The sequence below is a fragment of the Paenibacillus ihumii genome, from assembly GCF_001403875.1.
Lineage (GTDB): Bacteria > Bacillota > Bacilli > Paenibacillales > Paenibacillaceae > Fontibacillus > Fontibacillus ihumii.
Genome location: NZ_LN884292.1, coordinates 1 through 57,671 on the forward strand (window position 1 = coordinate 1; position 57,671 = coordinate 57,671).

The window sequence follows — 57,671 nt, forward strand, 5'->3', positions numbered from 1 at the left end:
AAGTGCAGCAATGTATGGAGCTGACAGGTACTAATCGGTCGAGGGCTTATCCAAAAATACCCCAATAGTGGGGGCTAACACGCAAATGAAGTTTCGTATCCAGTTTTCAGGTGATCAAACATCTGAAGCGCTGCAATATTCATACACGTCTTAGCGTTGTACTGAATATTTCGCGGCAGCATTTGTTCCACAAATGCACGTTTGGTGGCAATGGCGGAGGGGTTCCACACGTACCCATCTCGAACACGACCGTTAAGCCCTCCAGCGCCGATGGTACTTGGACCGCAGGGTCCTGGGAGAGTAGGACGTCGCCAAGCGAATGTTCCCTGATAGCTCAGTCGGTAGAGCACTCGACTGTTAATCGAGTTGTCACAGGTTCGAGTCCTGTTCGGGGAGCCATGTGGCCCGTTGGTCAAGGGGTTAAGACACCTCCCTTTCACGGAGGTAACAGGGGTTCGAATCCCCTACGGGTCACCACTTTCTTTAATGTGCTTCATAGGGGGAGAACTCCCATAAGGGGTTCGTGGGAGCATCAGCTTCGGTAGGAATACATCGCAGTCTCGAACGGAGAGAGAGTATCCCCTACGGGTCACCACTTTCATGATTATGCTTCAGACTGATTTACATATGGAGGCTTAGCTCAGCTGGGAGAGCATCTGCCTTACAAGCAGAGGGTCAGCGGTTCGATCCCGTTAGCCTCCACCATATTATTAATGACGCGGGGTGGAGCAGCTCGGTAGCTCGTCGGGCTCATAACCCGAAGGTCGCAGGTTCAAATCCTGTCCCCGCAATTGTATTACTTAGTGTGGAGCCGTGGTGTAGAGGCCTAACATGCCTGCCTGTCACGCAGGAGACCGCGGGTTCGAATCCCGTCGGCTCCGCCATTACATCTCTGAACAAGGGATAAGAATCCGTTAGGGTTCATCGAAGCATCAGTACTATTTTGAGCCATTAGCTCAGTTGGTAGAGCACCTGACTTTTAATCAGGGTGTCGAAGGTTCGAGTCCTTCATGGCTCACTTTTAAAAGTTGCGCGTGTGGCGGAATTGGCAGACGCACTAGACTTAGGATCTAGCGTCTTCGGATGTGGGGGTTCAAGTCCCTCCACGCGCACCATGAAATGCGGACGTGGCTCAGCGGTAGAGCATCGCCTTGCCAAGGCGAGGGTCGCGGGTTCGATTCCCGTCGTCCGCTCCATAAATATGCGCCCTTAGCTCAGCTGGATAGAGCGTTTGACTACGAATCAAAAGGTCGGGAGTTCGAATCTCTCAGGGCGTGCCATTTTTTATTTGCATATGATATGCCGGTGTGGCGGAATGGCAGACGCGTTCGACTCAAAATCGAATGGGGAGACCCGTGGAGGTTCGAGTCCTCTCACCGGTATTAGTTAAAAGAGTTCATTAGAGATATTCTCTAGTGAGCTTTTTTTATTTGAGGTTTCGTCCCCCACTTATTACTAGAGTTGAAGATTCGTTTCTACAGATACGATGCAGATGACTATTGATACAGATGCGTGGAAGAAATTGATTCAGACCGCTATCGAGGCAGACCAATCGGGAGTTATCTTTAATTCTATAGATGAATTATTCACAAGTGGGACGAATGAGGAGTTTTATGATAGCCAACGATTTCTCACGGGGCGTTCTGCTATGCACATTGGATCAGTACTGTCGCTAGCACTTATGGATCATTACAAGAATGAATTGAAAGATTATGTACCCTTTGAACTCGGTATTGCCACTGGACCCGTCGATCCCCTTGATCCTACATCCACTTATGCTATAACTCCAGGTGATATATTCGCCATTAACATAGCATCTGTCAATCAAGATGAAGCATGGGAATTAATTAAGTATGTCTGCGGTGAAGATTATGCTCGTATTACCTCCAAATCAAATGAATTGTTGATAGGTCAGCAGATATAAAGTACCTTAATAGTCGAAAAACCCCTCATGTAAAATAATACTTTTACGTGAGGGGGTTGAAGCCGGTTTAAACTTTAGCGGCCCATATTTCAATTTCTATTTTAATTTCCGGTAGTCCTAATTCAGAAATATAGCCAACCGTCATTGCCGGATAATCACTGCCGAATAATTGGCTCCATTTTTCATATAGATAATCCCAATCTATTTTTTGGGTAGCCCAGATATTTACTTTAATAATATGCTCTGATGTTAACTCCTCGGATTGTAATACGGTTTGGATATTGTCAAAAGTATTCTTGATTTGTTCGTTCATACTATCGGGAATGTTACCATTCTGATCCACCCCAATTTGGCCAGAAGTAACATATAGCTCAGAGTTTCTAGGGATTTTGGTAATATGAGTGTAGTTACCTACTGGGCCATACATACCCTCAGGATTTTTTCGAGTAATTTTGGAATTTTCCATTTCAAAGTACCTCCGCAATATTAGAATGATCTGCCGTTTTGACAACTCATATTTGGACACACTTCACCCGTAATAATGAATTCTAGAAAAAAACAGCAGTAGAGTATCCATATCCAAAGGATATAAATGTTAAAGATCTTTTCTTCATGGATTGGACACTCCTTTCTTAAATGAATGCGAAGAGAAAAATTTAAAAGATTATAAATATACATATAGAGGAAATAAGATTTAATGTCAATATCAATATAAATCGGATGCTCCTCTGATAGATATCCTCAGTCTCGCGGATCGGGAAAAGGGTGCTGATGAAGCTGTGTATCATGAGTTTTACAAGGCGGCAGAATTGCAATGGTTCGCTGATGCTTACAACTTAGTTTTTGCGGCAGCCTTACTCCCGGCAGGGATGCTTGGCGACAGATTAGGCAGGAAAAAAATGCTTATTGCAGGTTTGCTTATTTTCGGCGTGTCATCCCTGGCATGTGCATATGCTGGTTCTCCCTGGGAATTAATAACCGGTCGTGCATTTCAGGGTCTTGGTGCTGCATTTTTGGTTCCATTGTCGATGTCGATTATCCCGATATTGTTTTCGGAAAAAGAAAGAACAAAGGCAATTTCGGTTTGGATGTTAGCGAATGCCTTCGGAATTCCGCTAGGGCCGGTTCTTGGCGGTTGGCTGCTTGAAAATTATTGGTGGGGTTCCGTGTTCCTAATCAACATTCCTCTAATTATCATTGCCTTGGTTGCTGTTTTCATTTTCTTGCCAGAATCGAATAATGGCGATAAACAGCGAGCTGATATTTTTGGAATTCTTCTCTCAAGTCTAGGGCTTGTTACAGTAACGTACGGAGTAATCGAAGTTGGTGAAAGAGGCTGGGGAGACGCGGTAACCTTAACGACGATCATTGGCGGGTTAATTATGATAGCTGGGTTTATTCTATGGGAGAGACGAGTAAAAAACCCGTTAATCGATCTGGCCTTGTTCCGCTCTGGAAGATTCACATGGGGTACAATCTTAGCTACCATCATTTCCTTTGCTATGTTTGGCGTATTGTTTGTCTTGCCGCAATATTTTCAAGCCATCGAAGGTGTTAAGGCACTAAGCGCCGGCTTACGATTATTGCCTCTAGTGGGGGGGCTATTAGTCGGATCTCAACTTTCTGATGTCCTGCAGTTACGCTTTGGCAATAGAGTTTCCTTATCTTTTGGTTTCCTAATACTCGCAGTTGGCCTGGCGATCGGCGCTAATACCAGCATGAATAGTGGGTATGGCTTCGCATCCATTTGGATAACGGCTGCAGGCCTGGGAATAGGATTTGCCCTTCCTGCTGCAATGGACGAAGGGATGTCAGCACTAACATCAGAAGGAAGTGGGGTAGGGTCAGCGCTTCTTATTTCCCTTAGACAAGTTGGGGGCACGATGGGAGTAGCTCTCCTAGGCACTGTATTAAATGCAGGGTACCGCAATCATCTTAATCTGGACGGATTGCCGGGTGAAGCCGCAGACACTATATCCCGTAACGTATCTGCCGGTTTGGCGGTAGCTAAGCAATTACATTCTAAGGTTATCCTTGAATCCGTGAAATCTTCCTTTATTTATGGAATGTCGTCTACATTATGGACATGCGGAGCAATTGCTGTTGCAGGTATCATTTTATCGGTCTGCTTTGTTAAGCGTGTAAAGGGGAGCAACCAGGAGCTTCAGCAGACTGCAGTCGTTAATCATCTCAATAAATAGCCAGCAATACAATTGAAACGAACTTATAGTATAATTTGTGCTTTTGTATGAAATAGAATGACAGGAGCGTGGAATAATTCTAATACGACTACGGCAGGTGTTAGGCGAGAAGTTGGAAAGAGATTACCCAGTATTACGAAGCAGAATCGGTTATCTTCCATCAGAAATTAATCTTTATCCTGATATGACTGGGGAGAAAATATTAGAAATCACAGCTGGGGTTCGAGGGGTTGACTTGGGAAAGTCGCTTATTTCTGAATATATAACCAGGCTGCAGCTAGATACCCATTCAAGATTTAAATTATATTCCCTAGGAAATAAAAAGAAACTGGGTATTTTGTTAAACTTGCTTCATGAACCGGAATTGCTCATTCTCGATGAGCCTACTTCTGGATTGGGTCCGCTTGCTCAACTGCAGTTTTTTGAAATTCTCAAGGAATTGAACAAGAGAAGAGGAACGACCGTTTTCTACTCGACTCACATTCTTACAGAGGTTGAGAAATTATGTGATCGGGTGGCCATAATACGAGATGGGGAATTAATTCGGGTGTCGCCGGTTTCAGATTTAACAACGGATGGTGATCATTTTTTTGAGTTTACTTGTATAACTCCAGGGGATTTGCGTCAAGAGTATGGGTTGTTTAGTATAGACCCCAATACGGAGTATACTGACGGAATCTATCGCCTTCAGGCTAGTGAGGATAAGTTTCGCGCTTTATTAAAAATTCTGGGAAATAAACCCATTAAGGATCTGAATGTACGCAGGTTAACACTTGAAGAAAGATTCATGGACGAGTATAGGATGGGAATGCCATGGAAAAGTGAGGCGCGATGAGTTGGGCGATTAATTCGATTGTGAAGGAAAAAGATCGTAAGACGATGGAATTTTTATTTGCAATGCCTCATAGCCGTACTTCAATTTATTTAGCTAAATGGATAACCACTGTCATTCAAGTTTTGGTTATTTCGGTGTTGTTTAGCGGAATTGTTTTATGGATTGGAAAAGGAATGAATATCATGAACGATCCTTGGGCTGTGAGCGGTGTTATGCTAGCAGGACTGCTAACAACGCTAAGTTTTATGGGCATTGGAATTGGACTAACCCCATGGCTGAAAACTGAAAGAGGAGCATTGTCCACTGGCATAGGTATCGTCTTTGCGATGTTTTTGTTCAGCATGTTATCCGGTCTCCATGAGAGAATGAATTGGTTATCGGGAGTAAGCCTTTTTAATATGTTTGATGCCTATTCGATTAGCCAAGGAAATGGTTTGTCGCTGAACGCGGTGATCGTAGCTATTGCTGTCATCTTAGTAGGAAGCGCTGCAGGCTGGTTCAAACTTATCCGACAAGATTTATAGAGATTAATATTTATGATATCATGCCTTTCGTCAAACAGGGTATTTCACCATTAATAAACTTTCCTAGTTTGGGAAGCGTACTAAACATGCCGCTGTCTTGTTGCTTCAAACAACAAAACAGGGGCGTTTTTATTATACATGGTTGCTGATTGTCGTGTTGATGTGCTGATTCAAAATTGACATCAACATTTAAATGAAATAAGGTATCATTATAATGTGTGTCTCAAACAATATAATCTTTAGCTTTATAACAAGTCTTTCGGAATGAAATTAATTTTGTTTAGCGTTAAGGAGTGAAGAATGAAGTGTCTACAGAGAATAAACGAAAAACTGGACTGCGTGAACGCAAAAAAGCAAAAACGATGGCAAATGTTCAAATGCATGCAATGCGACTTTTTCGTGAGCTAGGGTATAATGCTACAACTGTGGAGCAAATTGCGGAAGCGGCGGAAATTTCTCCAAGTACGTTTTTTCGTTACTTTTCTACAAAAGAAGATGTTGTGATAACGGATAATTATGACCCGTTACTAATCGCTGCATTTGAAGATCAACCATCTGATTTAAGCCCGCTTCAAGCCGTGCGAAATGCAATGATATCCGGATTGACCGATATGTCGCCAGATGAGTTGGAGACAATGCGTGAACGAAATCAACTTATCATGACAGTGCCTTAATTAAGGGGAGCGTCATTGAACAATTTGATTCAGACAATGCAGCTCCTTACAGAAATTGTGGCCAAACGAGTTGGACGCAAGCCGGATGATCTTGCTGTACGAACTTTTGCAGGAGTAGTTGTAGGCGTGAACATATCAGTCATGCAGTACTATGCGGAGAATCCGGATAAGGATTTTTCAAAGTTGATTGAGGAAGCTTTCTCCAAAGTCGAGGACGGGTTGCCGCTATAGGCTACCTAGGTCGCAAACTGGCGCCGGTAATATACCGGCGTCAGTTTATTTAATTTCCGTTGCGGCCGTTTACAGACCATTGTGCCGGCCCTGCCCTCCTCATTGCCCGTGTTTAGCTTCGGCATGATCGGCCCGAAGCCGAAGGTGGCATAGTTCGGGACGCCGTTTTTACCATGAGCGGCCCCTCTTTGATATGGAGCCAGTCGGCATAGCGGGGGGCGGGGCCGTTCTGCAGCACATCAACAAAGGGCGGAAACGTGTGCCCGCAATGATGGAATGCGCCGTCCAGCAGTACCGAATTCCCCGGCTTGACAGGCGTCGACCAGTTCCTTCAGCTTTTCGTTCGTGCCGAAATGCGGGTCGACAAGCATATAATCGCGTGTGTCGCTTGTCGCCACATGTCAGCTGCGTTTGCGACACATTGCCGAGCTTCGTTCGCAGACGGATGTGCACTATTGATACGTTATAGGCATAGGACCAGTTCAGCCCGATGCGATGATATACTGCTTTCAGGTTGGCAACAGCATGGGCTGAGCAGGAACAACGGGCAGATATTTGTAGTAACAAATATCGTATAAATAAGAAAACAAGAGAAAAAGATAGGTAATAGAATATAATAGAGGAAATTATAGTTAATTTGGACTAAATTCGTGTTTTTAATGCTGATTTTCACGATATTTCTTATTGCAAACGTTTTCTCACTTGGTTTATGATGGGAGTGTCTTATTGGTTCTGGTGGGAATTGCAACCGCTTGAGACAATTTAAAGGCACTGCTACCCCTAGGGTACAACCTCGACAATCATGCGATTGGTAGAGCGTTGTACTCTTTTTTTTCGTAGTTACAAAAAGTTAGGGGGGAGTATTATTTTTTACAAACTGGGTATAACGTTTGCACAAAGAAATGGGAAATTAAATCAAGAAAGGGTGGACAAAGTGAAGTTGAAACAAAAAGCAAAGTTGAGACAGTGGGTTATCAGTTTGATTAGTGTAGTGTTGGTTCTCAGTTTAGCGGCATGCGGGGGCAACGGAGGCAATTCAAGCCCGAACAGTTCCCAGCCATCTAATTCATCAGAAGCGCCTCTTGTTTCTTCTGAGAACGGAGAGGCTGGCGAAGAGGAGTATTTACCGGAACCTGGGGCTAAGTTGACAGTGTGGGAAGCACAGGAGCAAATTGAGTATATGGAAAAAATTGCGGCTGAATTCGAGAAGCAGTATGGAGTGCCTGTCAAGCTGGAAGTCGTAGCCGGCGGGGATCAGGGCGCCCGTCTAGCGACTGACGGACCGTCGAAGCTTGCAGCTGATGTCCTTACATTGCCTCATGATCAGATCGCTCAAGCGGTTAAAGCAGGACTTCTGCTGCCTAATGATCTGTTCGAGGATGAGACACGCGCCATCATGGAGGAGTCTGCAATCAGAGCGGTGACTTATGATGGAGTTTTATACGGCTATCCGAAATCGGTGGAGACGTATGCTATGTATTATAACAAGGACATCTTCCCTGAAGCTCCGAAAACCTGGGATGAGATCATAAGCTTCGCGGAGACTTACACGGACACCAAGCAAAATAAATACGCCATTATGTGGGAATTCGTGGGGTACTATACCTATCCATTCGTCAGTACGCTCGGAGGTTACATCTTCGGTAATAATAACACCGATACGACCGATATTGGCTTGAATAACGAAGGAGCGGTTCAGGGCTTCGAGTTGCTGAAGAGCCTTAAAAAAATTCTTCCTATGAATGCGGGAGATGTGTCCTACGACGTGAAAACACAGCTGTTCCAGGAAGGCAAGCTGGCTTTGAATATCGACGGGCCTTGGTCCGTAGCGGCATTCAAGGACAAAGTCAACTTTGGAGTCGCTCCATTGCCAGCGATGGCGAACGGAGAAGTATCGCACTCATTCTCTGGTGTTAAAGCTTATTTCGTCAACTCTTATACTGACTATCCGATTGCTGCGCGTCTTTTCTCCAACTTCGCCGCTAGCAAGGATAACCAGCTGCTGAACTACCAGATGACGGGAGCCATTCCTGCCAACAAGGAAGCGGGAGAGGATCCGGAGATCAAGAATGATCCGATTATCAGCGGGTTCTTTGAGCAGTTCTCTCACTCCACGCCGATGCCGACCATCGGGGAGATTAATGCGGTATGGGATCCGCTTCAAGCGGCGTTCATAACAATCTGGGACGATCCGAAGGCGGATGTCAAGACTACACTGGATACGATGGTCGATACAATCAAGACAAATATTTCATCCAAGTAGCAGGTTAGCCGATCTTTCAAAGCCTTCACCCGGCCGCCCCGCGATCGGGTGAAGGCTGTCAAACCGCAAGAAAAGAGGTTGTTTAACACATGCAAAGAAAGACAATAAGCACGGCCCTGTCAGTTCTTTTTATGGGCCTCGGACAATTGTATAACCGGCAATGGATGAAAGGGATTTTGTTCCTGGCGGCAGGCCTGACTGCGATATATGTTTTCTCGGTGATTGGGCTTCCATCTTACCTGAAGGGGCTTATTACATTGGGAGAACAGCCCAGTGGAATGGTGAAGGTAGGCAAAATTATGAAGATGGTCGAAGGCGACCACTCAATATTTCTAATGATCAAAGGATTGATGGCGGCTTTATCTTTATTGCTCGTTACCGCGATATACGCTCTGAATATCAGGGATGCCTACAAAGTTGGAAAGGAAAGAGACGCGGGTATAGCCCCGAATAACTTCCGACAATCGCTCCGGCTTGTGAATCAGAAAAACTTCGCCTATCTCGTACTTGTGCTGCCTGTCGTCACGGTTTTGTTTTTAACAATCCTTCCATTAATCTTCTCCATTTTGCTGGCCTTTACAAATTATGCTGATCCGATTCTTCCCCCTGCCAATCTGATTGACTGGGTTGGCTTCAGCAATTTTATCAAGCTGGTCAGCCTGAAGGTGTGGAGCAACACGTTCTTCGGCGTCCTGCTCTGGACTATTATATGGGCAATCCTCGCTACGGTGACGACCTATATCGGCGGCATCCTGATAGCGGTACTAATTCAGCAGCCCCGCATTCGCTTCAAGGTGTTCTGGCGTACGGCTATGATCATTCCATTTGCCATTCCGAGCATGATCTCTCTGCTCGTGATGCGGAATATGTTTAACAACAAGTTTGGTCCGGTTAACGATATATTGCGCTGGATTGGCTTTGACGGAATACCGTGGCTTACAGATCCGATCTGGGCTAGGGTTACACTTGTTCTTGTCAATATGTGGATTGGTATCCCGGTAACGATGATACTGGCTATCGGGGTGCTGACAACGATTCCGAGGGAGTTGTACGAAGCGGCTGAGGTTGATGGAGCAAATTCGTTCCAGAAATTCAGTTCCATTACGATGCCGATGGTGCTGTTCTCGACGGCGCCTATTCTGATTATGCAATTTGCCGGCAATATAAATAATTTCAATGTCGTCTATCTGATGACGGACGGCAACCCGGTCAATTCGAATTACCAGTACGCCGGACATACGGATTTGCTGGTAACCTGGCTTTACAAGCTGGCCTTAAATCAATCGCAATACAGCTTTGCGTCAGTCATCGGCATCATAATCTTTCTAATCATTGCTTCCTTGTCGATTATGAGCTACCGCCGAACCAGATCCTATAAAGAGGAGGATATGATAGGATGAACAGCCGATCGGCCCGGGTCAAGCTTGGCGTAAGCTATACGCTGCTTGTTATTTTGACCTGCATAAGCTTGTTTCCTGCATTATGGATAATCATGTCTTCCTTAAAGGAAGGCAACAGTCTTTATAGCGATACGTTAATTCCCCGAACCTTTACGATGGAACATTATCGGGATCTGTTCGAGAAGACCAAATACCCGCTGTGGTTCATGAATACGCTGAAGGTTGCAGTGCTGTCGACTCTTTTCGGAACGTTCTTGCTTCTGCTTACCTCATACGCCATCTCAAGATTCCGCTTCGTCGGCCGTAAATTTGCCCTTAACTCTTTGCTGGTGCTTCAGATGTTCCCAGGATTCATGGCCATGATCGCTATTTATGTTCTGCTGAATACGATGGGACTGCTCAATTCACACTGGGCGCTAATTCTCGTCTACAGCTCAGGTGCGATTATATCGAATGTATTCGTAGCCAAAGGCTTTTTTGATACGATCCCCAAGAGCCTGGAAGATGCGGCACGAATCGATGGGGCTAGCCATCTGAAGGTATTCTTCTCGATCATTATCCCGCTCGCTAAGCCGATGCTGACCTATGCGAGCCTGATGATCTTTAACGGTGCCTTCCTTGACTTCATCTTCGCTGATCTGGTGTTGAGGACGGAAGATCAACGGACGTTGGCTGTCGGGCTGTACAGAATGGTGAGTCAGCGGAATTCGACCGAATTTACGATGTTTGCTGCTGGAGCAGTGCTTGTCGCACTGCCTATCACAATGCTGTTCCTGCTGCTTCAGCGCAATCTGGTCGACGGGCTGACTGCAGGTGCTTCCAAAGGTTAGAGGCATTTGGAGAACATTAGGCAGCGCTCTTAAGTCTTGCAGAAGAAAGCCCAGTATGCTTTCGTTATGAGGTAAAGAAATGGATGGAGAGGTAAGAATTTTAATTTTTCCCGAAAATCACGAGGAGGAACAGCCATGACTAGCGCTGTCCATCTGACGGATAATATTGCGCGGAAATCGGGATTGGGGCTTGGAGGAGTAGTTGTCGCAGCTTTTGGGGGCTTTACGGCTATGGCTTTCACGGCAGTTACATTTTTCTTGTCTGCCATATGTGTGGTGGCCGCAGGAGTGTTCCCCCGTTCGGCCAGAGGCCAACAGCAAGATAGGAAAGCTTCGTTCTTCAACGATTGGAAGGTGGGGCTAGCACTTATCGTCAAGGAGCCCCTGACTCGGGCGATCATCGTCCTGAACCCGCTTCTTATTTTGTTTTTTATGTCGTCTCTGATGCTCGTTCAGGTTGTAGCAGTCAGAGATTGGCGGGCCAGTCCAACGGCTTTTGGGCTGATAGAGATGTGCGTTCCGCTCGGCTATATGATCGGGGCGGGGATTATTATGGCGTTTGGCGCAAGCATCGGGAGGAAAGGGTTATGGGTATTCGCCGGATTTATTTCGTTAGGTCCGGCTTTCTATCTCATTTCCATTATGGATACGGCAGCCCCGGCCCTTCCGGTCATTCTATCAGCCGGAATTTTGTTCGCTTTCTGTTCGATGATACTTCAGATTATTCTCCGCTCAGAAGCGGGTCAGGAGATGCAGGGAAGAGTATACGGCACAATGCTGGCATTGACAAATGTCGCTCCGCCGGTTGGGCTTGTGATCACCTCAGTGCTGGCCGACGAATGGGGAGCAAAGGCTGTGCTGGGTGCTACCGGCTGGTGTCTGTTTGGGGCCAGTCTGTTAGCGGCTATGCTATTCAAGCCGATACGTTCTTATTGGTAGGGATTAGGAGGATTGGAGAAAAGGAAAAGTAGTTTCAACAGGAAGCTAGCATTTTCTCGCCGTCCATTTCATCACGTAAATTGATTTTGGCAACAGGTAGTTTGATACTGCTTGTAATTAAGCCGAGGTCACCCTGAGGATGTGTTAGATATGGATTGCTGCAATTCTCTGACTATGGACATTTATGTTCACTCCAATGGCTGATAGACTTACATAATAATACATCAGTACAGTAGGAGTGAAAAGAATGGATGGAGTACGTTACAAGGTAAGAGAAGTGTTGGACAAGGATAAGATCGAGACATTTTTGCAGCAAGCTCGGATTGGACATCTTGGAATGGTCGATGGTCATCTGCCGTATGTTGTTCCGCTCAATTTTGTCTGGACAAATGGGAAACTTTATTTCCATGGAGCCACCGGGGGAAGACGAAATCAGGTTATGAGTGCAAATCCGGAGGTCTGCTTTACGGTTAGTGAAGAATATGGAACGATTACTGATCCGGTGCCAGCCAAGACGGACACTGCGTATATGAGTGTAATGATTTTTGGCAAGGCACAGCCCATCGTCGATCTGAATGAAGCTACACACATGCTGCAGGAAATGATTTATAAGTATGTGCCTGGTTACTATAACCGGCCGCTAACTCAGCAGCATGTAGACAAATACCGGTCAGCAGTATTCGGCGGTCCGGTTCAGGTGTATAGAATTGATCCTCATCATATCACCGCGAAAGAGAATCCGATTGAAGAAGACAAAATGTTCAAGCCTGGAAAAACCGTGTAAATCCAAGCAATGAGAATACAGCAGACATCCTGATGACCCCCTGGTTTAGGGACAAAATGATCGGTAGATCCGAGCACTTCCAGATTGGAGATATCAATGAATATTTCAAGCATGCAAAAATATGCCAAGCAATTCAGTGAAGAAAAAGGATTCGGTGTCAATACGATCCAAACTCGAACCCTGTATTTAATGACGGAAGTTGGAGAATTGTCAAAAGAAATTTTAAGTATTTCATTCCACCCAACAGAGGAAAAAGTGCGGATGGCCAAGGAAAATATAGGCTTGGAGATGTACGATGTTATTTTCAATATTTTAGATCTCGCCAACCAGCTTGAAATCGAATTGGAAGAAGCATTTCAGAAAAAGATGGAGCTCAACAAGCACAGAACCTGGGCTGAAAAATAAATCAATTCGAGCAATATGACAGAGCCACGAGTCTGATCAGCAAAGACAGTGGCTCTATTCCTCATGCATTCTATAAGACCGTTTCAGCAAGTCGGTACATACCTTCCCCAATCGGTCCCTTTTTCACCTTAGCAAAGCCCCAAACCCCACTCTTAACGGTTACCCTCCAAATAAACAGGAATAAGTTAATGTATGCTGGAAAGAGATTAGCTCATCTTTTGGATTGCTCAAAAACGCCGTTTATGGATATATATAACCAATCCAACTGTTGATATACTAGCATATAATTGTTCACCTATTTCATGTGACATTGGCTGAACAATTCCTGCAAGCCTGCCGTTTAACTGACGAACAGTCTGTTTGGACATAGAGAAGGAGGAAGATCGATGTTTAAAGTTCTGGTATCGGATCCGATTAGTGATTTTGGATTACAGCAACTGACATGTGCTGCAGATGTGGAGGTTACCAAAATAACGGGGCTCAGCGAGGCGGAGCTCATTTCCATTATACGTCCCTATGATGCGCTGCTTGTCCGCTCTCAAACGAAGGTCACCCGGCGGATCATGGAGGCTGGCGTTCAACTGAAGGTCATCGGCCGGGCAGGAGTCGGTGTGGACAACATTGATTTGGATGCGGCAACGAGCCGGGGAATTGTTGTGGTCAATGCACCTGATGGCAATACGGTCACGACGTGCGAGCATACCTTTGCGATGATGATGGCGCTCGCTCGGCATATTCCGCAAGCTTATGCCAAAACCGTTGCCGGGCTGTGGGACCGGAAATCATTCCTTGGTGTTGAATTGCAAAACAAGATAATCGGCGTACTTGGGCTTGGCCGTATTGGGAGCGAAGTGGCCAAACGCGCAGCGGCGTTTGGAATGACCGTTATTGGCTACGATCCTTTTCTATCGGAGGAAAGAGCAAACAAACTGGGCATCAAGTCAACAACAGTAGATGAAATCATCCGGACAGCTGATTTCATGACGGTTCATACGCCATTAACGAATGAGACACATCATATGATTACGTGGCCGCAATTCAACGTGATGAAACGGGGAATGCGGATCATCAACTGCGCTCGCGGGGGAATTATTGACGAGGCGGCTCTTGTTGAAGCGCTCGATGAAGGGATTGTAGCCGGCGCTGCCTTTGATGTATTTGAACACGAGCCTCCGGCGCCAGATCACCCATTCCTAAGACACCCAAAAATCATTGTTACCCCGCATCTGGGTGCGTCTACTTTGGAAGCACAAGAGAATGTAGCTCTGGATGTTTGCGAGCAGGTCATCCGTATTCTTCGGCAGGAACCGTTCAAAAACGCAGTCAATATGCCGGCAGTACCGACCGACCTGCTGAACAAATTACAGCCTTACTTCGCATTGTGCGAACAACTTGGAAAAGCACTTGCCCAGATGACCGATGGCGCCGTACGCGAAGTTACAGTGGAGTGTTCAGGCGAACTTGCCAATCTGGATACATCGCCGCTGATCCCCTATGTGCTTAAGGGGATACTATCCCAGCATCTTGGTGTAGAACAAGTCAATGTTGTGAACAGTGTCCACTTGGCGAAATTTCGTGACATTCATCTTGTGGAGCGAAAATCTCTGTTAACCCAGGGCTCGTCCAGCGAAATCACGATTCGGTTAAAGACGGCAATCGAGGAGAGATGGGTGACAGGTTCCGCTCTGCCCGGCGTCGGGGAACGTCTTGCCCGAATCGGTCCCTATCCCGTTGATATTTCACTTGAGGGTTATGTTCTGTTGATTTCACAGAAAGATAGACCCGGCATCATTGGGCGTGTTGGAACATTGCTCGGGGATAGCGGCATTAATATTGCCACAATGCAAGTGGGCCGCAACGAAGTTGGCGGGTCTGCGGTTATGATATTAAAAATCGATAAAAAAGCATCCAAAAGCGTGATGGAATCGTTATACGCCATCCCGGAAATTAAGCGCGTAAGGGAAATAATATTTGACTAAGTGCACCATGTCTGGTGATTTCAAGGTGGCAACGAAGAAGGAGCTACCATCATTCGCGGAGGAACAGCCGTATTCGGTCAACGTTATTGCCCGGAAAGTTATTACTGGAACGAAAACGCAAGTCAGGATGATTAGGAGAGAGGCAGGAGAACGTCTATGAACACAACATCACCTTCGCTGCGCGGCCGCGATTTGATATCGCCGGCCATAGCCGCTTTAATATCTGTCATTGTTAACTATGGAGGCACTTTTATTCTCGTATTTCAGGCCGCAAAAGTCGCGGGATTAAGTCCTGAAATGACCGCTTCATGGATTTGGTCGATCTCCATCGGTGTGGGTATAACCGGGATATGGTTAAGTTATCGGTACCGGGAACCGATTATTACAGCTTGGTCAACGCCAGGCGTGGCTTTTCTCGTTTCCGCATTAGCGGTAACCCCTTATCCGGAAGCCATTGGCGCTTATATTATCTCCGCTTTAGGATTTATTGTTCTAGGGTTATCGGGTATGTTTGAACGTTTCGTTCGGCTTATACCTTCAGGCATCGCTTCCGGTTTGTTAGCAGGCATTTTACTGCAGTTTGGCATTTCGGCTTTCGGAGGAGCGCAGATTGATCCATTGCTTGTTGTTATATTATTTGCCGCTTATGTCGTGCTGAGACGGTTTACATCCAGATATGCGATTGTAGGCATATTAGCCATTGGATTAGTGTATTTGATTAGCACGGGAAAAGCGGATTTCAGCACGATCCGATTGGCGATTGCTTCACCAGTCTTTGTCGTTCCGGAGTTTTCGTTACATGCTGCACTGGGGGTTGCATTGCCGTTGTTTATTATTACCTTGACGGGACAATACATGCCTGGAATGCTTGTATTGCGGAACGATGGGTTCAAGACGAGCGCGAATCCGATTTTGACTGTAACGGGCTTGGGTTCGCTCCTTGCAGCGCCATTCGGCGCTCATGCATTTAATGTAGCAGCCATTACAGCGGCAATTTGCACAGGGAAAGACGCGCATGAGGATTCGAAAAAACGTTATATTGCAGGCATTGCCTGCGGGATTTTCTACATTATTGTCGGCATTTTTGGCGTGACGCTGGCAGCTCTGTTTTTGATTCTTCCTGCGACCTTTATCGCAACGTTAGCGGGATTAGCATTGCTTGGCACAATTGGCGGCAGTCTCGCGGGCGCATTAACGGATCCCAAGGGACGTGAGACTGCATTGATTACATTTTTAGCAACAGCCGCAAATGTGACCTTGCTTGGCGTCGGCGGCGCATTCTGGGGACTTGTCGCGGGTCTCGCAGCACATCTAGTGATGCATGGGAAATTTCATAGAAAGCAATACAGACCGGGCCGAGTACAACAAGCCGAACAAAAACAATAGCAGCATTAAAGTGAATAAAGGCATAGAGCAGGTTAATAGGGGGGATTGCTTGTATTACAAAAGCATCCCCGCCAGACGAAAAATGCCTTCATCAATGGCCGCTTCATCTACTTTGGCAAAACCGAGAATCCATCCTTTTCGATCGCTTTCCAGACAATACTTGCTAAGCGGATATACCCGGATTCCTTTTTCGAGCGCTAAGCTCGTCATGGCTTCCTCGTCAAAGGAGGGTTCTGCCTCAAGAAGCATATGGAGCCCCGTTTCTACGCCGCTCAATGTGAAGCGTTCGCTCAGACCTGACGTAATGATGGCCTTTGTCATAGCCTCATGTCTGCGCCGGTATATATTTCGCACTCGTCTCATATGGCGCATGAAATGACCATGTTCGATAAAATGAGTAAGCGTTAATTGCTCCATAATCGGAAGATGACGATAGGTTAATTCATGGACTTGGGCCAGCTGTCGAATGGCCTCTTTGGGGCCAATGATCGCCGATATCCTTATACCCGGAGCGATCATTTTGGAAAAACTCATCATATATAGCGTGTTCTGAGGCTGCTGGCTGAATAAGGTTGGAAGCGGATCGCCGCGATATCGGAATTCGCTGTCGTAATCATCCTCCACAACCCAAAACCGGCGACCGGCAGCCATGTGCAATAAGTGTTGTCTGCGAGGCTCCGACATAATGACGCCAACCGCGCACTGGTGCGAAGGCGTAACAAACACAAGCTTGGACTCAGGGTGGATACGGTCCACGCAAAGTCCGTACTCATCCACCGGAACAGGGGCAACTTGCATACGCCGATACTTCATGGCCATCCAGGCAGCAGGGAAGCCGGGATCTTCAACGGAAACCGTCTCTCCTTCATGTAAAAGGGCTTGGGCAATCAAATCGATGCTATGCTGTGCTCCTGAGGTTAGCAGGATTTGATCGACATTTACATGAACGCCCCGTTCAAGTGACAGATAGCGTTGAATTTGTTCCCGCAGCGGCAGAAATCCATAGGCGTTACCGTAAGCCCAGCTGTCCAGGCCTGTTTTCGTGGAGGCCTGCAAAAATGATTGCCGCCAATTTCTTTGAAAATAGTCATCCAAATATGGCTCGTGGGGGCTAAAATCGATCTCTACCTTTTGATTTTTTTTATCTCCGAACCAACTGTGCAAATGGCCGACTGCATCATGTAATAAAGGTAATTCGGGGGGGATGATTCCTTGGACCTCCGTATCTTCCGAGGGGCGGGCAGCAGAGATCCACTCGCTAACTCTAGTTCCGCCCCGGCGAGAGGTTACGGTATACCCGCGGCTGAATAACTCCTCGTAAACCGTCTGTATGGTTGAACGGGAAACTCCAATCAACTGTGCGAGTTCCCGGGAAGGAAGCAGCAGTTCTCCAGGAGGCCATTTTCCGGTTGTAATATTATGGATCGCTTGATCCAGCAATTGCTGCCAGATGGGACGTTTATCCCCGCGGTTAACGGTTAGCATTCGATCTACCCCCAGTATTTCTGTCGAACTATGGATTGTTCAAAACAAAAAAATATAATAATTTATAGCAATCCATTAATTGATATACTATCATGGGAATCTTTGCATTTGCAATGCTATTCCTCTTGAAATGGCAAGTGCCTTTATACCGAAGTGGCATTCGCTGCGGAACCCTGTTATGACTCTCAATAATTATTTATCCAAAAATCCCCACCTAGTGTGTATACTAAATTTGTTATCAAATGGGAGGGTGGACGATGAAATGGGAGAAGGCAATCCAAACCGCAAAAAGTTATTGACTTAATCGGCTCCAGATGATACTATCTTAGAAGTGACCCAAAAACAGAGTTGCTAGAAATCATATCATTTCATGCTTGCCGTCGGGACGTAGCTCAGCTTGGTAGAGCACCTGGTTTGGGACCAGGGGGTCGCATGTTCGAATCGTGTCGTCCCGATATGAACAAAGAAGCAGTCATTCTTCAGAATGGCTGCTTCTTTGTTTCTGTATATTTCAATTCTCCTTCGGTCACAATAACAGTAAATATCGACCGATAGAAGGGGATACCTGTGAATTTCTTCCGTATCAAAAAGCAATTGAAGCGCCGCTGGAGAAGATGGAGACGCGCCATTTGGACGATCGGCGGCTGCGGGCTGATTGCCTTGATGGCTTGGCTTGGACTCCTGCTGTCTGACCAAATGGAACGATTAATGGCCAAGGAGCCTATCGCCCTTGAGACGCTGGGCATGATCCGGGAAGCTGCCGTAGGCACAGCCAAGGAGAACGGGACGGAGCCCGCATGGATCGGGCAATTGCAGCAGAGTGATCAGCGGCGAACCGTTCGCTTAATCAAGAAGTATGCTTGCGGAGAAGAGAGCTCTGTCCTCGGAACGATGCGTCCAGAGGAAGTAATGGGCTTATACCGGGATCACCCGGAGTGGCAGGGAAGCATGGATACCCAAGGGGATGTATGGTTTGAGCAGCGCATTGACGAGCTGTCGGAGATCTGTAGAAGGAACGGTTATTTCGGGATCGACCAGCAAGGCAACCTGAGCTTGTTTGACGGCCCGCCGGACAAAGAAAAGGTGCTTAAAACCTTTTTTCAATTAGATGTAGAAACGATGGAAAGCTCTCTCCCTCCCGACGTGCTGCTGCATCTGAATCAGGGCATCCGCATTCAGGATTTAGACGAGTATAATAGCGTTCTGTCGACATTTAGCGAATTTGCAGCCGTACCGGCCAGAAAGGCTATGCAACCAAAAGACGAATAAAGCGTATATACTGTCATACTCAAGAGAGGCGTTCATGGGGACGCCTCTTTTTTTGTTGCCGCAGACAAAGTTCTACAAAGATTTTCCTCAACAGGTTCGATTATTTTGTTATAATAAGTGAATACATATGTTCGGTTATCCGGGCATAGGCTTCGGTTCCGCAAAGGAGCTTTCCGAGAAGCAGAAACTATAGAAGCCGTAAACAAACATGGGGAGAGATTGAGCTTGCGAATTTTAGGGATTGACCCGGGCATCGCCATCGTCGGTTTCGGCTTTATTGATAAACAAGGCAGCAAATGCGTACCTGTGCAATATGGCTGCATTCAGACGGAGGCGCACACGCCGGAGGAAGAAAGGCTGCTGCATGTCTATGAAGGCATGGTTCAGCTTATCGATAAATACAAGCCCGATGCTGTAGCGTTGGAGAAGCTGTTCTTTAACCGGAACGTGACTACGGCCATGGCGGTCAGCCAGGCTAGGGGAGTGCTTGTACTGGCGGCGGCGCAGCGTAATCTGCCGATTTCGGAATACACGCCGATGCAAATCAAACAAGCGATGGTAGGGTACGGCAAAGCGGAGAAGAGACAGGTGCAGGAAATGACGAGAATGTTTTTGAAGCTGCAGGCGATCCCGAAGCCGGACGATGTAGCAGATGCGTTGGCGGTGGCGATTTGCCACGCCCATTCCTATACATTAAATTCGAAATTAAACGAGGTACTGAGGTCATGATCGATTTTGTAAGGGGCCAGGTGGCTCATTTGGAAAGCGACTATGTCGTGCTGGACGTTCAGGGAATAGGATACCGCATCTATTGCCCGAACCCGTATGTCTTTGCAGCCAGGAACGACCAGGCGACAACGGTGTACACTCATCATCACGTCCGTGAGGATGCCATATTGCTGTACGGCTTCCCGACTCGGGAGGAGCAGCGGCTGTTCCGCAAGCTGATCGAGGTGTCGGGCATCGGTCCTCGCGTAGCGCTGGGGATCTTGAGCGGAGGCCAGCCGGATCATGTCGTGGCAGCGATTCAGCAGGAGAATATCTCCTTTCTGACCAAGCTGCCGGGTATTGGCAAGAAGACGGCTCAGCGCATGATCCTTGATTTGAAGGACAAGCTGGACGGCCTGGGCGGCCCTTCCCTGTTCGACGAGCCGGTGAATATGAAGGAGACGGACGGCGGCATGAACCCGGGCTGGCCGGAGGCCAGAGAAGGGCTGAAGGCGCTCGGGTATACCGATGCCGAGCTCGACCGGGTATGGCAGCAGCTTAAGGATTCGGTCACGCCGGCTGAAGAGGTGGATTCGGTCATGAAAAAAGCGCTCAAGCTGCTGTATGCAGGCTGATCTTGGGTGAAGTGGAAGGAGCGAAGTAGCGATGATGGATGACCGGATCATATCCGCGAATTTGATGATGGAAGAGCAGGCGGTGGAGCTTAGTCTCCGTCCCCGTTATTTAGCGGAATACATCGGACAGAGCCGGATCAAGGAGAACTTGAAGATTTATATCGAGGCTGCCAAAATGCGCAACGAGGCGCTGGATCATGTGCTGCTGTACGGCCCGCCGGGGCTTGGCAAGACGACGCTGGCCAATATTATTGCCAATGAGCTCGGCGTCAACCTGCGGACGACGTCGGGACCGGCGATCGAGAGGCCTGGGGATCTGGCGGCGCTATTGACGAATTTGCAGGAAGGGGACGTCCTCTTCATTGATGAAATACATCGGCTGCATCGAACGGTGGAAGAGGTGCTGTATCCGGCGATGGAGGATTTCGCCTTGGATATTATGATCGGCAAAGGGCCGAGCGCAAGATCCGTACGGCTTGATCTGCCGCCCTTCACATTGATCGGAGCGACGACTAGAGCGGGCCTGTTGTCGGCGCCGCTCCGCGACCGTTTTGGCGTGGTGAGCCGCCTGGAATTCTATACCGTAGAGGAGCTCAGCTATATCGTCAGCCGCGGGGCTGATATATTCGGCATTGATATTATCGGGGACGCGGCCGAAGAGATCGCGCTTCGTTCCAGAGGAACCCCGCGGATTGCCAACCGGCTTCTTAAGCGGGTGCGGGATTTTGCCCAGGTTCGGGGCGACGGCCATATTACAACCGACATTGCCAAGGAAGCCCTGCAAATGCTTCAGGTTGACCCGATGGGGTTGGACCTGATTGACCATAAAATGCTCCGGGCGATGATCACGAACTTTCGGGGCGGCCCTGTCGGACTGGATACAATCGCGGCTACGATTGGAGAAGAAAGCCAGACGATCGAGGATGTATATGAGCCTTATCTGCTCCAGATCGGCTACCTGCAGCGCACACCGCGCGGCAGGATGGTGACTCCGGCAGCTTACCAGCATTTGGGCTTGCCGATGACTTCTGATTCATAAGAACTGAGAATTAATGGACATTACGTTAACGAGGAGGATAAGAGAGCGTGATTAGACATAGCGCGAGACGAGGACAAACAAGCAGGACCCGCAAATGGGCAGCGGCCTTACTGGCCGCAACTTTGCTGGGCGGCATCTTTCAAGTGCCAACCAGCGCCGATTCGATGCCGGACACGCGAGTACGTGTCGCCATGTTCCTGGATTCGGGGAGCACTTATAGAGCGGTTGTGCCGGCCGTGACCCTGACGGCGGAATCAGCGTGGCAGGCAGGGCCGCAAACTAACGGCAGCTTTGAGAGCTGGCTCGATTTCTCTCCGGGCCAGACGGTCCGTTTTAGCGTGGACGGAATTAAAGTCAAAGCGCTGGAGAGCGCAGACTGGCAAACGGTTTCCGCTGCCATCAAGAAGCTGGAGGGAGGAACGGACAAGCCGATCGCCGTAGCTGCCGAGCAAGCGGGAGGCACGGTATATCAAGTATATACCGGACCTTATGCCAGCGAGGAAGCCGCTTCTGCGGCGGCAACGCGCGTAGGCCAGGCGCTTGCCGGACAGCTTGGCGGCGCGAAGCCGTCCGTCCATGGCGGCTACTATTATTCCGCAGGCGTCTTCGGCAGCAAAGCGGAAGCGGAGGCTATCCGACAGTCGATCCATCTGCCGGGCATGGAAGTGAAGGTGGCGGTCGTTGGAGCGAATCAATATGCGGTGTGGGTAGGCGGAGCCGTCAGTGAATCCGCACTGGCCGCGCTGAAGGCCCAGATCGTCCAGCTGCAGCCTCAATTGAGCTTGACGGCTGTCGATGCCCAAGCTCCCGCGCTTATCGCTTATCGCGACGTTACGGGCGGGGAAACCGCTGCGCCGCAGGCAGTAGACCACTATGCGATCAGCGGCCTAAATACGAAGCTGATCGTACGGGACAGCGAGGACTCCGTCATTCAGGTAGCCGAGAGATCGGCCCGGAAATATCGCGGCGATTTCGAGATCAGCCGTGTAAATGGCCAGCTCGCTCTTGTGAATGACGTTCCGCTCGAGCAATATCTGTACTCGGTCGTCGCAGCGGAGGTGCCGAGCAGTTGGCCGCAGGAGTCCTTGAAGGCTCAGGCCGTCGCAGCCCGGAGCTATGCGCTCTATCATGCGGAAGGCAATAAGTTTAATGTCGCAGGCCTTGTCGATACTACCTTGAGCCAGGTCTACAATGGGGTGGATAACGAGGTCGACAGTATTAGACAAGCCGTAGACAGCACGGCCGGCGAGGTTATCAAATCGAATGGGCGGATTGTGGAAGCGATTTTCTCCTCGAATAGCGGAGGGATGACGGCGGACTCCACCGAAGTGTGGGGCAATCCGAATTCGACGTTCGGCAGTGTACCGAGCGATGGGGACAAGGCGGCGGAGGCCGGGCTGAAATCCTGGTACCATGTGCTGCTGCCAACGGGGAAGACCGGATACGTCAGGGAAGATCATGTGAAGCTTACCGGTGGAAAGACCGCTGCAGGCTTGGATAAAATGACGGTTACAGCTAATGGAACAAATGTGCGGCCAATACCGTTAATTCAAGCCGACGTGAGCCCAGTGGGGCAAATGAATCCCGGCGACCAGGCTGTTGTTCTGGAGGTGGTCGGGGAATCCAGCTCATATTCATGGATCCGCGGTCCTTTCAGCTCGGACGAGCTGTTAAAATCGCTGAAAGGCAGGATAGCTGGCGAAATCCCTTCACCGATCCTCAACCTGGAGATTGCGCAGCGCGGGCCGTCCGGGCGGGCTACGCAGATCAAAGTCAATGGGCAGATCCTTGATGTGCGTTACCCGGATTTATTCCGTTCCGCTTTTGGCGGCCTGCCCAGCACGAGGTTTGATATTGCAGCTACCGGCAGGTATACTGTACAGGGCGCAGGCGGGGCAACGTCTAACGGGACGGCAGCCCCCGGAACATCCATATTGTCTTCAGCAGGCGCAACGGCCTGGAACGGGGGCAGCATGATCGTGATGGGAGCGGATGGATCAGCCCGGGCGATTGATCAGACCAACCGTTTCCTGTTCGTGGGGCGCGGCAACGGCCATGGATTGGGATTATCCCAATGGGGGGCCAAAGGAATGGCCGATGCAGGGTATGATTATACAGCCATATTGCAACACTATTATCAGAACGTAACTATCGTTAAGGAATGACTTTATAATGAATGTTGATTTATACGATTTTGAGCTTCCAGAAGAACTGATTGCACAGACACCGCTTGCGGACCGCACGGCTTCCCGACTGCTGACTTTGAATAAAGCCACAGGAGAGGTTCAGCACCATTTGTTTCCGGCGATATTGGATTATTTGCGGCCTGGGGACACGCTCGTATTGAATGATACGCGCGTCATCCCGGCCAGGCTCTTTGGCGTCAAGCAGGATACGGGGGCCAAGGCCGAGGTTCTCTTGCTTAAGAATCTGGGCGGGGACCGGTGGGAAGCGCTGGTCAAGCCCGGCAAGAAGCTGAAGGCGGGAGCCGTGATCACCTTCGGCGATGAACTCCAGGCAATGATTGAGAGCGAAGGGGATATGGGGGAGCGGGTACTCACCTTCTCCTACAAGGGGATTTTTAACGAAATTCTCGACCGGCTTGGACAAATGCCGCTTCCTCCGTATATCAAGGAGAAGCTGGACGACCGCGAGCGTTATCAGACCGTATATTCGAAGCATGAAGGCTCTGCGGCTGCGCCGACAGCTGGACTGCATTTTACGAATGAGCTGCTGGAGCAGGTCCGGGCCAAAGGCGTAGACATTGCCTTTATTACGCTGCATGTGGGTCTTGGAACCTTTCGCCCGATGTCGGCAGAGCGGGTAGAGGATCACGTGATGCATGAGGAATATTACGTTGTATCGGAAGAGACGGCAGAGCTGCTCAATGCGACCAAGCAGCGCGGCGGCCGGATCATTGCCGTAGGCACGACCTCCGCTCGTACGCTGGAGACTGTGGCCGGCCAATGTGAGGGTGGTCCAGTGGCCCCTATGAGCGGCTGGACTGGCATTTTTATTTATCCGGGCTATGAATTTAAACTGGTGGATGCGCTGCTTACGAATTTTCACCTGCCCAAATCCACTTTGGTTATGCTGGTCAGCGCCTTGGCTGGACGAGAGCGGATATTGGCAGCCTACCGCCAGGCCGTTGAGCAGAAATACCGCTTTTTCAGCTTCGGGGATGCCATGTTTATTTATTAAGGTATAAAAAGAGGATGGATGATCAAATGGCAGCAGCTATAACCTATGAACATATTAAGACGTGCAAGCAGTCCGGCGCCAGGCTCGGGCGAGTGCATACGCCGCACGGCGTGATTGAGACGCCGATTTTTATGCCGGTCGGCACCTTGGCCACGGTCAAGACAATGAGCCCCGAAGAGCTGAAGGAAATGAATGCGCAAATTATTTTAAGCAATACGTATCATTTATTTCTCAGACCGGGACACGACATCATCCGCGAAGCAGGCGGATTGCATAAATTCATGAATTGGGACCGGCCGATCCTGACCGACAGCGGCGGATTCCAGGTATTCTCGTTAAGCGAAATGAGAAAAATTACGGAGGAGGGCGTGCATTTTCGCTCGCATTTGAACGGAGACAAGCTGTTCCTGTCCCCGGAGGTGGCTATGGAAATCCAGAATGCCTTGGGCTCGGATATTATGATGGCCTTTGACGAGTGTGCGCCTTACCCTGCGGAATATGATTACGTTAAAAAATCCCTCGAACGCACGACGCGCTGGGCTGAACGCTGTCTGAAAAGCCATGCCCGTCCGGAGGACCAGGGCTTGTTCGGAATCGTTCAGGGCGGCATGTTTGAGGATTTGCGCAAGCAGAGCGCGAAGGATTTGACTTCCCTGGATTTTCCGGGGTATGCTATTGGTGGACTGAGTGTGGGGGAGCCTAAGCATCTGATGTACGAGGTGCTGGACTATACCGTGCCTTTGCTGCCTGCGGACAAGCCCCGGTATTTGATGGGCGTCGGCTCGCCCGATGCGTTGATTGAAGGCTCCATCCGAGGAGTCGATATGTTCGATTGCGTGCTTCCTACAAGAATCGCCCGCAATGGCACAACGATGACGAGCCAGGGCAGGCTGGTAGTGCGCAACGCTCAATATGCCAGAGATTTCGGGCCGCTTGATCCGGAGTGTAATTGCTATACTTGCCGTAATTATTCCCGGGCCTACTTGCGGCACCTGATCAAAAGTGATGAGACATTCGGTCTTCGGCTGACTACATATCACAACCTGCATTTCTTAATTGAACTGATGCGGCAAGTTCGTCAGGCGATTATGGATGACAGGCTGCTCGACTTCCGGGATGAGTTCTTCGAGCGGTATGGTTTGTTTGGCAACGACAAAGGATTCTAAGACGAGCAATAAATATCGAAAGGGGGATATATATGTTCCAATTTGCAGCAGCGGCTGCTCCAAATGCAGCTAATCCGATCATTACTTTGGTTGTTCCGTTCGCGATCATGTTTATCGTGTTCTATTTTCTGTTGATTCGCCCGCAGAAGAAGAAGCAGCAATCACGCAATGAAATGCTGAAGGCGCTCAAGAAAGGGGACAAAATCGTTACGATCGGCGGTCTGCACGGTACGATTGTATCGCTGACGGATGACACTGTCGTCCTTCTCGTAAATGATGCAACCAAGCTGACTTTCGAGCGCAATGCGATTAGCCATAGCGTAAATACGGATAAGGCTTCCGACTCCAAATAGTGGGGCGAGAGCAGTATCTCCATGCAAGAAGAGCCTGTGCAGGCTCTTTTTTCTTTGCCAATTTCTATTTTTTCTTGTGCAGATTAACTCCGAACATGCCGCCTACCGCACCGATCAGCAGGGCTGGAAGCAGTAAAATGAAATCGCCGAGTCCAGGAGAATTGTCCAGAGCGAGAAAGCTGATGCATAGAATTAGAATGCCGTACAGCAGACCGGTTAGTGAGCCTTGATACCAGCCCTTTTGTCCAGCGCGCTTTCCCGAGGTGAGCCCGCCGAATAACAGGGCTGCCGCATGCACGATGTAAATGGGCCATGTGAGATTATGTTCTTCCAGCGAGCCTGACTGGAGCAGCAGGGACAGGATAAGAGCACCGACCATCATCCATAGGAAGGCATACCATAAGCCGGATAAGGTGGGATGAGCGAGCCGAATTGACGCCAAACGTCGGAAGAAATCCATAAATCGTTCCTCCTGTTCATTTATTATCACCATTGTATGGTCAAGCCTGTAGAATTAGTACAGGTTCCTAAGATATGGCTTAATGGTTGCAGCATGCAGGGGATAAATGTAAGACTAACCGCTTTTTAAATCAATTGATATTCGTATGGTTATCTCTCCATAGGGTCAGAATATCTGTACGATTGTTTGGTTCGTACTAAAATGAATGCCACGGAGGGAAACGATATGACCGCTCATTTCATCTCGCTTGTACTTCGGACGGTGCTGATGTATTTTACGGCATTTGTCGTCATGCGTATTATGGGGAAAAGGGAGATTGGGGAGCTATCGATTTTCGATTTGGTCATTTCAATCATGATTGCCGAAATCGCTGTATTCGCGATCGAGGATATGAAGCGGCCCCTATACGATGGTTTCGTGCCCATGCTTACCTTGCTGCTGATTCAAATCGCAATTGCCCTGCTGTCCTTACGCAGCCGGAGAATAAGGTTCCTCTTTGACGGCAAGCCCAGCATCATCATCCAGGACGGTCAGATCAACCGGAGAGAAATGAAAAGGCAGCGATACAATCTTGACGATCTGCTCATGCAATTGCGGGCGAATAACATCGATAATGTGGCCGATGTCGAGTTTGCCGTTCTGGAAACCACCGGGCAATTAAGCGTGAAGACCAGAAGCCAGGGCAGCCGGGGCAGCGACAGCGGAAACAACAGCAATCAAGGCGGCGATCCAAAGAGACAGGATTACGGCGAATCGAGCGCATCGGATGGATCAAATACTTCGGTCGTTCCTAAAATCAGATATGAGGAAATTCCGGTATCTCTCATCATGGACGGCAAGGTTCAGGACCGCAACCTGGAGCAGATCGGCAAAACGAGATTTTGGCTGAAGAATCAGATTGAAGCCAGGGGTGTCAAAGACTTCAAGGAAATTTTCTTCTGCTCCATCGATCATCAAGGCAAGCTATATATTAATTTAATGCAGGACGAATAAATCATATTAGCGGAACCATCGCCGAATCAGCGGCAGTCTGCGCAGATCATGCAGATCAATCAGCCCCATAGCCCCGGATAGTACGATATACAGGATTCCTGAAATTGCCGCAGCCGCAATCAGTTGAAGCTCGGGAAGCGGGCTGATTGACAGCTCATGGTAGATGTAGGCGGCAGCAGCCGCCATGATGATCATTCCGCAGACGACCTTCAGAATATCCAGGAAAGGAATACGGTAGCGGAGCGCCCGTGCTACGCTGTAGCCATGCAGCAGGGTTACGACGGCAAAATTGGCAATGATGGCGATGATCGCTCCGTAAATGCCCAGGCTGGGATTAGAAGCCAGGTAGAAGATCAGCGATATTTTGATGATCGCTCCGATCAAGGTATTAAGCAGCGCCCGTCCCGGCTTATCAAGGGCTTGAAGGGCAGCCTGCAGAGGCGACTGTGCGTAGAGCAGCAGCGCGAATGGGGCCATGATTTTGAGCATGCCGGCGATATCTTGATTGTTATAGATAAGCAGGCATAACGGTTCGGCCAGAACGTACATAATTGCTGCAAAGGGCGCGCCCGTAACAAGAGCCAGCCGCAGCGACTGATGCAGGCGCAGATGAATCGTGCGCATATCCCCCCGGGCCTGGGCCTCGGCTAGCGAAGGAACGAGGGACACAGCTAGGGAGGAAGTTAGTGCGCCGGGCAGCAGGAGCAGGGGGATTACCATCCCCTGCAGAGCTCCGTATTGGGCTGTGGCAATGGCGGTGGCAATGCCTGCTATAGCAAGGCTCTGCGCGGTCGTGATCGATTCCAGCAAATAGGACAGCGAGCCTACAAGCCGTCCTCCCGTAACCGGGACCGCAATCCGTAATATTCGCTTCAAGGTAGGGGCGAACCATTTCCGCCCGCTTTGGCCAATGTCTGCTGGATAGCCAGAGACAGCGCCCGGCCCAAGATCTTCCTCCTTAGCCTCTTTGCGCCGGGAGCGCCAGTAATGCCACAGAATTACCGCCATGCCGACCACTTCTCCAGCCGCGACGCCAAGCATCGCTCCGGCCGCTCCATAAGCTATGCCCATCGGGAGCATTAAATAAGAGAACCACAGGACGCACACGATTCGTCCCAGCGTTTCGAGGATCGATGAGCTGGCGGAAGGGATCATATTCTGTTTGCCTTGAAAATATCCGCGGAAGACGGAGGAAATCGCTACGATCACGATCATCGGACTCATGGCGAGAAAGGTATGGTATACCCGGGAATCCGGCAGGACATAGCGGCTGATCCACGGAGCACCGAGCAGGCTAGCCACGGTGAAGATGAGTCCCGCACCAGCCGTAAATATCAGGCTCGTCCGAAGGATCGCCGCCGATCGGCCGGGCTGGCCTGAGGATTCCGCTTCTGCGATGAGCTTGGCGACGGCAAGAGGTATGCCGCCAGTAATGATCGTCACCAAGACAAGGAAGAACGGATACCCCAGCTGATAGAGGCCCACGCCTTCGGCGCCGATGATTCGAGGGAGCAGGATGCGGGGAATGAAGCCGAGAATGCGATTGATAATGCCGGCGGCAAGCAGGATCATCGTTCCTTGGATAAAGGTCTGTTTATTCAAAATGATTCCCTCTTTCCCGGAATGAGCATTTTACAAGGATGACTTGTCTGATATATTTATGAATATGCTGTACCTGTCCGGATTCATGCCTGCTCTTTTTAAGAGACCGATGAAACATCCAGAACTAGGAAGCAGGAATCACAGGATAAGGGTAGAATTATTTCATAGAGACAGCTAACCTCGCAGGAAAGGGGCATCACGAAATGGATCAACAGGAATTCGCCGAGAAGCAGCTGAACGAAACGATCGAATCTTTATGCCGCAGCAAAGTGGAGGAATTTCGGCTCATCGGCTACGAACATGTGACCGTGTCGGACATTTGGGAATGTGTCAGCCATAAATACGAGAAGGAGGGCTACCCCGAGCTTCATCAACTAGTCAACGATATCCTCTCGCTGAAATCTACCCAGTTCATGAATTATATGACGTTGTCCGCATTTCGTGGATCCCGTTTCTAGGAAACCGGGATTCTTTTTTTGTCTCGGATGGGGGCTTTAAAAAGAAACCGACAATATTTGATAAATTGACGCTCTTTTCCTGCATAGCTATAATAGGAATATTGAGAATTCGAAAGGGGAACGAAGTACGGGATGAAAAGACTCATCGCATTCATAACCGTCGTGGTCGTCTCAACAGCAATTATGGCTTGGACAAGCCCTGGTTTGCTTCGAGACGTGCATCTAGGCCTCGATTTAAAGGGTGGATTTGAAATTTTGTACGAAGCCGAGCCTTTTGAAGCCGGGGCTAAGGTGACGAAGGAGTCGCTGATCAAAACGGCCCAAAGCTTAGAGAAGCGTGCTAATCAGCTTGGTACAAGCGAGCCCGAAGTTACAACGGAAGGAGCGAACCGGATTCGCCTGAAGCTTGCCGGCGTGACTGACGAGAATGAAGTCCGGAAGCTGATGAAGAAGCCATCGACGCTCACGTTCCGAAGCAAGGACGGAACGGAGAAGAGTCCGGAGGAGTATAACAAAATCGAATTGGTCGGCACTGACTTCGTTGAAGGCGGGGCATCCGTTCAGTTCAATCAGCTGAATCAGCCGGAAATTGCAATCAAGCTGAAGGACAAGGACAAATTCGCGAAAATTACCGAGCGCCTGCTGGGCAAGGAGCTGGCGATTTTCCTTGACGATGAATTGCTGTCCGCTCCAGTGGTGCAGGCTGTATTAAGGGACGGAAATGCTTCCATTAGCGGAAGCTATACGCGAGATGAAGCGAATGATTTGCGGGATGAAATTAACCGCGGGGCACTGCCGCTCAAATTAACGGAGAAATACTCACAGAGCGTCGGGGCGACGCTAGGGAAGCAGTCCCTCTATCAGACGATTCAAGCGGGCTTGATTGCCTCCTTTTTTATCCTTGTATTTATGATATGGCTGTACCGTGTGCCAGGCTTGCTGGCCAGCTTTGGCCTGATCGTGCATACCTGGCTGCTCATTCTGGTCTTTAACTTTGCAGAATTTACGCTAACCTTGCCGGGGATTGCGGCCATCGTGCTTGGGGTCGGCATGGCTGTCGATGCCAACATCATTACCAATGAGCGGATCAAGGAAGAAATGCGCCACGGAAAGAGTATATTGTCTGCCGTCAAGGCGGGAAGCAAGCATTCCTTCCGTACAATTATGGATTCGAATATCACGACGATTATCGTTGCGATCGTGATGTATATTTTCGGAACCGGGGCGGTAAGAGGCTTTGCCCTCGTCCTGATCGTCGAGATCGTGCTAAGTATCATCACCAATATTTATTTCATTCGTTTCTTGCTTAACCTGCTGCTCAAAGCGGGCAAGCTGCGGAAGCCGAAATATTTCGGTGTAAAGGAGAGTGAAATTGGTGAGCTCTAAGAATAAATTATTGAATTTGGATTTTGTGCGTATCAGCAAGCGCTGCTATACCTTCTCCATTATACTCACGATTATTGGCCTGATTTCACTGGCCGTGTTCGGTCTCAACTACAGCGTTGACTTCAGAGCCGGCTCCAACGTGGATATTTCCTTTACCAAGGACGTAACGGTTGAACAAGTCGAGCCGATCCTGGAGGGGATCGGGATTTCCGAAGGAACGCAAATTACCCCGGGTGTCGAGCGAATGTCGATTCGCTTTAACGAGGTATTGACCGAGGATGAGGATCATCAGCTGAAGAATGAGATTCTCAAGCTTGATAGCGGAGCCTCGATGGAGGTTAACACGGTAGACCCGGAAATGGCTAAGGAGCTGGCCGCGAATGCGATTTATGCCGTACTGCTCTCGAGCCTGGGGATCATCGTATATGTCGGCATCCGGTTCGAATGGCGCTTTGCGGTCGCTGCAATTATAGCTTTGCTGCATGATGCCTTCATGGTGGTAACCATCTTCTCCATCTTCCGTCTGAAAGTAGATTTGACCTTTATCATAGCGGTTCTAACCATCATTGGTTACTCGATTAATGATACGATCGTTATTTTTGACCGAATCCGGGAAAACCTGCGGTTTGCCAAACAGAAGACACGTCAGGATCTGGTGGATATCGTCAACAAGAGCGTGTCTCAAACTATCATGCGGTCTCTGTATACCGCTTTAACTGTATTTATTGCCGCTCTGTTCCTGCTTCTGCTGGGAGGAGCATCGATCAGGATGTTCTCGCTGGCCATGGTTATCGGGCTGCTGTTCGGGGCATACTCCTCGATCTTCATTGCCAGCCCGCTGTGGTTTGTGCTTAAGAGCAAGCAAAAAACCAAACCGGCCAAAGCGTCCTAAACGACGGTTTGCCATTTGCTTGGCATGAGCGAAGCCGCGTCTCGATGAAGGACGCGGCTTCGCCGTCTTCATGGTAATAACGTGTTTCAGGAGGGTTATTATGATTCGCGAACAAGCTGTACCATCTGACTCCGCCGCCTGGCTTGGCATTGCGAGCAATGTCATTCTAGCCGTGTTCAAAGGGGTGGTAGGTTTGCTCTTTGACAGCCGTGTATTGCTTGCGGACGCATTATATTCAGCGTCGGATGCCGCAGCCGGTATCGCGGGGAAATTTGAGCTGCTGCCGGACAAGCTTAGACGGCAGTGGCTGGCGCGGCCTGGAGCAATCAGAGGCAGTACGGCAGAACCGCTAATGGCGAGTTTTTTCGCAGTTTTTCTGTTCATGGGCGCTTTGCATATGGGAATATCTTCGATTTCCTCAATCTTAACCGGGGATGTCGCCGCTCCAGGTTACATGGCCGGGGTAGCTATCGTCATTTCGATCGCCTTAAGGGAAATGGTATTTCGGCTTCAGCATCGCCAGAGCCGCAAACGGCCGGAGGCTTCCTCGCAAGCCTACATCCATATGCACAAGAATTCCTTGTATTGCTCCATTGTCGTTCTGCTTGGCGTCTTCGGGGCGATGTGCGGAGAGGCGTGGGATTTGCCGGTGCTGCTGTACATGGACCCGGCTGCGGCTTTGATTGTAGCCTGCATCGTGGTCTGGAAGGGGTTCCGGCTGATTTTCGGAGCCGTGTATGGTGGCAAGCGGGAGTCCAGGGCGCGAGGCGAAGATAAAATGCCGTTCATTGAAACGGTGCAGAGAGTTCATGGGGTCATTACCGTGGATGAGCTGAAATTAAAGGATGACGGCTATTATATATCCATCGCAGCGATCATTAGCGTAAATCCGCGGATATCCGTTTTGGAGGCAAATCATATTGCCAATCGCGCCAAGATATTGCTGCTTAGTCGCTTTTCCCAGGTTAGCGATGTAAGCATCCAGGTTATGCCTTATGATCCGGGCTATCCTTACAAGAGCAACTACGAAGGATCGAATAATGACCTGCCTACGCTGCTTCAATAATGAGGAGCGCGTGAAGGCGGAGGTGGAAGAAGGAAGGTGCTGTCAGGTTGCTTCATCCGAGGTACCGTTGGGTTGGTCTACATAGCGACACTGCTGCTGCTTCGGTATTGGCCAGGGAGCTTGGAATCCCCGAGATGTTGGCTTCCCTGCTCGTAAGCCGCGGAATGGATAATGTTACGGAAGCGCGGCATTTTTTGCAGGGGACGATGAAGGATCTTCACGATCCTTATTTGCTTAGCGGCATGCCGGAGGCCGTCGCAAGAATCAGGCAGGCGGTCGAACAGGACGAACGAATATTGATTTATGGTGATTATGATGCGGACGGGGTATCATCTACGGCCCTCATGGTTTGCCTGATGCGCCGCTTGAATGCGAAATTCGAGTACTATATCCCCCATCGCTCCAAGGAAGGGTACGGGCTTCATATAGCGGCTTTGGAGCAGTTCATTGAGCGTGGCTTCACGTTGACAGTTACGGTGGATACGGGAATCAGCGCCGTGGAGCAGATCGCTTATGCAAATGCGGCGGGCATGGACGTCATTGTTACCGATCATCATGAGCCCCCCGAAATTCTGCCGGAGGCTTATGCGCTCGTCAATCCGAAATTGCCTTATTGCAAATATCCGTTCAAGGGTCTTGCCGGCGTCGGGGTAGCCTATAAGCTGGTAGCGGCTTTGCTAGGGGAGGAGACTCCTGCCGAATGGACGGAGCTGGTCACGCTAGGAACGATAGCGGATTTGATGCCGCTTACAGATGAGAACCGCATACTTGTCAAGAGCGGGCTTCAGGCCATGGCTTATTCCAGCTTTCCAGGGATAACCGCTCTAATGGGAGCGGCCGGTTATGCCAAAGGAGAAGCGAAGGAAACCGTCTCCTCTACGAACGTAGCCTTTGGGCTTGCGCCTCGCATCAATGCAAGCGGCCGAATGAGCCATGCTGACCAAGCCGTTGCTTTGCTGACTACGCAAAATATAGAAGAGGCTGAGAAGATTGCGGAGGATTTGGACATCCTGAATAAGGAACGCCAGCTGCTGGTAGACAGCATCGTTCAAGAGGCGGTTGCACAGCTGGCTGCCAAAGAGGCCGCAGGCTCTGTTCCGCATGTGATCGTGCTGGCCGGAGAGGGCTGGAATCCCGGAGTCATCGGGATCGTCGCTTCCAAAATACTTGACCGATACTATCGTCCGACCATTGTTCTTGGCATAGACCCTGAAACGGGGACATGCAAGGGCTCCGCGCGCTCTATTCCGGGATTTGATATATATGAGGCTCTGACTCACTGCAAAGATTTGCTGGAGCATTACGGCGGTCACCCCTCTGCGGCAGGGATGACTCTGCAGCGCAGCCGCCTTGGAGATCTGGAAGATCAGCTTAACAAGTTTGCGGCCGAAATACTCCGCGAAGAACATTTCATTCCCGTAATGCACGCCGATCTGGAATGCAGCCTTGCGGATATTTCTCTCCCGGTTATTGAGCAGTTGGAGGGTCTAGCCCCGTTCGGCATGGGTAATGCTTGCCCCCGGCTTCTTATTCGCGGCGCCAAGCTCTTGGAATGCCGCCCACTGGGCAAGGAAGGCAAGCATATGAAGCTGGTATTAAGCCAAAATGGAACCACGATAGAGGCCGTCGCTTTCGGGAAGGGCGAGCTGATCTCCCAGCTGGCGGAGGAGGCCAGAGTCGATATTGTTGCCGAAGCCAGCATTAATGAGTGGAACGGCTCACGCAAGCCGCAATTAATGATTCAGGATCTTGCAGTGCCTCATATCCAGGTGTTCGATCATCGGGGGTCAAGGCATCCTATCATGAAGATGAACGAAATTCGCGAGCGGCTGATCGAGCAGCAATCGATGGAGCAGCAAAGGATCGCCGTCGTCGCCATGAATGATTCGAATTTGGTGAAAAATTATGAATTGAATGATACCCCTTGTTGGATATATGATAAGGACGTCGGCATCGTTCCAGGCAATACGGCCGCTGAATTGAACGGCCCAAGCAGGACTCATATCAAAATATTATTTGTTCTGGAGCTGCCAGGCTCATTTGAAATTTGGCATAAAATGATGGGCTCCTTCTCCTCGCTTGAGCGAGTGTATCTTTTCCATTCGGCAAGGGATCAACGGGAGGCCATTCTGCCGCCTTCCCGGGAGCAATTCAAACAGATCTATGCCCTGCTCAGGCATCAGGTCACGGCTGCTGTCCCAGAGGAAGAGCTCGTTGAGAGTTTGATGCAGCGCACCCGCTTATCGCGGCGGATGCTGGTGATGACGCTGGAGATTTTCGAAGAGCTGGGCTTTATTTATCGCGATAAAGGGACGGTAACGATGAATCAGTCTCCCGCCAAGCGGCCGCTGGACTCGTCGAGACGTTACATGGAGCTTGGAAGGCTGGCCGAAATGGAACAGATTCTGCACCATGCCGGAATACCGCAAATTACGCAGTGGCTTATCACGAAACAGCATAACGTATCTTAGCATTTTTATGATTCATTCATAGATAATGCCGTTGTTATTCGCTAACTACTAGGAGGAGATTGCAGTGGATTTCAAAGAGTACATTCGCGTCATACCCGATTTTCCCCAACCGGGAATCAGCTTCAAGGATATCACCACCTTGCTTAACAATGGAGAGAAATATCGCGAAGCAATCAATGAGCTTAAGAGAATGGTGGCCGATCTGAATATTGATCTGATCGCCGGCCCGGAAGCTCGAGGCTTCGTGGTAGGCGCTCCTTTGGCTTACGCGTTGGGCGTGGGCTTCATCCCGATCCGCAAGAGCGGAAAGCTGCCGTACAAAACGATTGAGGTCGGCTACGACCTGGAATACGGCTCGGACCGTCTTGCTATGCATAGCGATGCAATCAAGCCGGGACAGAATGTCCTAATAGCCGATGATTTGCTCGCTACAGGCGGTACGATCTCTACATCGGTCAAGCTTGTGAGGGAGCTGGGCGGCAATGTGGTGGGAACCGCGTTCCTGATTGAGCTTACCGACTTGAATGGCCGGGAGAAGCTGCCAGGCATCGATGTGTACTCACTGTTAAAGTATTAAAGGGAAGCTATATATAAGTCGCACAGCAAACCAATCATAAAATGAACAAGGCATCCTTCGCGGGATGTCTTGTTTGTGTTTGAGGAATAGAAAAGCTGCGGACACGAATCCCCTAAACTCGCAAGAAAAAGCGTCTTTAAAGAGTGCCTATATACGTAAAAAGATAGATATTACTGGTGTAAACATATGGATCTTTTACGAAAATAATGCAGGTGTTTCGTACTGGATTCCCCTCTAAATTTTAGTGTTTTCGCCTTATTTAGTTAAAAAATAACAATATCTTCTTGACCTTGCCGCTTCCAGAGACTAACAATAGGGGTGTATCGATTAAGCGATGCATGCAGGCGACTTACAACTATTATAACTGAGGAGGATTCCATTGAAGAAGCTAATTTCGTGTGTGCTTGTATTGGCCGTTGGAATATCGCTATGGGCGACAAATTTGAATGCGTTTTCAGGGGAGATTACGATTGGTAAAGGCTCTTATTCGCACGTACTGCCTCCGGGAGCGACAGATGCGCCATCCAGCATATATAAGACTTCTAACATCACTGGGAAGATGCCTACGAATGATTGGTGGAGCAGCTTGGCCTGGAGCGTTTATTCCGATGCCCAGTATCCTCATCCCTTGGCGATGAAGCATCAGGAGGACGGTATCCGCATTTACTATCCGGGAGCTAGAGTCCATGCTTTGTCGGGGTTCGTCGCAGGCTGGATGAATGATATTCATGATTTCACGGTGAGCCATTCCGCTGTCTCGGCCTTTCCCGATGCCAGGGTAGACGGGTTCAGCGATTGGTTTGTAAAGGCCTTGTATCAGCAGGGAAGCAGCTCGATGAATGTGTCCTACGGGCACGGCTCGCCGTATGTTTATTTTACCTTTGCAGGAGGGGATCCGCAGCTGAAATTTTATACGCCGCCAACCGTATGGTCGGGGAATGGCGACAGCTCTGTTCTCGGAATTACGATCGAAGGGGCACATTACGGTTTATTCGGGGCAGCGGGCAGCACGTGGAGCGGACTCGGCAGCAGTACATTGACCAACCACCTGAATGGCAAAAATTATTTCTCGATTGCCGTTCTTCCGGATAACTCCGCAGATACTTTAAATAAATTCAAGCAGTATGCTTATTCTCATATTACCGATACCAAGGTGGAATATGTCTATAATGAAGCTACCAGCGACGTAGTCACGACCTTCACAGCCAGCACGACAGCGAAGGAAGGTCATTCAACGGGAACCATCTTTGCCTTGTATCCGCACCAGTGGAAGAACTCTACGGCCGCTACGCTAGCCTACACGTATCCATCCGTCAGAGGGCAAATGAAGACGGTTGAAGGAACGAGCTTTCAGACGAAGATGAAGTTTAACGGCGTTCTGCCTTCGCTTCCGGATCTGGGATCTTATGACAAGAATCTCCTGAACCAGTATGTGAATGAGGCTGCTGCCGAGCAGTATGCCGGAGCTACAGATACGTACTGGATCGGCAAGCGCCTGGGCAAGCTGGCGATGCTCGCACCGATTGCCGACCAGGTCGGCAACACGGCTGCCGCAAATCAATTTCGCTCGGAAATTAAGAGCCGCCTGGAAGACTGGCTTCAAGCAAGCGATGCTTCCGGCAATCTGAAAGCCTCCAATGTATTCTATTATAACAATAATTGGGGAACCGTTATCGGCTATCCGGACAGCTATGGGACCGCCAATGAGCTGAATGACCATCATTTCCATTATGGATATTTTATCAAGGCGGCAGCCGAAATCGCCAGAACGGATAAGGAGTGGGCTAGCGACTCCAATTGGGGCGGAATGATCAAGCTTCTCATTCGCGACATTGCTAATGTTGACCGTGCGGATTCCATGTTCCCGTATTTGCGCAATTTTGACCCATATGCCGGACATTCATGGGCTTCCGGTCATGCCAATTTCGGGGACGGCAATAACAACGAGTCATCGTCCGAGGCCATGAATGCTTGGGCAGGGCTTATCCTGTGGGGCGAGGCTACAGGCAACAAGACGATCCGCGATGCGGGGATTTATCAATACGTAACGGAAATGAATGCCATCAATGAATACTGGTTCGACGTGCATGATACGAATTTTCCATCCGGCTTTACCAAAGAGACGGCGAGCATGATTTGGGGTGGCAAGACAGTAGGGGATGCTACTTGGTGGACGAACAATCCGACCGAGGTTCATGGCATCAACTGGCTTCCAATTACCTCCGCTTCGCTCTATCTAACGCAGTATCCATCATATACGGCGAGAAACTACGATGCCCTGCTGGCGGAGAGCGGCGGCAATTTCAGTCCTTGGGAAGACCTCGTATATATGTACCGGGCCATTTCCGATCCTGCCGATGCCAAGGCGAAATTTAACGCGCGGGCGGCTCAGTTGATTCCCGAGGCGGGCAACTCCAAGGCAAATGCATATCACTGGATTCATAATTTGGATGCATTGGGCCATGCCGATCCGGCAGTTACTGCGGACTATCCGATTTATGCCGTATTCAATAAGAACGGAGTCAAGACGTATGTTGTCTACAATATGACAAGCAGCGTAAGGACGGTTCATTTCTCGGACGGGCATCAGGTAACGGTGCAGCCGAACAGCTTCAATGTCGGCGGCAATAACGGTGGTAACCATGGAGGCGGTAATGGAGGCGGCAATAGCGGGGATATCGTTACGGATGATTACACGGTGAAAGTAAACCGAGTCTCGGGGTCGGAGGTGAAAATTATCTTTACTCCGAAGACGCCTGCACTCTACGTAGATATTCATTATACGGTGTCCGGCGGCCAGCAGCTGAATTACCGGATGACTAACAATAACGGCAGCTGGGAGCAGGTTATCGGAGGACTGCAGGCCGGGGACGTGATCGATTACTGGTTTACGTACGAGAAGTCTGGACCGCAATATGATTCGCCCCACTATGCGTTCACGAACTAAGCTATCGCAAGTGATTCACTTATAAAAGAAAAGGTCGGGCAGGGGCATTCCCCGGCTCGACCTTTCTATAATTCACGATGTAGGCTTAGATCACTTGGCCGCTTCTTCCTTATCATTGGAGAGGCCAAGCACCTCAATCAGCTTGAAGAACAGGCTCAGCACAATGCCGACGATGGTAGCCAGAGCCATCCCTTTTAGCTCGACGTCGCCCATTTTCAACGTTGCTCCGCTTAAGCCGATTACGAGAACGAGGGTGGCTAGAAGCATGTTCGTCGGGCGGGAGAAATCAACCTTCTGCTCTACGAAAATACGCAGGCCGGAGGCCGCGATTACTCCGAACAAGAGAAGCGATACGCCGCCCATGACCGGTGTAGGAATAAAGGCGATGATGGCGGAGAATTTACCGGAGAACGAGAGCAGGATGGCAAAGATCGCCGCTCCGCCGATGACGAAGACCGAGTAAACTCTCGTCAAGGCCATAACCCCGATATTCTCCCCGTACGTAGTGTTCGGCGTTGAACCTACGAAGCCTGAGATGACGGTCGAGATCCCGTTGCCGAGCAGGGAGCGATGCAGGCCCGGATCTTTGGACAAGTCTTTGCCGACGATATTGCTCGTCACTAGCAAGTGCCCAATATGCTCAACGATAACGACCAGCGCCACCGGAATGATCGTGATGATGGCGGAAAGATTCCACTGCGGCGTTGTAACCGTTGGCATGGAGAACCAGGGTGCAATTCCGATGGCCTCCTTGTCAACCTGGCCCAGGAAGTAGGCTAGTCCGTATCCGACGACGATCCCGATCAGGATATGGATGATTTTCGGGAAGCCGCGGAACAGAACTGCACCGAGGACGGTGACCCCTAGCGTAACGAGGGAAAGCATAATTTCCGTCGGATTTGGCGTCCAGGCCTTGGTCGGATCCGGATTGATCAGCCCTGCCATGCCGGCGGCCACCGGAATGAGCTCAAGACCAATCAGTGCAACGATCGCCCCCATGGCCGCCGGAGGGAACACGATATCGATCCAATTTGTGCCGGCATATTGAATGATAAGCGCGATCACGATGAAAATTAAGCCTGTCACGATAAATGCGCCCAGAGCATAAGAATAGCCCATATCCGGATGAGCATTCAGAACTACAACGACCGGGGAGATGAAGGCAAAGCTCGATCCGAGGTATGCAGGAATTTTTGCTTTACAAATCAAAATGTACAGCAGCGTACCGATCCCGTTCATGAGCAGGATCATTGCCGGATCTACACCGAAAATGTTCGGTACTAGCACCGTGCTGCCGAACATGGCAAAAAGGTGCTGCATACTCAGCAGAACACCGGGCCCAAAGGGAACTTTCTCATTAACTTGAATTTCGCGTTGCAAGCAGGGTCACTCCTCTAAACGTTCATATTTAGTTATCCTTACTAGGATAATGACTATGCTTGCAATTTTCAACAAAAAATATTATACAGATCTAAAATTTTTGTAAAAAAGACCCGAAAGTTCGCCTAGATTGCGAGCTTCGGGTCTTTTCCAAAACCATAATCGCGTAACGTTATCAATTACACCATATCATCCAATTACAGCCTGTTAAAAATTCTTGGCTTGCTGCTCGGCGAAGTCGCCGATATAAGGCAGCTTAAACCATTTTCCCTGCAGCGCCATGAGCATTAGTACGATCCACAGCACAAAAGTCAGCAGGCCAACGATCAGGGAGACGAGCGGGCCGATGAACGGGATCCAGGAGAACAAGATGTTGGCGACGGTCAGCAAGCCGAATACGACGATCGATTGCATGGCGTGAAATTTGACGAAACGGCTTTTCTTCTCAAGTACGAGAAAGATGATTCCCGTAACGAAGGTCAGCGCATAGCATAATAAACCAGCAACCTTCGGATCAAGATTTGTTGACGATGCATCTAAGCCGGGGTCATTCATAAGTATTATTACCTCCTTGGTAGTATATGTATAGGACTAAAAGAAGATATTCGATAGGCAGGAAACTAATTCCTGTTTATTTTACAAACTTTTTAATTTCAAGATTTTAAATATAGAAGGTTATGCTTGCCGAACCAAGCCTTGATAGTTGACGTAAGAGGATGCAGGAGTCATAATTATAGGAAATCAAAATTGGGCGAAAAGTGCCCTTTTATGCGTTGTAATACAGTCTTATTTCATATAGAAAGGAAACGAATCGGATTCAATGGGCATAGAGCGATTACTCGAAAAGGCGTCTCCCTACATTAAAGAACCGGATCTCAAGCGCATTCGGGAAGCATATGACTTCGCGGAACAGGCCCATCATGGACAGCTGAGGAAATCCGGCGAACCTTATATTCTGCATCCGCTAGCGGTTGCGGAAATTGTCGTGGGCATGCAAATGGATGCTCTTTCTATTATTGCTGCCCTGCTTCATGATGTCGTTGAAGACACGACCGTTTCCTTGCAGGAAATTCATGATCACTTCGGCAGCGATTGTGCCATGCTGGTGGATGGACTAACGAAGCTGGAGCGGATCAAGTTTCAATCCAAGGAAGAGCAGCAGAATGAAAATTACCGCAAAATGTTTATTGCCATGGCACAGGACATCCGGGTCATCGTCATCAAGCTAGCGGATCGGCTCCATAATATGCGGACCTTGAAGTTCCAGTCCGAGGAGAGCCAACGCCGCATTGCTTACGAGACACTGGAGATTTTCTGTCCCATCGCCCATCGGCTGGGGATCTCGGCAATCAAGTGGGAAATGGAGGACATTTCCCTGCGTTATTTGAATCCTCAGCAGTATTACCGGATCGCCAATCTAATGCACAAGAAGCGGGCTGAGCGCGAGGAGTTCATTCAGAATGTCATCGCCCGCATTCAGGAGAAGCTGGATGAAATGGGCGTCGAGGCGGAGCTGTCCGGCCGGCCGAAGCATATATACAGCGTGTATAAGAAGATGACGACGAAGAACAAGCAGTTCAATGAAATTTATGATCTGCTGGCTATTCGGATCATCGTGAACAACATTAAGGACTGCTATGCGACTTTGGGCATCATCCATACTCTATGGAAGCCGATGCCGGGGCGCTTCAAGGATTATATCGCCATGCCGAAGGCGAATATGTACCAGTCCCTGCATACGACCGTAGTGGGTCCGACCGGGGAGCCTACGGAGGTGCAGATCCGCACCAAAGAAATGCACCGGACCGCGGAATACGGGATCGCCGCCCACTGGGCTTATAAAGAGGGAACGGACGCGGGCACACCGGAGAACAAAATGACCTTCTTCCGCGAAATACTGGAGCTGCAGCATGAGGCCAAGGATGCTTCGGAATTCGTGGAGTCGCTCAAGATGGATTTCTTCTCCGACCTTGTGTTCGTCTTCACCCCATCGGGCGAGGTCATCGAGCTGCCGTCCGGCTCCGTGCCCCTAGATTTTGCTTACCGTATCCATACGGAGGTAGGCAATCGCACGATTGGCGCCAAGGTCAATGGACGCATCGTTCCGCTGGATCACAAGCTTAAGACAGGAGATATCATTGAGATTCTGACCTCGAAGCATTCCTATGGCCCGAGCCAGGACTGGCTGAAGATTGCCCAATCCTCCCACGCCCGCAGTAAAATCAAGCAGTGGTTCAAAAAGGAGAAGCGGGAAGAGAACGTAGAGAAGGGCCGCGATGCGATCGAGCGAGAGCTGAAACGCGCTGGCTTAGAACCGGCACAGTGGATGACGGAGGATAAGCTGCTGGAAGCGGCGAAGAAGTATGCCTTTAACGATGTGGAGGATATGCTGTCCGCTATCGGATTCGGAGGCATTACCGCATCCCAGGTCGTCACGAAGCTGACCGAGAAGCTCCGCAAGGAGCAGGAAGAAGCGGAGCAGATCGAGCTGACCTCCGAGGTCAAGGAAGTCAAGGCTCATGAGGAACGAAGACCCCGTCCGACCAACGGTGTCGTTGTCAAAGGCATCGACAATTTGCTCGTACGCTTTGCAAGATGCTGCAACCCGGTTCCGGGGGATGATATTATCGGCTATATTACCCGCGGACGCGGCGTCTCGGTGCATCGCAGCGATTGCCCGAATATACCAACGGCCAGCGACGGGGAAGAGGCGGCGCGCGTGATTGAAGTGGAATGGGAGCATGCGGTGGAAGCGAACTACAGCGTCGATATAGAAATTACCGGCCATGATCGCCGCAACTTCTTGAATGAGGTGCTGCAAGCCGTCTCAGAGAGCAAGACCAATATATCGGCGGTCTCCGGAAGGTCGGACAAGAACAAGATGGCGCTCATTCATATGACGATCCTGATTCGGAATACCGACCATCTTCATGCTGTGGTGGAGAAGATCAAACGGGTTCAGGATGTGTACACCGTGCACCGCATCATGCAGTAAGCTTGGTGCAGGCTTGATATAAAGGAGATATAGACCGATGAGAGTTGTAGTGCAGCGCTGTAAGGAAGCGAAGGTTACGGTAGATGGGGCTGTGATCGGCTCGATTGAACAAGGCCTTACGCTGCTGGTCGGCATTACACACGAGGATACGGAGAAAGAAGCGGCATATTTAGCGGATAAAATCGCCGGGCTGCGGATTTTCGAAGATGAGGAAGGTAAGATGAACCGCAGCGTAACCGATATAGGCGGGGCCATCCTGTCCGTGTCCCAGTTTACGCTCTATGGAGATTGCCGCAAAGGCAAGCGCCCGAGCTTCATTGCCGCGGCCAGGCCTGAACAGGCGGAGCCGCTATATGAACGCTTCAATGCCCTGCTTCGCGACAAAGGCCTTGTAGTCGAAACAGGCAAATTCGGTGCGGACATGGATGTCCAGCTGACAAACTGGGGCCCCGTGACGCTAATAGTCGAAAGCCATCAGCCGGCAAAGGCGGAAACGCCGTAGCGCGAGAGCGCAGAATACGATTTCTCTATTCAGGGCAATCTGGAGAAGAGAGGTCGTATTTTTTTGTTGTCTAATAATAAATAAAGGACCTCTTAAAAGGAGTCCAATTATGCGACAGTCACTTAAAGCAACGCAGTGGCGCCAATATCCGCTGCTTCCTGCGGGCGACCGAATCGAAGCCAGTATGCTGGCTCGGGCAGCCAGAACCGAGGAGCTTGAATGGCTTCATTTGGAGTTCAAGCCAGGTAAGGAGCTGCTGCCCCGTTCGGGCGGCTGAGCCGCCGCTCAGCTTGTTTGCTTAGTTATAACAATTCCAACTTCGGGTAATAACATCCCGAGAGAGCATAAACCCAATGGGAGGAGATAACAGACATGAGCAAAGTTGCGTTTCTGCTGGCCAACGGCTTTGAAGATTCGGAAATGCAGGTTCCATACGATGAAGTGAAGAAGGCAGGCCATGAAGCCGACATTATCGGCCTCAAGGCGGGAGAGACGCTGAAGGGAAAGCAGGGCAAGGCCGAGTATAAGGCAGAGAAAGCCATTAGCGATGTTAGAGCGGCGGATTATGATGCCGTGATCATCCCTGGCGGCTCGTCTCCGGAGAATCTGCGCCTGCATGAGGGGATTCTGCAATTTGTAAAGGAGGCCAACGAGGCTAAAAAACCGATTGCTGCGATTTGCCACGGCCCGCAAATCCTGATTAGTGCAGATCTGCTGAAGGGGCGCACGATAACGTGCTATCCGCCGCTTAAGGATGATATGATCAACGCGGGAGCCGACTATAAGGATCAGGAGGTAGTCGTCGACGGCAACTTCATTACTTCGCGTACGCCTGAGGACGAACCGGCCTTTGTACGCGAAATTCTGCAGGTGCTGCGGTAGGCGGGCAAGCTGGACCTTGTCCGATCAATGCTCAAAAGGAGAGATCGATATGGCCAAGCATATTCAAGCGTATTTCAAAAGCGAAGATCAGGCGGAAGGAGCCAGGATGAGCCTGCTGCCGTTCGAGACGGAGCAGGTTGAAGTCGGGCGCCTTGATCAGTCAATTGGAAGGGATCTGAGTCTTCAGATTCCGTTTGTCCCGGTCAATAACATCGCTACGGGAGGCACATATGGCGCAGTTGGCTATCCGGGAACCTCTGGAGGACAAGGAGCCGTGCCGGTCGTAACGCCAAGCAGCTCCCTTGCCGATGGAGGGCGGGACGATGAGGAAGGCTCAGAGGAAACAAAGCGGCAGGAAGCCGACTTCGCGGGCGGATTGAATGATTTAGGCGATGAAGATTACGATAGCCTGAAATATGTGCTGAGCTTGAAGGTCCGGGAACAGGATTACGAAGCCGTCGTTCATAAATTGCGCTCTCAAGGCGCTTTCGTAGCGAAGCTGGATGAATAATGAAGTGTAATAAATAAATCGCTTTCGTTTATGTAATATAACTGTAATATTACTTTCATGATCCTTTAACATAGCCTGTTTATAATAACAGCATGACCCCCTTTTAAATATATACCTTTTGGACCTGCACCCCGTTGGTAGCAGGTCTTTTTCTTGATTAGAGCTTGACTTTGCCCTGCCGGTTCCTTACAATCTAAAAATATACGCAATTTCTTTAATACTTCTATTCGATGACGGGAGAAAGTAATTCAACCCCACATCCACAGAGAGGAATCCCGGAGATGAGGGAATACATGGCTGTACAGGCTGCACACAGCTGGTTCTTGGAACCATGTATCCGCTCATGACTGGCTGGAAGGATTCTGGTGATGATTGAACGAAAGACTTCCCTGAGAACCGGCGGTGAAATGATGAAGAGTAGCCGATCGGCGCAGACGGGCGTTAACCGTATAGAGCGATTGCCGCAAGCTAGGCATACGGAACGGGATGGAGCTGTTCTGTTGCCAGGCTATAGCTAGGCAGTCGGAATGTGGGTGGCACCACGGGTGATTCGGTAAACGATCTCTCGTCCCTGTTTGGATTTATGAACAGGACGGGAGTTTTTTTATTTTCACAATTTAGCATGATTATTGGATGGAGGGATGGACATGGCTTTTCAAAAGCCGACAGGCACACAGGACATACTGCCCGGCGCTGTCGAGAAATGGCAATTTATTGAAGAGAAAGCCAGAGATTTGTGCCGTCGTTTCAACTACAAGGAAATTCGGACGCCGATCTTTGAACAAACGTCATTGTTTGAACGCGGCGTCGGAGAAACGACGGATATTGTCGAGAAAGAAATGTACACGTTCACCGATAAGGGCGACCGCAGCATGACGCTTCGGCCTGAAGGAACGGCGGGAGTCGTCCGCTCTTATGTAGAGAACAAGCTGTACGGGGAGCCGGACGTGACGAAGCTGTATTATATCGGCCCGATGTTCCGCTATGAGCGTCCGCAGGCGGGACGCCAACGGCAATTCCATCAGTTCGGCGTTGAGGTATTCGGAGCTGTCGATCCGGCGATTGACGCCGAGGTTGTAGCTCTTGGATATGAGTACTGCCGGGAGCTCGGCTTGCAGGAGGTCAAGGTAGAACTGAATTCCGTCGGCAACCCGGCGAGCCGGGCGGTGTATCGTGACAAGCTGCTCGGTTTCCTCATGCCGATGAAGGACAACCTGTGCAAGGATTGTCAGTCCCGGATCGAACGTAATCCGATGCGAGTGCTCGATTGCAAGGTGGATCAGGAGAAATTTGCCGCTGCCCCTTCGATTCTGGACAGCCTGGATGAAGAATGCACGACGCATTTCGCCAAAGTGCAGGAGCTGCTGACGGCGATGGGCATCGAATTTACGATTAACCATCGCCTCGTTCGCGGACTGGACTATTACACGCACACCGCGTTTGAATATAAAGCCCAAGGCATTGGAGCGATCGATACCATTGGGGGAGGAGGGCGCTATAACGGTCTTGTCTCTGATATCGGCGGTCCTGATCAGCCGGGTATTGGCTTCGGGATCGGTCTGGAGCGGATTGCGCTTATCCTCGAGAAGCAAGGCATCGGCATCTCCGCCGAGAAGAGGCTGGACGTCTACCTCGTCGCTTTAGGCGAAGCCGCCGACAAGGAAATTTCGACACAGCTCTTCAAACTGCGCCAAGCCGGCTTCTCGGCCGAGCGCGATTACCTGGGCCGCAAAATGAAGGCACAGATGAAATCCGCCGACCGGATGAAAGCCCGCTATACCGCCATCCTCGGTGACGATGAACTGGAGCGCGGCGAAATTGCTCTTAAGTCGATGGAAACCGGCGAGCAGCGCACCGTCAAGCTCGCTGAGCTTGCGAACGAGCTGAAGTAAGCAGCAGTCGCCATGCACCATAGCAAGCGTATCCCCGATTCCTTGTGGAAAGTAGAAGTAAGAGTCGCAAGCCATGCTGCTAGCAGTAGTTGCCCTGCATCGTAGCAAGCGTATCTCAGCAGGAGAGAGCGCAACCCGCAAAAGCCTTTGCCCTGCACCACAGTGAGCGTATCCCCATAGGGGACAGCGCTCACCAAGCACGCAGCACCGCCAATACGCACCCCCGTGGCAGTTATCGCCCAATCGCAGGAGCACCGGCGTAGAGCGGGCCCGTCAGGGCGGCAAGCGGCTAACAGCACCACACCAACCCGGGTGAGCCGAAAGCAGAAGCACTCTGCGGCGTGTTTGCCAGGTAACCCAGGAGCGCCAAAAGTAAGACGTACCCGAAGGGGGAAAAGCGTTCCACGCACCAACCAAAGCGCATTCCCAAAGGGAACAGCGCTGCAGGAGCACCTCTTCACCTCCTACGTTACTCCAGTTTGCGGGAGTCCCGAGGGCAGCAAGCCCTCGGGGGCCCTCCCTTACGACAAGGGAGGGTTTGGGAGGGTTGGGAATATCTAAATTAAAGGAGCCACATATCCATGAATCGTACTCATCATTGCGGATCGCTTAGCGCCGCTCATATTGGAGAAACAGTAATTCTGAACGGCTGGGTGCAGACCCGCCGCGACCTCGGGGGCGTTCTGTTTATCGACCTCCGCGACCGGAGCGGCATCGTGCAAATCGTATTCAATCCGGCTTATTCCGGCGAAGCGCTGGAAATCGCCGATAAAGTACGCAGCGAATACGTCCTTGCCGTGAAAGGGAAGGTAGTAAAACGGGATCCGGAGACCTTCAACCCGAACCTCCCGACAGGTGAAATCGAAGTTCAAATTTCGGAGATCGAAGTGTTGAATGCAGCCAAGACACCTCCGTTCTTTATCGAAGATGGCATCGAAGTGGACGAGTCGATCCGCCTGAAATACCGCTACCTGGATCTGCGCCGTCCGGAAATGCAGCAGACATTAATGCTTCGTTCCAAAGCAGCGAAGGTATTCCGCGACTTCCTGGACGGGGAGGGCTTTATCGAGGTAGAGACGCCAATCCTGACGAAGAGCTCTCCGGAAGGCGCTCGCGATTATCTCGTACCGAGCCGTGTACATGCCGGCGAATTTTTTGCCCTGCCGCAATCGCCACAGCTGTACAAGCAGCTGTTGATGGTCAGCGGAGTGGAGCGCTACTATCAAATCGCCCGCTGCTTCCGCGACGAGGACCTGCGCGCCGACCGGCAGCCGGAATTCACCCAGGTGGACATCGAGACCTCCTTCCTGTCCCGCGACGAACTGCTCGACATGATGGAGAGACTCGTTGTACGTCTGTTTAAAGAAACCAAAGGAATCGACATTCCTACGCCGTTCCAGCGCTTGAGCTATGCTGACGCGATGGGCAAGTATGGCTCTGACAAGCCTGACCTGCGCTTTGGCCTGGAATTGATCGAAGTGAACGATATCGTGTCGACCTGCGGGGTCAAAGTGTTCTCCTCCGTCATCGAGAAGGGCGGCGAGGTTAAAGTACTTAACGCCAAAGGCTGCGGTACATGGAGCCGCAAGGAAATTGACGATCTTGGAACATATGCGGCCCGCTACGGCGCGAAAGGCCTTGCCTGGATTCAAGTGAAGGAAGGCGAGTTCCGCGGACCTATCGTTAAATTTTTCTCCGAGGAGGAAATCGAGGCGCTGAAAGAGCGTACAGGTGCAGAGGAAGGCGATCTACTGCTCTTCTCCGCCGACACCAAGAAGGTAGTTGCCGACGTACTTGGCAATCTGCGCCTTAAAATTGGCCGCCAGCTTGGCCTGATCGACGACAACGTGTACAAATTCGCTTGGGTTGTCGACTTCCCGCTGCTTGGCTGGGATGAAGAGCAGAAGCGTTATGTCGCCGAGCACCATCCGTTCACGCGCCCTCGTGACGAGGATATCGCCCTGTTCGATACCGATCCGGGCAAAATTCTGGCCCAAGCCTATGACCTCGTACTGAACGGCTACGAAGTCGGCGGCGGTTCGATGCGGATCTACAAGCGGGAGGTTCAGGAGAAAATGTTCAAGGCCATCGGCTTGTCCCCTGAAGAAGCCCAGGAGAAATTCGGCTTCCTGCTCGATGCCTTTGACTATGGTACTCCACCGCATGGCGGCGTAGCCTTCGGTTTTGACCGTCTTGTCATGCTGCTGGCCGGCCGCAATAACCTGCGTGAAACGATCGCGTTTCCGAAGACGGCGAGCGCGACAGATCTGCTCATGAATGCCCCGTCTGAAGTGGACGCACCGCAATTAGAGCAGCTTCATATTAAATTGGCCGTGAAGCCGGCTGAAGATAAAAAACAATAATTCATTCGCTAGAAACGGGTACTGCCTCCTGACAGGAAGCCGCAGCCCGTTTCTGCTTCATAAAGGAGGATTGCGGGAAGTATGCTGCATCAGTTTTCACGGACAGAGCTGGCGATCGGAGCCGAAGGCCTTGAAGCCTTGAAGAACAGTACGGTAGCGGTCCTTGGCATCGGCGGAGTCGGCTCAATTGCCGTAGAGGCGCTAGCCCGTACGGGAGTCGGACGCATCATTCTGATCGATAAAGATGTTGTCGATATAACGAATATCAACCGCCAAATCCATGCCCTGACTACGACGATCGGGCAGAAAAAAGCGGATTTGATGTGTGAGCGGGTTAAGCTCATTAACCCGGAATGCGAGACGATTGCGCTAAATATGTTTTATACGGAAGAAACCTACGAGCAGTTGTTCCAATATGACATCGATTACGTATTGGATGCCTCGGATACGATCATGTACAAAATCCATCTCATCAAGGAATGCCTGAAGCGAAAAATTCCGATGCTGTCCAGCATGGGCGCCGCGAATAAAATGGATCCGACCCGCTTCCAGGTAGCGGACATTTCGAAGACCTCGGTCGATCCGATGGCTCGCGTCATTCGCACGAAGCTCCGCAAAGACGGCATCAAGAAAGGGGTTAAGGTTGTATTCTCCACGGAGGATCCGGTTAAACCTCGTGAGGATGTCACCAAGAAAATTGCCCCGGAGGGCGCGAAAATCCGCAAGGCGAAGCAGCCTCCGGCCAGCAACTCGTTTGTTCCGCCCGTGGTCGGCCTCATTATGGTCAGCGTAGCCGTCCGGGAACTGCTCGAAATCAACGGAATCAAGATTTAATGAAGACAAAGCGATTTTGCCTTTTTCCATGAAGGCGGTCGCTTTTTGTTTTCCATGGTGGTATAATGTAACTCCTTTTGACTCTGGATATATAAAATCACTCGCCAGGACAATTGGAACACTAAACCTTAGGAGGTAACTGAAATGACTGATTTTCAAAGTGCCTATCAAGAAGAGAAGGAGCGGCTGGACCGTACCTTGAAGGAGATCGACCGCCAATTGTCAGCTTTGCGAGCCATACCTGTGTATACAGGTCATGATTTTACGGAGCAGGTACTGGAGGCGGGCCGGGAGGAACAGCGCCAGCAGCTGGAGAAATCCGTGCGGGAGCCCTACTTCGGCCGGCTTGATTTTGAGGAACAGGGCCGGAAGCCAGCCTCTCTATATATTGGCAAAGTCGGCGTCAGCGACCCTTCCGGCCAGCAGCCGATGGTCATTGATTGGAGAGCGCCGGTAGCGAGTTTATTTTATTCATTTACAGGCGGGGATTCAGCATCCTATGAAGCGCCGGAGGGCATTATCGAGGGACTTGTCTATTTAAAAAGAAACATCGTCATCCGTCAGCAGATTCTGGAGCGCGTCGTCGATACGTTCAATCGGGAGGACGAGGGTCCCGCGGTGTCGGATGAATTTCTCGTCTATCGGCTAGGCGAAAATAAAGACAACCGGCTGCGTGATATCGTATCGACGATCCAGGCAGAGCAGGATCAAATCATCCGGGCGGCAAAAAACACGGCACTTATCATTCAGGGCGTGGCGGGCAGCGGGAAAACGACAGTAGCGCTGCATCGCTTGGCCTTTTTGCTGTATCAATATAAAGAGCAGATCAAGGCGGAACGCATGGTCATCTTTGCGCCGAACCATATGTTCATCGACTATATTTCCGAGGTGCTGCCAGAGCTCGGCGTTGGCGATATCCAGCAAAGCACGTTCCCGGACTGGGCTGCGGAAATACTTGGGCTGGAGCATCCGCCGGCCGCAAGCCAGAGCGATCTTCATCGATGGTTCGATGCAGGCCGGTCGGAGCCTGTGCCGGAAAGTGAGCTGCCGGGCCGATTCAAGGGCGCGATGCGCTTCAAGGCGGTGATCGATGCTTTTCTCGCTGACATGGAAGCCTTATGCGTCCCGCAGATCGATTTCGAGCCTTGGGAGGGAACGAAGCTTCCTTATGCCGAGATTATGGCTTGGTTCGAGGGAGAATACAAGCATTATCCTGCGGCAAGACGCAAAGAACGGGTTCTGGCCCGGCTGCACCGCTGGATCGAGATGGAGCTGAAGAAAGCAACGTCTGCGGCACAGCTCAAGGAGTGGAAGAAGAAAGCGCAGCAGCGTGAGAAGGCTTATGCCAAGAAGTGGCCGGAGCTTACGCCGCTTTCATTGTACGAGGAGCTTTTTCAACTTAAAAAAAAGGGGGGCCTAGGCCTTCCCGACATGTCTGCTGATATTCCCCCGGCCATTTGGCAGGAGACGCGCGGCAACCTGAAGCAGGGCATCGTTAAAGAGGAGGATCTCGCGCCGCTGCTCTATTTATATACGTGCATTCATGAGGTCGAGGGCCAGATGACCTTCGACCATATTGTCATCGACGAAGCTCAAGATTTCTCTCCCTTCCAGATCGCTGTATTGGACCGCTTTGTCAAAGGGCATTCTTTTACGATACTGGGAGACTTGTCGCAGGGCATTCACTATTATAAAGGGGTGCGTGATTGGCATGAAATGCAGGAGCTGTTCGATTCGGAGGATACAGCTTATTATGCCCTGACGCGCAGCTACCGCTCGACGATGGAAATCATATCTTTCGGAAACGAAATATTGTCCAGGGGAGTCGGCACAGAGCTGCTGGCCGTTCCCGTATTTCGCAGCGGGGAGCCGGTCAAGCTATTGCCTGCGGCGGGAACGGAACGGAGCGGGGCCATCACCGAGGTACTGAAGGCCGTGCTCAAGGGAAGCTACCGGACGACGGCGCTGCTGACGAGGACGCTGCAGGATGCTTCGGAGCTCCATGAATGGCTCGTTCAGGAGGGGATCGAAGCCCATTTGATCGATGGCCGTACCGATCAGTATGCCGGCGGCATATCCGTCCTGCCAGCTTATTTGTCCAAAGGGCTTGAATTTGACGCTGTCATTGTTACGGATGTCGACCGGGAGCATTACTCGCCGGAGGATGCCAAACTGCTCTATGTCGGCTGTACAAGGGCTCTGCACGAGCTCTGGCTGCTGCATGGAGAGGAATTACCTGATTATGTGATCACGGAGAATTCAGAGATGGTCATGAACGTGGTTCGTCCTCTTTCGTAAATTCAGATCGCATGAAAAGGAGTTAAGATGTATGCATAGGAAGAGCTGTCTTAAGCAGCTCTTTTTCTATTTTCAACGAAGAAATAGGTCTGATGTTATAATCATTTATATGTCTTTGAGCTAAAGCAGCATGGAACAGGGAGGGAGTGACTTGCCTATGAAGTCATTACCGCTATACAAGTTGATTCAAGAGGACATCCGGTATCTCATACGAACGGGGCAGCTGAGGCCAGGGGATCGCGTCCCGTCGGAGACAGAGCTCGCCGAGCAGTATCATGTAAGCAAGATTACAACTAAAAATGCTTTGAATGGGCTGGCTGAAGAAGGAATCCTGGTCAGACACCGGGGAAAAGGGACATTTGTCAATCATATCCCCAAGGATATCCCGTCCATGAGCGGTCATAAGGGATTAATCGGGCTCATTCTCCCCAGCATGAAGACAAAGGTAGATCAGCGGATCATCAATGCTATCGAGCAATACGTCCGGAAAAATGGCTATCATCTCCTGATCAAAATTACTCAGGAATCATCGCTGGAAGAGAGCAGGGCCATCGAGGATTTACTCCAATTAAGGGTAAAGGGGCTTATCATATTTCCGATTGAGCAGGAGATGTATAACAATGATATTTTAAGATTGTCATTGAACCGGTTCCCGCTCGTCCTGATCGATCGTTATCTGAAAGAAATCGAGACTTACAGCGTAAGCGCAGATAATGTGGATGGCTCCTATCAGGCGATCAAGCATCTCATTAGCCGAGGGCATCAGCAAATCGCTTTTGTAACGATGGAAGTGACCAATTCGGTAACGGCGGACCGGGCGCTGGGATTTGAGAAGGCGTTCCTTGAACGAAACCTGCCGATCAATAAAAATTTGTGGTGTGTGGTGAGCATAGCTGATATGGCTTCGGGAAAAGGAAGCTCCAAGATTCAGGAATTTCTAAGAAACCACCCTGAAATTACGGCGATTTTCACTGGAAATGCAGAACTCACCCACATGACGCTTCGGGCGATAAAACATATGAATCTGCCCAATGAGCAACGCCCGGAACTGATTAGTTTTGACCAGTCCGATTTAGCAGAAGTGAGCTACATCAAGCAAAATGTCGAGGAAATGTGCAAAGTTACAGTGGAGCTCCTGCTGGAGCAGATTCACGGGACATACCTCCCCAGAAGGATAGCCATACCTGTTATTCTATTTCATTAAAAGAGCAGTCATTTCAATTATATACTCTATAAGATATAAAAAACTTCAAGGAGTGATGATAAGATGACGATAAAATAGAAAGCGATTACATTCGCCTGTGGGAGGAAGGACGCTATGAGAAGATATTTAAAGATTTTGCTTGTTCTAATGGTGGGATGCCTAATTTTGCCGGCTTCGTTGGCGCAGGCCTACCAGAATCCTCAGACACTCAGCAATGAATGGGAAACTTATGGTTCCGGTGATCCTTATATTTTGAAATTCAAAGGCGATTATTATTTGTACGTCAGCACCAAGGACTCTGAGACAGGCATTAAAGCCTGGAGCTCGCCGGACTTAGTGAACTGGACTTATGCCGGACTTGTGGCAACGGACCCGGTTACGAAAGGGGCTTACGCGCCGGAGGTTATTTATTGGAATGGCTACTTCTATATGTATACCTCTCCGGGCGGAAACGGTCATTACGTGCTGCGCAGCGAAAGCCCTACAGGGCCTTTCACCGTTCAGACCCCCAATAAAGGATTGAGTATTGACGGGCATGTATTTATTGATGACGATGGACAGTGGTATTTCTACCGCGCTGAACACGGCCAGATGGTCGCTCATCCGATGAGTGATCCTTATACTTTTGGAGCCGGACATCAAACTGGCGCATCGATCGGCGGAGGCTGGACAGAAGGGGCTACCGTCATTAAGCGGAATGGAAAATACTATATGACATACACCGGAAACCATGTTCATAGTCCGGCTTACCGGATCGATTATGCGGTGAGCAGTCATCCTTTAACGGGATTTGAACCTGCCAGCAAGCAGAATCCCGTCGTCCTCTCAACCGAGGGGCCAACGATTGGACTGGGCCATAATGGGTTAGTCACCGGCCCGGATCTGGATTCGCTCTATATGTTCTACCATAATTGGAAGGGCTACACGCCTGAAGGCTGGCCGATTCGAAGTATTAATATGGATCGTGTTGTATGGAACGGGGACAAAATGCTCGTCCTAGGCCCTACGGCAACATCGCAGCCCGACCCGGATATGCCGGATTTTCATGACCGCTTTGACAGAACGGCTATCGGCTCGAACTGGTACAATGTAAATGGCGGGCATTGGGGCATCTATAACCAGGAGTTAATGTGGCAGGATAGTATGGGCTCTACGGCGGCGCATAAACAAATTACGAACGCGGCGACGGATGCGAATTATACGGCAGAATTCCATATGAAGCAAATGAATCGAGGAACAAGCGCCTCCCCGCGTTACGGAGCTACGTTTTCTTATGTAAATGAAGATAATTACGGCGTGGCGATGCTGAGCGAATTGCATAACCGCCTGGAAGTCAATTTTGTCGTAGATGGCGTGTCTCAAGGATGGGTCTATGCTTCACTGCCTTCCGGGTTTGATTATAGCAAGTGGCATAGCATTCGGGTCGAGAAATCAGGGAACGAATTCCGAATCTACGTGGATCAGATGCTGAAGATTGTACAAAGCGCCAATCTTGGCGGTGGTCAGGTCGGCTATTTAACCGAAGATACGCATGCTGACTTTGCTTATGTCGCATTCAGCAACAAAGTGGACGGCAGTAACGCTTGGGATGCGTATAAGCCCGTCCCCGGCAAAGTGGAAGCGGTACATTATATGAGCGGTGGCGAAGGAATCGCTTATTATGATACAACCGCAAATAATCTGGGCGGCGAATATAGAAAGGACGCGGTAGATATCCGCGTTAATCCGGAAGGCGGCTATAACGTAGGCTGGAACCAGTCCGGGGAATGGTTAAAGTACAAGGTAAATGTGGCTTCAACGGGAGCTTATGATGTTACGTTTCGAATGGCAACCACCATGGATGGCGTACAAATCAGATTATGGGACGGAACGACGGATTTAACCGGTCTTGTGCAAATCCCTAATACTGGCGGCTGGGATGAATGGCGCTCGATCACAGTGAAGGGCATACCTCTCACGCAAGGCTTAAGAGAATTACGCGTTGAATTTGTGACGGGTGAGGCCGACTTCGCCAGTATGGAATTCCAGCATCATGCAAGCGTACCTCATCTGACCGATAACTTTGATGGGAGCAAGAGCGGCGACTGGAAGCAATGGGAGGGAAGCTGGTCTGTCAGCGGCGGACTGTATCACTCCGCAGGCGGCACATTTGCCAAGACAACGATTGGCGATGATCATTGGGCGGACTATACCGTGGAAGCGGATATTCGCATGAACGAGGGCGGAGGAGACTCGGGGATCATTGTCCGCGGTACCAATCCGGCAAATGGGCTGGAGCTTGGGCAAGGCAATGCCGATTTCATGCAGGGGTATTATGCCTACATCAAAACGGATGGAGTGTATCTCGGTAAACAAAATTACAACTGGAGCCCGTTAACGGGTGTGAATCTGGCTCTGTCCACAGGTACATGGCATAAAATGAAGGTAGTCGTTCAGGGAACGAATATTAAGGTGTACGTAGGTGATATGAACGTTCCGAAAATTGATTATAACGATTACTCGGAAACGGCATTTACTCATGGAAAAGCGGGGTTAAGAACGGCTCATCAGAGTACGTCGTTTGATAACTTCACGGTCTATCCTTAATTATAGTTCTATAGTTCTGAAATAGTGGAAGAAGGATCCTGCCATGCGGCTGGGTCTTTCTTTGTTCGTATCGAAGCAGGTGGAGATGATGACGATGAGATTAGGCAAAGGCTGGCGGCATTTGCGAACAAGCATTAAATACAAATGGATTTTGCTGCTCATGGCGATGACATTAATCCCTTTGTTTATATTGGGGCTGGTTTCTTATTCTATTTCTAAAGATGCTATTGACAAGAAAGTGGCAGAGTCCTCGAAGCAGCTGATCCGACAGACAGGGGAAAATATCGATATCCGCTTCTCCGGGTACAAGGATATGCTGATGCAGGTGATTACGAACACGGAAGTTATGTCTTTGCTGGATAAGCTGCAGCAGCGTGATGAAAGCATTGTGGAACATCTCACGATGACTACCAAGCTGGCTTACTTCACGGCGGTCTCTCCAGAGTTCAAATCGATTTCGTTTATTACGGATGCTCAGTACATTAAGGGGATTTTTCGCTGGGAGGATCTTGAAGCTCATCAGGCTGATTTCTATGAGCGGACGATGGCCGAGCGGAATTCTTATGTCTGGTTCCCCACTAGACTAGGACAGTATTCGGATACGGCGGACAATCATGAGGAGCTGGTCTTCTCTCTGGCCAAGCAGGTATTCAACATTTATGATGGCCGGCAGATGGGCATGGTGGTGGTGCTCGATATCCGGGAAGAGATGCTTAGCGATATTTTAAGTAAAAATACAGACAGTGAGCTTTCTACAGAAAGCTTCGTAATCGATCAGAATGGAATCATCTTATCGCATGCGGACAAATCCATGCTGATGACGCCGATGGACCTCTATTTTCAAAATGACACGGGGGCAGCTATTCAGGACGGGGTGAAGGAAGGCAGCTTCGTGGCCAGGTATAAAGGGAAAGAGGTTATGGTGAACTACCAGCAGCTAAAGAGCAACGATTGGAAGGTTGTACATATTATAGAACGGTCCAGCTTATACAAGGATTCGAATCAAGTGATAAAAGTAATCGCTATGATCATGATATTGTGCGTATTGTTCTCGATCATTATGGCCTATGCCATGGCATCGTCTGTCTCTAAGCCCTTAAAAGCGATGGTGAAGGCGATGAAGCAGGTTCATCTCGGCAAT

Annotated in this window: 47 protein-coding genes, 11 tRNA genes, 1 rRNA gene and 2 pseudogenes (1 of these 61 running past the window's edge); 54 read left to right on the forward strand and 7 right to left on the reverse strand. The window is 50.0% G+C overall.

Translation table 11 applies throughout. The features are described from left to right. Positions 1 to 200 precede the first annotated feature (200 nt). From rrf to BN2762_RS00490, 12 genes are all read left to right on the forward strand, one after another. A 5S ribosomal RNA gene (gene rrf / locus BN2762_RS00435) occupies positions 201 to 317 on the forward strand. 6 nt (positions 318 to 323) lie between these two features. Then, positions 324 to 399, forward strand: a tRNA-Asn gene (locus BN2762_RS00440). 3 nt (positions 400 to 402) lie between these two features. Further along, positions 403 to 477, forward strand: a tRNA-Glu gene (locus tag BN2762_RS00445). 152 nt (positions 478 to 629) lie between these two features. Beyond that, positions 630 to 705, forward strand: a tRNA-Val gene (locus BN2762_RS00450). Between the two features lie 12 nt (positions 706 to 717). Next, positions 718 to 791: transfer RNA gene (locus BN2762_RS00455), tRNA-Met, on the forward strand. A 16-nt stretch (positions 792 to 807) separates the two neighbouring features. Beyond that, a tRNA-Asp gene (locus tag BN2762_RS00460) sits at positions 808 to 884 on the forward strand. Between the two features lie 61 nt (positions 885 to 945). Further along, positions 946 to 1,018: transfer RNA gene (locus tag BN2762_RS00465), tRNA-Lys, on the forward strand. 12 nt (positions 1,019 to 1,030) lie between these two features. Further along, positions 1,031 to 1,115 (forward strand) — tRNA-Leu (locus BN2762_RS00470). A gap of 6 nt (positions 1,116 to 1,121) precedes the next feature. Then, a tRNA-Gly gene (locus tag BN2762_RS00475) sits at positions 1,122 to 1,196 on the forward strand. A 7-nt stretch (positions 1,197 to 1,203) separates the two neighbouring features. Next, positions 1,204 to 1,280: transfer RNA gene (locus BN2762_RS00480), tRNA-Arg, on the forward strand. Between the two features lie 21 nt (positions 1,281 to 1,301). Next, positions 1,302 to 1,382: transfer RNA gene (locus tag BN2762_RS00485), tRNA-Leu, on the forward strand. Between the two features lie 104 nt (positions 1,383 to 1,486). Beyond that, positions 1,487 to 1,924: a type 2 periplasmic-binding domain-containing protein gene (locus tag BN2762_RS00490; protein WP_055105109.1), complete on the forward strand. Its 438-nt coding sequence runs from the start codon at positions 1,487 to 1,489 to the stop codon at positions 1,922 to 1,924. Between the two features lie 67 nt (positions 1,925 to 1,991). On the opposite strand, the gene BN2762_RS00495 is transcribed toward BN2762_RS00490, so the two are convergent. Then, positions 1,992 to 2,390 carry a RidA family protein gene (locus BN2762_RS00495; RefSeq protein WP_055105110.1) on the reverse strand — a complete coding sequence of 133 codons (399 nt, stop codon included), beginning with the start codon at positions 2,388 to 2,390 and terminating at the stop codon, positions 1,992 to 1,994. A 313-nt stretch (positions 2,391 to 2,703) separates the two neighbouring features. Here BN2762_RS00495 and BN2762_RS00500 point away from each other — a divergent pair, with 313 nt between their 5' ends. From BN2762_RS00500 to BN2762_RS00515, 4 genes and pseudogenes are all read left to right on the forward strand, one after another. Beyond that, positions 2,704 to 4,125 (forward strand): DHA2 family efflux MFS transporter permease subunit, encoded by a 1,422-nt coding sequence (locus tag BN2762_RS00500; RefSeq protein ID WP_055105111.1) that lies wholly within the window; start codon positions 2,704 to 2,706, stop codon positions 4,123 to 4,125. A gap of 112 nt (positions 4,126 to 4,237) precedes the next feature. Continuing rightward, positions 4,238 to 4,960 carry an AAA family ATPase gene (locus BN2762_RS00505; RefSeq protein WP_187386454.1) on the forward strand — a complete coding sequence of 241 codons (723 nt, stop codon included), beginning with the start codon at positions 4,238 to 4,240 and terminating at the stop codon, positions 4,958 to 4,960. Then, positions 4,957 to 5,484, forward strand: coding sequence for an ABC transporter permease subunit (locus BN2762_RS00510; RefSeq protein WP_055105113.1), 528 nt, complete (start codon positions 4,957 to 4,959; stop codon positions 5,482 to 5,484). The genes BN2762_RS00505 and BN2762_RS00510 overlap by 4 nt, the downstream gene beginning before the upstream one ends. Positions 5,485 to 5,870: 386 nt before the next feature. Further along, positions 5,871 to 6,389 (forward strand): annotated as a pseudogene (locus tag BN2762_RS00515) (acyl-CoA-like ligand-binding transcription factor). A gap of 95 nt (positions 6,390 to 6,484) precedes the next feature. Here BN2762_RS00515 and BN2762_RS25680 read toward each other — a convergent pair. Continuing rightward, positions 6,485 to 6,775 (reverse strand): annotated as a pseudogene (locus tag BN2762_RS25680) (alpha-amylase family glycosyl hydrolase); the annotation flags it as partial. Positions 6,776 to 7,569: 794 nt separating this feature from the next. On the opposite strand from BN2762_RS25680, the gene BN2762_RS00520 reads away from it, so the two are divergent. The 8 genes from BN2762_RS00520 (at position 7,570) to BN2762_RS00555 (ending at position 16,375) form a co-directional block, all read left to right on the forward strand. After that, positions 7,570 to 8,652 carry a sugar ABC transporter substrate-binding protein gene (locus BN2762_RS00520; RefSeq protein WP_326830425.1) on the forward strand — a complete coding sequence of 361 codons (1,083 nt, stop codon included), beginning with the start codon at positions 7,570 to 7,572 and terminating at the stop codon, positions 8,650 to 8,652. Positions 8,653 to 8,741: 89 nt separating this feature from the next. Further along, complete coding sequence (locus BN2762_RS00525) at positions 8,742 to 10,052, forward strand: carbohydrate ABC transporter permease (RefSeq protein WP_055105114.1); 1,311 nt, start codon at positions 8,742 to 8,744, stop codon at positions 10,050 to 10,052. After that, on the forward strand, positions 10,049 to 10,882 hold the full coding sequence (locus BN2762_RS00530) for a sugar ABC transporter permease (protein WP_055105115.1): 834 nt from the start codon (positions 10,049 to 10,051) through the stop codon (positions 10,880 to 10,882). Before BN2762_RS00525 ends, BN2762_RS00530 begins: the two co-directional genes overlap by 4 nt. 135 nt (positions 10,883 to 11,017) lie before the next feature. Further along, positions 11,018 to 11,821: an MFS transporter gene (locus BN2762_RS00535; protein ID WP_055105116.1), complete on the forward strand. Its 804-nt coding sequence runs from the start codon at positions 11,018 to 11,020 to the stop codon at positions 11,819 to 11,821. 247 nt (positions 11,822 to 12,068) lie between these two features. Further along, positions 12,069 to 12,605: a pyridoxamine 5'-phosphate oxidase family protein gene (locus tag BN2762_RS00540; RefSeq protein ID WP_055105117.1), complete on the forward strand. Its 537-nt coding sequence runs from the start codon at positions 12,069 to 12,071 to the stop codon at positions 12,603 to 12,605. Between the two features lie 96 nt (positions 12,606 to 12,701). Then, complete coding sequence (locus BN2762_RS00545) at positions 12,702 to 13,010, forward strand: MazG nucleotide pyrophosphohydrolase domain-containing protein (protein ID WP_055105118.1); 309 nt, start codon at positions 12,702 to 12,704, stop codon at positions 13,008 to 13,010. Between the two features lie 386 nt (positions 13,011 to 13,396). After that, positions 13,397 to 14,989 carry a phosphoglycerate dehydrogenase gene (serA, locus tag BN2762_RS00550; protein WP_055105119.1) on the forward strand — a complete coding sequence of 531 codons (1,593 nt, stop codon included), beginning with the start codon at positions 13,397 to 13,399 and terminating at the stop codon, positions 14,987 to 14,989. Between the two features lie 156 nt (positions 14,990 to 15,145). Then, the gene (locus BN2762_RS00555; protein WP_148499840.1) at positions 15,146 to 16,375 is read left to right on the forward strand and encodes a benzoate/H(+) symporter BenE family transporter; all 1,230 of its coding nucleotides are present in this window, start codon (positions 15,146 to 15,148) and stop codon (positions 16,373 to 16,375) included. Between the two features lie 54 nt (positions 16,376 to 16,429). Here the strand turns inward: BN2762_RS00555 and pdxR are convergent, their stop codons facing one another. Then, complete coding sequence (gene pdxR, locus BN2762_RS00560; RefSeq protein ID WP_055105120.1) at positions 16,430 to 17,860, reverse strand: MocR-like pyridoxine biosynthesis transcription factor PdxR; 1,431 nt, start codon at positions 17,858 to 17,860, stop codon at positions 16,430 to 16,432. A 381-nt stretch (positions 17,861 to 18,241) separates the two neighbouring features. Between pdxR and BN2762_RS00565 the strand changes: the two genes are divergently transcribed. The 9 genes from BN2762_RS00565 (at position 18,242) to yajC (ending at position 26,231) form a co-directional block, all read left to right on the forward strand. Beyond that, positions 18,242 to 18,315: transfer RNA gene (locus BN2762_RS00565), tRNA-Pro, on the forward strand. A 112-nt stretch (positions 18,316 to 18,427) separates the two neighbouring features. Further along, complete coding sequence (locus BN2762_RS00570; protein WP_055105121.1) at positions 18,428 to 19,129, forward strand: BofC C-terminal domain-containing protein; 702 nt, start codon at positions 18,428 to 18,430, stop codon at positions 19,127 to 19,129. Between the two features lie 225 nt (positions 19,130 to 19,354). Beyond that, positions 19,355 to 19,858, forward strand: coding sequence for a crossover junction endodeoxyribonuclease RuvC (gene ruvC, locus BN2762_RS00575; protein WP_055105122.1), 504 nt, complete (start codon positions 19,355 to 19,357; stop codon positions 19,856 to 19,858). Continuing rightward, positions 19,855 to 20,472, forward strand: a complete 618-nt coding sequence (gene ruvA, locus BN2762_RS00580; protein ID WP_055105123.1) for a Holliday junction branch migration protein RuvA — start codon at positions 19,855 to 19,857, stop codon at positions 20,470 to 20,472. Before ruvC ends, ruvA begins: the two co-directional genes overlap by 4 nt. Positions 20,473 to 20,506: 34 nt before the next feature. Continuing rightward, positions 20,507 to 21,511, forward strand: a complete 1,005-nt coding sequence (gene ruvB, locus BN2762_RS00585) for a Holliday junction branch migration DNA helicase RuvB (RefSeq protein WP_055105197.1) — start codon at positions 20,507 to 20,509, stop codon at positions 21,509 to 21,511. Positions 21,512 to 21,558: 47 nt separating this feature from the next. Further along, on the forward strand, positions 21,559 to 23,676 hold the full coding sequence (locus BN2762_RS00590) for a SpoIID/LytB domain-containing protein (RefSeq protein ID WP_316246747.1): 2,118 nt from the start codon (positions 21,559 to 21,561) through the stop codon (positions 23,674 to 23,676). 7 nt (positions 23,677 to 23,683) lie between these two features. Further along, complete coding sequence (gene queA, locus BN2762_RS00595) at positions 23,684 to 24,712, forward strand: tRNA preQ1(34) S-adenosylmethionine ribosyltransferase-isomerase QueA (protein ID WP_055105124.1); 1,029 nt, start codon at positions 23,684 to 23,686, stop codon at positions 24,710 to 24,712. Between the two features lie 26 nt (positions 24,713 to 24,738). After that, the gene (gene tgt / locus BN2762_RS00600; protein WP_055105125.1) at positions 24,739 to 25,878 is read left to right on the forward strand and encodes a tRNA guanosine(34) transglycosylase Tgt; all 1,140 of its coding nucleotides are present in this window, start codon (positions 24,739 to 24,741) and stop codon (positions 25,876 to 25,878) included. Between the two features lie 32 nt (positions 25,879 to 25,910). Then, complete coding sequence (gene yajC, locus BN2762_RS00605) at positions 25,911 to 26,231, forward strand: preprotein translocase subunit YajC (protein ID WP_055105126.1); 321 nt, start codon at positions 25,911 to 25,913, stop codon at positions 26,229 to 26,231. Between the two features lie 64 nt (positions 26,232 to 26,295). On the opposite strand, the gene BN2762_RS00610 is transcribed toward yajC, so the two are convergent. Further along, positions 26,296 to 26,691, reverse strand: a complete 396-nt coding sequence (locus tag BN2762_RS00610) for a TIGR04086 family membrane protein (protein WP_055105127.1) — start codon at positions 26,689 to 26,691, stop codon at positions 26,296 to 26,298. Positions 26,692 to 26,916: 225 nt separating this feature from the next. Between BN2762_RS00610 and BN2762_RS00615 the strand changes: the two genes are divergently transcribed. Further along, entirely contained in the window at positions 26,917 to 27,684 is a 768-nt protein-coding gene (locus tag BN2762_RS00615; protein ID WP_055105128.1) for a YetF domain-containing protein, read from the forward strand. A gap of 6 nt (positions 27,685 to 27,690) precedes the next feature. On the opposite strand, the gene spoVB is transcribed toward BN2762_RS00615, so the two are convergent. Continuing rightward, positions 27,691 to 29,286, reverse strand: coding sequence for a stage V sporulation protein B (gene spoVB / locus BN2762_RS00620; RefSeq protein ID WP_055105129.1), 1,596 nt, complete (start codon positions 29,284 to 29,286; stop codon positions 27,691 to 27,693). Positions 29,287 to 29,489: 203 nt separating this feature from the next. On the opposite strand from spoVB, the gene BN2762_RS00625 reads away from it, so the two are divergent. The 7 genes from BN2762_RS00625 to BN2762_RS00655 all read left to right on the forward strand — a co-directional run bounded on the left by BN2762_RS00625 (position 29,490) and on the right by BN2762_RS00655 (position 39,083). Next, positions 29,490 to 29,744: a post-transcriptional regulator gene (locus BN2762_RS00625; protein WP_055105130.1), complete on the forward strand. Its 255-nt coding sequence runs from the start codon at positions 29,490 to 29,492 to the stop codon at positions 29,742 to 29,744. 132 nt (positions 29,745 to 29,876) lie between these two features. Then, positions 29,877 to 31,130, forward strand: a complete 1,254-nt coding sequence (gene secD, locus BN2762_RS00630; protein ID WP_055105131.1) for a protein translocase subunit SecD — start codon at positions 29,877 to 29,879, stop codon at positions 31,128 to 31,130. Next, a complete protein-coding gene (gene secF, locus BN2762_RS00635; RefSeq protein WP_055105132.1) occupies positions 31,120 to 32,022 on the forward strand; it encodes a protein translocase subunit SecF in 903 nt (300 codons plus the stop codon). Before secD ends, secF begins: the two co-directional genes overlap by 11 nt. A gap of 100 nt (positions 32,023 to 32,122) precedes the next feature. After that, entirely contained in the window at positions 32,123 to 33,088 is a 966-nt protein-coding gene (locus BN2762_RS00640; RefSeq protein WP_055105133.1) for a cation diffusion facilitator family transporter, read from the forward strand. A gap of 47 nt (positions 33,089 to 33,135) precedes the next feature. Beyond that, positions 33,136 to 35,559, forward strand: a complete 2,424-nt coding sequence (gene recJ / locus BN2762_RS00645; protein ID WP_055105134.1) for a single-stranded-DNA-specific exonuclease RecJ — start codon at positions 33,136 to 33,138, stop codon at positions 35,557 to 35,559. Between the two features lie 64 nt (positions 35,560 to 35,623). Next, the gene (locus BN2762_RS00650; RefSeq protein WP_055105135.1) at positions 35,624 to 36,136 is read left to right on the forward strand and encodes an adenine phosphoribosyltransferase; all 513 of its coding nucleotides are present in this window, start codon (positions 35,624 to 35,626) and stop codon (positions 36,134 to 36,136) included. Positions 36,137 to 36,515: 379 nt separating this feature from the next. Continuing rightward, positions 36,516 to 39,083, forward strand: coding sequence for a glycosyl hydrolase (locus BN2762_RS00655; RefSeq protein WP_055105136.1), 2,568 nt, complete (start codon positions 36,516 to 36,518; stop codon positions 39,081 to 39,083). A gap of 90 nt (positions 39,084 to 39,173) precedes the next feature. Here BN2762_RS00655 and uraA read toward each other — a convergent pair whose 3' ends face one another. Continuing rightward, on the reverse strand, positions 39,174 to 40,463 hold the full coding sequence (gene uraA, locus BN2762_RS00660) for a uracil permease (protein WP_055105137.1): 1,290 nt from the start codon (positions 40,461 to 40,463) through the stop codon (positions 39,174 to 39,176). 207 nt (positions 40,464 to 40,670) lie between these two features. Next, positions 40,671 to 41,018 carry a DUF4870 domain-containing protein gene (locus BN2762_RS00665; protein WP_055105138.1) on the reverse strand — a complete coding sequence of 116 codons (348 nt, stop codon included), beginning with the start codon at positions 41,016 to 41,018 and terminating at the stop codon, positions 40,671 to 40,673. Between the two features lie 265 nt (positions 41,019 to 41,283). Between BN2762_RS00665 and BN2762_RS00670 the strand changes: the two genes are divergently transcribed. The 13 genes from BN2762_RS00670 to BN2762_RS00720 all read left to right on the forward strand — a co-directional run. Beyond that, positions 41,284 to 43,458: a RelA/SpoT family protein gene (locus BN2762_RS00670; protein ID WP_055105139.1), complete on the forward strand. Its 2,175-nt coding sequence runs from the start codon at positions 41,284 to 41,286 to the stop codon at positions 43,456 to 43,458. Positions 43,459 to 43,495: 37 nt separating this feature from the next. After that, complete coding sequence (dtd, locus tag BN2762_RS00675) at positions 43,496 to 43,960, forward strand: D-aminoacyl-tRNA deacylase (protein WP_055105140.1); 465 nt, start codon at positions 43,496 to 43,498, stop codon at positions 43,958 to 43,960. A 109-nt stretch (positions 43,961 to 44,069) separates the two neighbouring features. After that, positions 44,070 to 44,237 carry a hypothetical protein gene (locus BN2762_RS26680; protein ID WP_154674757.1) on the forward strand — a complete coding sequence of 56 codons (168 nt, stop codon included), beginning with the start codon at positions 44,070 to 44,072 and terminating at the stop codon, positions 44,235 to 44,237. A gap of 95 nt (positions 44,238 to 44,332) precedes the next feature. Further along, positions 44,333 to 44,842, forward strand: a complete 510-nt coding sequence (locus BN2762_RS00680; protein WP_055105141.1) for a type 1 glutamine amidotransferase domain-containing protein — start codon at positions 44,333 to 44,335, stop codon at positions 44,840 to 44,842. 49 nt (positions 44,843 to 44,891) lie between these two features. Then, positions 44,892 to 45,353 carry a hypothetical protein gene (locus BN2762_RS00685; RefSeq protein ID WP_055105142.1) on the forward strand — a complete coding sequence of 154 codons (462 nt, stop codon included), beginning with the start codon at positions 44,892 to 44,894 and terminating at the stop codon, positions 45,351 to 45,353. Positions 45,354 to 45,721: 368 nt separating this feature from the next. Further along, complete coding sequence (locus BN2762_RS26685; RefSeq protein ID WP_154674758.1) at positions 45,722 to 45,871, forward strand: hypothetical protein; 150 nt, start codon at positions 45,722 to 45,724, stop codon at positions 45,869 to 45,871. Positions 45,872 to 46,000: 129 nt separating this feature from the next. Then, positions 46,001 to 47,245: a histidine--tRNA ligase gene (gene hisS, locus BN2762_RS00690; RefSeq protein WP_055105143.1), complete on the forward strand. Its 1,245-nt coding sequence runs from the start codon at positions 46,001 to 46,003 to the stop codon at positions 47,243 to 47,245. A gap of 581 nt (positions 47,246 to 47,826) precedes the next feature. Beyond that, positions 47,827 to 49,608, forward strand: a complete 1,782-nt coding sequence (gene aspS, locus BN2762_RS00695; RefSeq protein WP_055105144.1) for an aspartate--tRNA ligase — start codon at positions 47,827 to 47,829, stop codon at positions 49,606 to 49,608. A gap of 81 nt (positions 49,609 to 49,689) precedes the next feature. Further along, on the forward strand, positions 49,690 to 50,442 hold the full coding sequence (locus tag BN2762_RS00700; protein WP_055105145.1) for a tRNA threonylcarbamoyladenosine dehydratase: 753 nt from the start codon (positions 49,690 to 49,692) through the stop codon (positions 50,440 to 50,442). A 144-nt stretch (positions 50,443 to 50,586) separates the two neighbouring features. Continuing rightward, positions 50,587 to 52,740: a HelD family protein gene (locus BN2762_RS00705; protein ID WP_055105146.1), complete on the forward strand. Its 2,154-nt coding sequence runs from the start codon at positions 50,587 to 50,589 to the stop codon at positions 52,738 to 52,740. Between the two features lie 157 nt (positions 52,741 to 52,897). Next, entirely contained in the window at positions 52,898 to 53,944 is a 1,047-nt protein-coding gene (locus tag BN2762_RS00710; RefSeq protein ID WP_055105147.1) for a GntR family transcriptional regulator, read from the forward strand. 114 nt (positions 53,945 to 54,058) lie between these two features. Further along, positions 54,059 to 56,530 carry a family 43 glycosylhydrolase gene (locus tag BN2762_RS00715; protein ID WP_055105148.1) on the forward strand — a complete coding sequence of 824 codons (2,472 nt, stop codon included), beginning with the start codon at positions 54,059 to 54,061 and terminating at the stop codon, positions 56,528 to 56,530. A gap of 43 nt (positions 56,531 to 56,573) precedes the next feature. After that, positions 56,574 to 57,671 carry the 5' portion of a cache domain-containing sensor histidine kinase gene (locus tag BN2762_RS00720; protein WP_055105149.1) on the forward strand. The gene runs 753 nt beyond the window's last position, so the window shows 1,098 of its 1,851 coding nt (coding positions 1-1,098); it begins with the start codon at positions 56,574 to 56,576; its stop codon lies off the right edge, out of view.

What these genes read in the sequence shown, in the direction of transcription:
- BN2762_RS00490 (WP_055105109.1), top strand. Translation starts at nt 1,487, where the DNA reads ATGCAGATGACTATTGATACAGATGCGTGGAAGAAATTGATTCAGACC.
- BN2762_RS00495 (WP_055105110.1), bottom strand. Translation starts at nt 2,390, where the DNA reads ATGGAAAATTCCAAAATTACTCGAAAAAATCCTGAGGGTATGTATGGC.
- BN2762_RS00510 (WP_055105113.1), top strand. Translation starts at nt 4,957, where the DNA reads ATGAGTTGGGCGATTAATTCGATTGTGAAGGAAAAAGATCGTAAGACG.
- BN2762_RS00520 (WP_326830425.1), top strand. Translation starts at nt 7,570, where the DNA reads ATGGAAAAAATTGCGGCTGAATTCGAGAAGCAGTATGGAGTGCCTGTC.
- BN2762_RS00525 (WP_055105114.1), top strand. Translation starts at nt 8,742, where the DNA reads ATGCAAAGAAAGACAATAAGCACGGCCCTGTCAGTTCTTTTTATGGGC.
- BN2762_RS00530 (WP_055105115.1), top strand. Translation starts at nt 10,049, where the DNA reads ATGAACAGCCGATCGGCCCGGGTCAAGCTTGGCGTAAGCTATACGCTG.
- BN2762_RS00535 (WP_055105116.1), top strand. Translation starts at nt 11,018, where the DNA reads ATGACTAGCGCTGTCCATCTGACGGATAATATTGCGCGGAAATCGGGA.
- BN2762_RS00540 (WP_055105117.1), top strand. Translation starts at nt 12,069, where the DNA reads ATGGATGGAGTACGTTACAAGGTAAGAGAAGTGTTGGACAAGGATAAG.
- BN2762_RS00545 (WP_055105118.1), top strand. Translation starts at nt 12,702, where the DNA reads ATGAATATTTCAAGCATGCAAAAATATGCCAAGCAATTCAGTGAAGAA.
- serA (WP_055105119.1), top strand. Translation starts at nt 13,397, where the DNA reads ATGTTTAAAGTTCTGGTATCGGATCCGATTAGTGATTTTGGATTACAG.
- BN2762_RS00555 (WP_148499840.1), top strand. Translation starts at nt 15,146, where the DNA reads ATGAACACAACATCACCTTCGCTGCGCGGCCGCGATTTGATATCGCCG.
- pdxR (WP_055105120.1), bottom strand. Translation starts at nt 17,860, where the DNA reads ATGCTAACCGTTAACCGCGGGGATAAACGTCCCATCTGGCAGCAATTG.
- ruvA (WP_055105123.1), top strand. Translation starts at nt 19,855, where the DNA reads ATGATCGATTTTGTAAGGGGCCAGGTGGCTCATTTGGAAAGCGACTAT.
- ruvB (WP_055105197.1), top strand. Translation starts at nt 20,507, where the DNA reads ATGGATGACCGGATCATATCCGCGAATTTGATGATGGAAGAGCAGGCG.
- queA (WP_055105124.1), top strand. Translation starts at nt 23,684, where the DNA reads ATGAATGTTGATTTATACGATTTTGAGCTTCCAGAAGAACTGATTGCA.
- tgt (WP_055105125.1), top strand. Translation starts at nt 24,739, where the DNA reads ATGGCAGCAGCTATAACCTATGAACATATTAAGACGTGCAAGCAGTCC.
- yajC (WP_055105126.1), top strand. Translation starts at nt 25,911, where the DNA reads ATGTTCCAATTTGCAGCAGCGGCTGCTCCAAATGCAGCTAATCCGATC.
- BN2762_RS00610 (WP_055105127.1), bottom strand. Translation starts at nt 26,691, where the DNA reads ATGGATTTCTTCCGACGTTTGGCGTCAATTCGGCTCGCTCATCCCACC.
- BN2762_RS00615 (WP_055105128.1), top strand. Translation starts at nt 26,917, where the DNA reads ATGACCGCTCATTTCATCTCGCTTGTACTTCGGACGGTGCTGATGTAT.
- BN2762_RS00625 (WP_055105130.1), top strand. Translation starts at nt 29,490, where the DNA reads ATGGATCAACAGGAATTCGCCGAGAAGCAGCTGAACGAAACGATCGAA.
- secD (WP_055105131.1), top strand. Translation starts at nt 29,877, where the DNA reads ATGAAAAGACTCATCGCATTCATAACCGTCGTGGTCGTCTCAACAGCA.
- BN2762_RS00640 (WP_055105133.1), top strand. Translation starts at nt 32,123, where the DNA reads ATGATTCGCGAACAAGCTGTACCATCTGACTCCGCCGCCTGGCTTGGC.
- BN2762_RS00665 (WP_055105138.1), bottom strand. Translation starts at nt 41,018, where the DNA reads ATGAATGACCCCGGCTTAGATGCATCGTCAACAAATCTTGATCCGAAG.
- BN2762_RS00670 (WP_055105139.1), top strand. Translation starts at nt 41,284, where the DNA reads ATGGGCATAGAGCGATTACTCGAAAAGGCGTCTCCCTACATTAAAGAA.
- dtd (WP_055105140.1), top strand. Translation starts at nt 43,496, where the DNA reads ATGAGAGTTGTAGTGCAGCGCTGTAAGGAAGCGAAGGTTACGGTAGAT.
- BN2762_RS26680 (WP_154674757.1), top strand. Translation starts at nt 44,070, where the DNA reads ATGCGACAGTCACTTAAAGCAACGCAGTGGCGCCAATATCCGCTGCTT.
- BN2762_RS00680 (WP_055105141.1), top strand. Translation starts at nt 44,333, where the DNA reads ATGAGCAAAGTTGCGTTTCTGCTGGCCAACGGCTTTGAAGATTCGGAA.
- BN2762_RS00685 (WP_055105142.1), top strand. Translation starts at nt 44,892, where the DNA reads ATGGCCAAGCATATTCAAGCGTATTTCAAAAGCGAAGATCAGGCGGAA.
- BN2762_RS26685 (WP_154674758.1), top strand. Translation starts at nt 45,722, where the DNA reads ATGATTGAACGAAAGACTTCCCTGAGAACCGGCGGTGAAATGATGAAG.
- hisS (WP_055105143.1), top strand. Translation starts at nt 46,001, where the DNA reads ATGGCTTTTCAAAAGCCGACAGGCACACAGGACATACTGCCCGGCGCT.
- aspS (WP_055105144.1), top strand. Translation starts at nt 47,827, where the DNA reads ATGAATCGTACTCATCATTGCGGATCGCTTAGCGCCGCTCATATTGGA.
- BN2762_RS00700 (WP_055105145.1), top strand. Translation starts at nt 49,690, where the DNA reads ATGCTGCATCAGTTTTCACGGACAGAGCTGGCGATCGGAGCCGAAGGC.
- BN2762_RS00705 (WP_055105146.1), top strand. Translation starts at nt 50,587, where the DNA reads ATGACTGATTTTCAAAGTGCCTATCAAGAAGAGAAGGAGCGGCTGGAC.
- BN2762_RS00710 (WP_055105147.1), top strand. Translation starts at nt 52,898, where the DNA reads ATGAAGTCATTACCGCTATACAAGTTGATTCAAGAGGACATCCGGTAT.
- BN2762_RS00715 (WP_055105148.1), top strand. Translation starts at nt 54,059, where the DNA reads ATGAGAAGATATTTAAAGATTTTGCTTGTTCTAATGGTGGGATGCCTA.